At 59.5% G+C, this 54,679-nt stretch carries 58 protein-coding genes (1 of these 58 cut by a window edge); 29 read left to right on the top strand and 29 right to left on the bottom strand.

Annotated features, from left to right (window positions below):
• On the top strand, positions 1–1,549 hold the 3' portion of the coding sequence (pqqU, locus tag ABLX76_RS16020; protein WP_044523495.1) for a TonB-dependent receptor PqqU. It extends 557 nt beyond the left edge of the window; the window shows 1,549 of its 2,106 coding nt (coding positions 558–2,106); its start codon lies beyond the left edge, outside the window; the stop codon is at positions 1,547–1,549.
• Between the two features lie 68 nt (positions 1,550–1,617).
• Here the strand turns inward: pqqU and ABLX76_RS16015 are convergent, their stop codons facing one another.
• On the bottom strand, positions 1,618–1,917 hold the full coding sequence (locus ABLX76_RS16015; protein WP_020481014.1) for a DUF406 domain-containing protein: 300 nt from the start codon (positions 1,915–1,917) through the stop codon (positions 1,618–1,620).
• Positions 1,918–2,194: 277 nt separating this feature from the next.
• Here ABLX76_RS16015 and rihA point away from each other — a divergent pair, with 277 nt between their 5' ends.
• Positions 2,195–3,130 carry a pyrimidine-specific ribonucleoside hydrolase RihA gene (gene rihA, locus ABLX76_RS16010; protein ID WP_348874851.1) on the top strand — a complete coding sequence of 312 codons (936 nt, stop codon included), beginning with the start codon at positions 2,195–2,197 and terminating at the stop codon, positions 3,128–3,130.
• Between the two features lie 62 nt (positions 3,131–3,192).
• Here the strand turns inward: rihA and ABLX76_RS16005 are convergent, their stop codons facing one another.
• Together ABLX76_RS16005 and ABLX76_RS16000 are read right to left on the bottom strand one after the other, a co-directional pair.
• Positions 3,193–4,230, bottom strand: coding sequence for an NADP-dependent oxidoreductase (locus ABLX76_RS16005; RefSeq protein ID WP_044523497.1), 1,038 nt, complete (start codon positions 4,228–4,230; stop codon positions 3,193–3,195).
• 65 nt (positions 4,231–4,295) lie between these two features.
• Complete coding sequence (locus ABLX76_RS16000) at positions 4,296–4,877, bottom strand: XRE family transcriptional regulator (protein ID WP_023289886.1); 582 nt, start codon at positions 4,875–4,877, stop codon at positions 4,296–4,298.
• A gap of 162 nt (positions 4,878–5,039) precedes the next feature.
• Here ABLX76_RS16000 and ABLX76_RS15995 point away from each other — a divergent pair, with 162 nt between their 5' ends.
• Together ABLX76_RS15995 and ABLX76_RS15990 are read left to right on the top strand one after the other, a co-directional pair.
• Positions 5,040–5,558, top strand: coding sequence for a GNAT family N-acetyltransferase (locus ABLX76_RS15995; protein WP_023289887.1), 519 nt, complete (start codon positions 5,040–5,042; stop codon positions 5,556–5,558).
• Entirely contained in the window at positions 5,555–6,004 is a 450-nt protein-coding gene (locus ABLX76_RS15990) for a DMT family transporter (protein ID WP_023289888.1), read from the top strand. The genes ABLX76_RS15995 and ABLX76_RS15990 overlap by 4 nt, the downstream gene beginning before the upstream one ends.
• Positions 6,005–6,012: 8 nt before the next feature.
• Here the strand turns inward: ABLX76_RS15990 and ABLX76_RS15985 are convergent, their stop codons facing one another.
• Together ABLX76_RS15985 and ABLX76_RS15980 are read right to left on the bottom strand one after the other, a co-directional pair.
• Complete coding sequence (locus ABLX76_RS15985; RefSeq protein WP_348874849.1) at positions 6,013–6,246, bottom strand: YdcY family protein; 234 nt, start codon at positions 6,244–6,246, stop codon at positions 6,013–6,015.
• A 16-nt stretch (positions 6,247–6,262) separates the two neighbouring features.
• Positions 6,263–7,861 carry an ABC transporter substrate-binding protein gene (locus tag ABLX76_RS15980; protein WP_348874847.1) on the bottom strand — a complete coding sequence of 533 codons (1,599 nt, stop codon included), beginning with the start codon at positions 7,859–7,861 and terminating at the stop codon, positions 6,263–6,265.
• Positions 7,862–8,130: 269 nt separating this feature from the next.
• Between ABLX76_RS15980 and ABLX76_RS15975 the strand changes: the two genes are divergently transcribed.
• The gene (locus tag ABLX76_RS15975; protein WP_348874844.1) at positions 8,131–9,564 is read left to right on the top strand and encodes an aldehyde dehydrogenase; all 1,434 of its coding nucleotides are present in this window, start codon (positions 8,131–8,133) and stop codon (positions 9,562–9,564) included.
• A 13-nt stretch (positions 9,565–9,577) separates the two neighbouring features.
• On the opposite strand, the gene ABLX76_RS15970 is transcribed toward ABLX76_RS15975, so the two are convergent.
• Positions 9,578–10,327, bottom strand: a complete 750-nt coding sequence (locus ABLX76_RS15970; protein WP_049013243.1) for an alpha/beta hydrolase — start codon at positions 10,325–10,327, stop codon at positions 9,578–9,580.
• An 88-nt stretch (positions 10,328–10,415) separates the two neighbouring features.
• On the bottom strand, positions 10,416–10,589 hold the full coding sequence (locus ABLX76_RS15965) for a GhoT/OrtT family toxin (RefSeq protein WP_008804686.1): 174 nt from the start codon (positions 10,587–10,589) through the stop codon (positions 10,416–10,418).
• 195 nt (positions 10,590–10,784) lie between these two features.
• Between ABLX76_RS15965 and yncL the strand changes: the two genes are divergently transcribed.
• A complete protein-coding gene (gene yncL, locus ABLX76_RS15960) occupies positions 10,785–10,877 on the top strand; it encodes a stress response membrane protein YncL (RefSeq protein ID WP_002906891.1) in 93 nt (30 codons plus the stop codon).
• A gap of 51 nt (positions 10,878–10,928) precedes the next feature.
• Here the strand turns inward: yncL and ABLX76_RS15955 are convergent, their stop codons facing one another.
• On the bottom strand, positions 10,929–11,180 hold the full coding sequence (locus ABLX76_RS15955; RefSeq protein ID WP_117136113.1) for a hypothetical protein: 252 nt from the start codon (positions 11,178–11,180) through the stop codon (positions 10,929–10,931).
• 487 nt (positions 11,181–11,667) lie between these two features.
• Here ABLX76_RS15955 and ABLX76_RS15950 point away from each other — a divergent pair, with 487 nt between their 5' ends.
• Positions 11,668–11,790 carry a small membrane protein gene (locus ABLX76_RS15950; protein WP_004175940.1) on the top strand — a complete coding sequence of 41 codons (123 nt, stop codon included), beginning with the start codon at positions 11,668–11,670 and terminating at the stop codon, positions 11,788–11,790.
• Positions 11,791–12,131: 341 nt separating this feature from the next.
• On the opposite strand, the gene patD is transcribed toward ABLX76_RS15950, so the two are convergent.
• The 6 genes from patD to ABLX76_RS15920 all read right to left on the bottom strand — a co-directional run bounded on the left by patD (position 12,132) and on the right by ABLX76_RS15920 (position 19,202).
• Positions 12,132–13,559, bottom strand: coding sequence for an aminobutyraldehyde dehydrogenase (gene patD, locus ABLX76_RS15945; RefSeq protein ID WP_049013245.1), 1,428 nt, complete (start codon positions 13,557–13,559; stop codon positions 12,132–12,134).
• 22 nt (positions 13,560–13,581) lie between these two features.
• Positions 13,582–14,388 carry an ABC transporter permease gene (locus ABLX76_RS15940; protein WP_065881573.1) on the bottom strand — a complete coding sequence of 269 codons (807 nt, stop codon included), beginning with the start codon at positions 14,386–14,388 and terminating at the stop codon, positions 13,582–13,584.
• On the bottom strand, positions 14,378–15,307 hold the full coding sequence (locus tag ABLX76_RS15935; RefSeq protein ID WP_348874840.1) for an ABC transporter permease: 930 nt from the start codon (positions 15,305–15,307) through the stop codon (positions 14,378–14,380). Before ABLX76_RS15935 ends, ABLX76_RS15940 begins: the two co-directional genes overlap by 11 nt.
• A gap of 1 nt (position 15,308) precedes the next feature.
• Positions 15,309–16,322 carry an ABC transporter ATP-binding protein gene (locus ABLX76_RS15930; protein ID WP_004202778.1) on the bottom strand — a complete coding sequence of 338 codons (1,014 nt, stop codon included), beginning with the start codon at positions 16,320–16,322 and terminating at the stop codon, positions 15,309–15,311.
• Between the two features lie 16 nt (positions 16,323–16,338).
• The gene (gene ydcS, locus ABLX76_RS15925) at positions 16,339–17,484 is read right to left on the bottom strand and encodes a putative ABC transporter substrate-binding protein YdcS (protein ID WP_023289895.1); all 1,146 of its coding nucleotides are present in this window, start codon (positions 17,482–17,484) and stop codon (positions 16,339–16,341) included.
• Positions 17,485–17,789: 305 nt separating this feature from the next.
• Positions 17,790–19,202 (bottom strand): PLP-dependent aminotransferase family protein, encoded by a 1,413-nt coding sequence (locus tag ABLX76_RS15920; RefSeq protein ID WP_332081549.1) that lies wholly within the window; start codon positions 19,200–19,202, stop codon positions 17,790–17,792.
• Between the two features lie 720 nt (positions 19,203–19,922).
• Here ABLX76_RS15920 and ABLX76_RS15915 point away from each other — a divergent pair.
• The 5 genes from ABLX76_RS15915 (at position 19,923) to ABLX76_RS15895 (ending at position 23,219) form a co-directional block, all read left to right on the top strand.
• Positions 19,923–21,320 carry a cytochrome ubiquinol oxidase subunit I gene (locus tag ABLX76_RS15915; RefSeq protein ID WP_004202782.1) on the top strand — a complete coding sequence of 466 codons (1,398 nt, stop codon included), beginning with the start codon at positions 19,923–19,925 and terminating at the stop codon, positions 21,318–21,320.
• Entirely contained in the window at positions 21,320–22,330 is a 1,011-nt protein-coding gene (gene cydB, locus ABLX76_RS15910) for a cytochrome d ubiquinol oxidase subunit II (RefSeq protein WP_023289897.1), read from the top strand. Before ABLX76_RS15915 ends, cydB begins: the two co-directional genes overlap by 1 nt.
• Complete coding sequence (locus ABLX76_RS15905) at positions 22,330–22,455, top strand: DUF2474 domain-containing protein (RefSeq protein WP_004202785.1); 126 nt, start codon at positions 22,330–22,332, stop codon at positions 22,453–22,455. Before cydB ends, ABLX76_RS15905 begins: the two co-directional genes overlap by 1 nt.
• Before the next feature lie 96 nt (positions 22,456–22,551).
• The gene (locus tag ABLX76_RS15900) at positions 22,552–22,836 is read left to right on the top strand and encodes a hypothetical protein (RefSeq protein ID WP_087849256.1); all 285 of its coding nucleotides are present in this window, start codon (positions 22,552–22,554) and stop codon (positions 22,834–22,836) included.
• Positions 22,837–22,985: 149 nt separating this feature from the next.
• The gene (locus tag ABLX76_RS15895) at positions 22,986–23,219 is read left to right on the top strand and encodes a DUF2554 family protein (RefSeq protein ID WP_065881564.1); all 234 of its coding nucleotides are present in this window, start codon (positions 22,986–22,988) and stop codon (positions 23,217–23,219) included.
• 12 nt (positions 23,220–23,231) lie between these two features.
• Here the strand turns inward: ABLX76_RS15895 and ABLX76_RS15890 are convergent, their stop codons facing one another.
• Positions 23,232–25,193, bottom strand: a complete 1,962-nt coding sequence (locus ABLX76_RS15890; RefSeq protein ID WP_218810930.1) for a U32 family peptidase — start codon at positions 25,191–25,193, stop codon at positions 23,232–23,234.
• Positions 25,194–25,226: 33 nt separating this feature from the next.
• On the opposite strand from ABLX76_RS15890, the gene ABLX76_RS15885 reads away from it, so the two are divergent.
• Positions 25,227–25,394 (top strand): hypothetical protein, encoded by a 168-nt coding sequence (locus tag ABLX76_RS15885; protein WP_176377337.1) that lies wholly within the window; start codon positions 25,227–25,229, stop codon positions 25,392–25,394.
• A gap of 10 nt (positions 25,395–25,404) precedes the next feature.
• Here the strand turns inward: ABLX76_RS15885 and ABLX76_RS15880 are convergent, their stop codons facing one another.
• Positions 25,405–25,974 carry an XRE family transcriptional regulator gene (locus tag ABLX76_RS15880; RefSeq protein WP_023289901.1) on the bottom strand — a complete coding sequence of 190 codons (570 nt, stop codon included), beginning with the start codon at positions 25,972–25,974 and terminating at the stop codon, positions 25,405–25,407.
• 183 nt (positions 25,975–26,157) lie between these two features.
• Between ABLX76_RS15880 and ABLX76_RS15875 the strand changes: the two genes are divergently transcribed.
• Positions 26,158–27,324, top strand: a complete 1,167-nt coding sequence (locus tag ABLX76_RS15875) for a benzoate/H(+) symporter BenE family transporter (protein WP_241515874.1) — start codon at positions 26,158–26,160, stop codon at positions 27,322–27,324.
• Here the strand turns inward: ABLX76_RS15875 and ABLX76_RS15870 are convergent.
• The gene (locus ABLX76_RS15870; RefSeq protein WP_064154536.1) at positions 27,301–28,170 is read right to left on the bottom strand and encodes an AraC family transcriptional regulator; all 870 of its coding nucleotides are present in this window, start codon (positions 28,168–28,170) and stop codon (positions 27,301–27,303) included. The two genes, ABLX76_RS15875 and ABLX76_RS15870, sit on opposite strands and share 24 nt — an antisense overlap.
• A 186-nt stretch (positions 28,171–28,356) precedes the next feature.
• Here ABLX76_RS15870 and ABLX76_RS15865 point away from each other — a divergent pair, with 186 nt between their 5' ends.
• Entirely contained in the window at positions 28,357–29,253 is an 897-nt protein-coding gene (locus tag ABLX76_RS15865; protein WP_348874833.1) for a DMT family transporter, read from the top strand.
• A gap of 47 nt (positions 29,254–29,300) precedes the next feature.
• Here ABLX76_RS15865 and ABLX76_RS15860 read toward each other — a convergent pair whose 3' ends face one another.
• The 3 genes from ABLX76_RS15860 to tehA form a co-directional block, all read right to left on the bottom strand.
• Positions 29,301–29,969 carry a DUF3313 domain-containing protein gene (locus ABLX76_RS15860; RefSeq protein ID WP_004202796.1) on the bottom strand — a complete coding sequence of 223 codons (669 nt, stop codon included), beginning with the start codon at positions 29,967–29,969 and terminating at the stop codon, positions 29,301–29,303.
• Between the two features lie 261 nt (positions 29,970–30,230).
• Positions 30,231–30,827, bottom strand: coding sequence for a tellurite resistance methyltransferase TehB (gene tehB / locus ABLX76_RS15855; RefSeq protein ID WP_241515876.1), 597 nt, complete (start codon positions 30,825–30,827; stop codon positions 30,231–30,233).
• Positions 30,824–31,828: a dicarboxylate transporter/tellurite-resistance protein TehA gene (gene tehA, locus ABLX76_RS15850; RefSeq protein ID WP_048297635.1), complete on the bottom strand. Its 1,005-nt coding sequence runs from the start codon at positions 31,826–31,828 to the stop codon at positions 30,824–30,826. Before tehA ends, tehB begins: the two co-directional genes overlap by 4 nt.
• A 111-nt stretch (positions 31,829–31,939) precedes the next feature.
• On the opposite strand from tehA, the gene ydcK reads away from it, so the two are divergent.
• Positions 31,940–32,920, top strand: coding sequence for a YdcK family protein (gene ydcK / locus ABLX76_RS15845; RefSeq protein ID WP_241515877.1), 981 nt, complete (start codon positions 31,940–31,942; stop codon positions 32,918–32,920).
• On the opposite strand, the gene rimL is transcribed toward ydcK, so the two are convergent.
• The 4 genes from rimL to ABLX76_RS15825 form a co-directional block, all read right to left on the bottom strand.
• Positions 32,906–33,484, bottom strand: coding sequence for a 50S ribosomal protein L7/L12-serine acetyltransferase (gene rimL / locus ABLX76_RS15840; protein WP_032453097.1), 579 nt, complete (start codon positions 33,482–33,484; stop codon positions 32,906–32,908). The two genes, ydcK and rimL, sit on opposite strands and share 15 nt — an antisense overlap.
• Before the next feature lie 53 nt (positions 33,485–33,537).
• The gene (locus ABLX76_RS15835) at positions 33,538–35,193 is read right to left on the bottom strand and encodes a glucan biosynthesis protein (protein WP_048297636.1); all 1,656 of its coding nucleotides are present in this window, start codon (positions 35,191–35,193) and stop codon (positions 33,538–33,540) included.
• 311 nt (positions 35,194–35,504) lie between these two features.
• Positions 35,505–37,010: a carboxylesterase/lipase family protein gene (locus ABLX76_RS15830; protein WP_023289910.1), complete on the bottom strand. Its 1,506-nt coding sequence runs from the start codon at positions 37,008–37,010 to the stop codon at positions 35,505–35,507.
• 41 nt (positions 37,011–37,051) lie between these two features.
• A complete protein-coding gene (locus ABLX76_RS15825; protein ID WP_023289911.1) occupies positions 37,052–38,395 on the bottom strand; it encodes a VOC family protein in 1,344 nt (447 codons plus the stop codon).
• A gap of 239 nt (positions 38,396–38,634) precedes the next feature.
• Between ABLX76_RS15825 and pcaH the strand changes: the two genes are divergently transcribed.
• The 4 genes from pcaH (at position 38,635) to ABLX76_RS15805 (ending at position 43,743) form a co-directional block, all read left to right on the top strand.
• Entirely contained in the window at positions 38,635–39,375 is a 741-nt protein-coding gene (pcaH, locus tag ABLX76_RS15820; protein ID WP_004202816.1) for a protocatechuate 3,4-dioxygenase subunit beta, read from the top strand.
• Positions 39,372–39,992 (top strand): protocatechuate 3,4-dioxygenase subunit alpha, encoded by a 621-nt coding sequence (pcaG, locus tag ABLX76_RS15815; RefSeq protein WP_023289913.1) that lies wholly within the window; start codon positions 39,372–39,374, stop codon positions 39,990–39,992. Before pcaH ends, pcaG begins: the two co-directional genes overlap by 4 nt.
• 177 nt (positions 39,993–40,169) lie before the next feature.
• Complete coding sequence (locus tag ABLX76_RS15810) at positions 40,170–41,093, top strand: LysR substrate-binding domain-containing protein (protein ID WP_023289914.1); 924 nt, start codon at positions 40,170–40,172, stop codon at positions 41,091–41,093.
• Positions 41,094–41,370: 277 nt separating this feature from the next.
• The gene (locus ABLX76_RS15805) at positions 41,371–43,743 is read left to right on the top strand and encodes a membrane-bound PQQ-dependent dehydrogenase, glucose/quinate/shikimate family (RefSeq protein ID WP_348874831.1); all 2,373 of its coding nucleotides are present in this window, start codon (positions 41,371–41,373) and stop codon (positions 43,741–43,743) included.
• Between the two features lie 68 nt (positions 43,744–43,811).
• Here ABLX76_RS15805 and ABLX76_RS15800 read toward each other — a convergent pair whose 3' ends face one another.
• The 3 genes from ABLX76_RS15800 to cybB all read right to left on the bottom strand — a co-directional run bounded on the left by ABLX76_RS15800 (position 43,812) and on the right by cybB (position 45,862).
• A complete protein-coding gene (locus ABLX76_RS15800) occupies positions 43,812–44,930 on the bottom strand; it encodes an S-(hydroxymethyl)glutathione dehydrogenase/class III alcohol dehydrogenase (protein WP_348874828.1) in 1,119 nt (372 codons plus the stop codon).
• A gap of 24 nt (positions 44,931–44,954) precedes the next feature.
• Entirely contained in the window at positions 44,955–45,230 is a 276-nt protein-coding gene (locus ABLX76_RS15795; RefSeq protein ID WP_004202822.1) for a metal/formaldehyde-sensitive transcriptional repressor, read from the bottom strand.
• 104 nt (positions 45,231–45,334) lie between these two features.
• The gene (cybB, locus tag ABLX76_RS15790) at positions 45,335–45,862 is read right to left on the bottom strand and encodes a cytochrome b561 (protein WP_023289917.1); all 528 of its coding nucleotides are present in this window, start codon (positions 45,860–45,862) and stop codon (positions 45,335–45,337) included.
• 244 nt (positions 45,863–46,106) lie between these two features.
• Between cybB and ABLX76_RS15785 the strand changes: the two genes are divergently transcribed.
• Complete coding sequence (locus tag ABLX76_RS15785; RefSeq protein ID WP_004202826.1) at positions 46,107–46,475, top strand: hypothetical protein; 369 nt, start codon at positions 46,107–46,109, stop codon at positions 46,473–46,475.
• 9 nt (positions 46,476–46,484) lie between these two features.
• Here ABLX76_RS15785 and ABLX76_RS15780 read toward each other — a convergent pair whose 3' ends face one another.
• A complete protein-coding gene (locus tag ABLX76_RS15780; RefSeq protein ID WP_004202827.1) occupies positions 46,485–46,670 on the bottom strand; it encodes a hypothetical protein in 186 nt (61 codons plus the stop codon).
• A gap of 221 nt (positions 46,671–46,891) precedes the next feature.
• Between ABLX76_RS15780 and add the strand changes: the two genes are divergently transcribed.
• Positions 46,892–47,893 (top strand): adenosine deaminase, encoded by a 1,002-nt coding sequence (gene add, locus ABLX76_RS15775; RefSeq protein WP_004202835.1) that lies wholly within the window; start codon positions 46,892–46,894, stop codon positions 47,891–47,893.
• Positions 47,894–47,928: 35 nt separating this feature from the next.
• Here add and ABLX76_RS15770 read toward each other — a convergent pair whose 3' ends face one another.
• A complete protein-coding gene (locus ABLX76_RS15770) occupies positions 47,929–48,969 on the bottom strand; it encodes an oxidoreductase (RefSeq protein ID WP_101978552.1) in 1,041 nt (346 codons plus the stop codon).
• A 190-nt stretch (positions 48,970–49,159) separates the two neighbouring features.
• Between ABLX76_RS15770 and blr the strand changes: the two genes are divergently transcribed.
• The 7 genes from blr to rsxC form a co-directional block, all read left to right on the top strand.
• Positions 49,160–49,297, top strand: coding sequence for a division septum protein Blr (gene blr / locus ABLX76_RS15765; RefSeq protein WP_012541534.1), 138 nt, complete (start codon positions 49,160–49,162; stop codon positions 49,295–49,297).
• A 115-nt stretch (positions 49,298–49,412) separates the two neighbouring features.
• Complete coding sequence (locus tag ABLX76_RS15760) at positions 49,413–50,783, top strand: GH1 family beta-glucosidase (RefSeq protein WP_048335888.1); 1,371 nt, start codon at positions 49,413–49,415, stop codon at positions 50,781–50,783.
• A 215-nt stretch (positions 50,784–50,998) separates the two neighbouring features.
• Entirely contained in the window at positions 50,999–51,214 is a 216-nt protein-coding gene (gene ydgT / locus ABLX76_RS15755; protein ID WP_004202843.1) for a transcription modulator YdgT, read from the top strand.
• Positions 51,215–51,289: 75 nt separating this feature from the next.
• Complete coding sequence (locus tag ABLX76_RS15750; protein ID WP_348874824.1) at positions 51,290–51,730, top strand: DUF2569 domain-containing protein; 441 nt, start codon at positions 51,290–51,292, stop codon at positions 51,728–51,730.
• Positions 51,731–51,808: 78 nt separating this feature from the next.
• The gene (rsxA, locus tag ABLX76_RS15745; protein ID WP_002907658.1) at positions 51,809–52,390 is read left to right on the top strand and encodes an electron transport complex subunit RsxA; all 582 of its coding nucleotides are present in this window, start codon (positions 51,809–51,811) and stop codon (positions 52,388–52,390) included.
• Positions 52,390–52,968, top strand: a complete 579-nt coding sequence (rsxB, locus tag ABLX76_RS15740) for an electron transport complex subunit RsxB (RefSeq protein WP_004202846.1) — start codon at positions 52,390–52,392, stop codon at positions 52,966–52,968. Before rsxA ends, rsxB begins: the two co-directional genes overlap by 1 nt.
• On the top strand, positions 52,961–54,679 hold a 1,719-nt coding region (gene rsxC / locus ABLX76_RS15735), incomplete at its 3' end, for an electron transport complex subunit RsxC (protein ID WP_348874821.1). The genes rsxB and rsxC, both read left to right, overlap by 8 nt.

Below are 54,679 nucleotides of genomic sequence, written 5' to 3'. Positions count from 1 at the left end.
CGCCGTTGGCGACGGCAGCCACGCAGGGGATGTGGATTACACGGTGTCGACTAACCGCTTCACCACCCATGGCTATCGCGATCACAGCGGCGCGCGCAAAAATCTGGCCAACGCCCGGCTGGGGGTGCGCATCAACGACGTCAGTAAGCTGACGCTGCTGCTGAACAGCGTTGATATCAAAGCCAATGACGCCGGCGGCTTAACCGCCGATGAATGGCGCGATAACCCGCGCCAGTCGCCTCGCGGCGACCAGTATAATACCCGCAAGGATACCCGGCAGACCCAGGCTGGCCTGCGCTACGAGCGCCAGCTGAGCGCCCAGGACGATCTCAGCGTCATGATGTACGCCGGGGAACGCGAAACCACCCAGTACCAGTCGATCCCGCGCGCGCCGCAGCTGAAGCCGAGCCATGCCGGCGGGGTGATCGACCTCACCCGCCACTACCAGGGGATCGATACCCGGCTGACCCATCGCGGCGAGCTGCTGGTGCCGGTCACCCTGACCGCCGGTCTTGACTACGAGAACATGAGCGAGCGCCGCAAGGGCTATGAAAACTTTGTGATGGTCAACGGCGCGCCGCAGTATGGCGAACAGGGCGCGCTACGCCGTAACGAACGTAACCTGATGTGGAACGTCGACCCTTACCTGCAAACCCAGTGGCAGCTCACCGACAAACTTTCGCTCGATGCCGGGGTGCGCTACAGCTCGGTATGGTTCGACTCGAATGATTACTACATCACCCCAGGCAATGGCGACGACAGCGGCGATGCCAGCTATCACAAATGGCTGCCCGCAGGCTCGCTGAAGTATGCCCTGACCGACGCCTGGAACGTTTACCTCTCCGCTGGCCGCGGCTTCGAGACGCCGACCATTAACGAGCTGTCATACCGCGCCGATAACCAGAGCGGTCTCAACTTCGGCCTGAAGCCCTCCACCAACGACACGGTGGAGATCGGCAGCAAGACGCGGATCGGCAATGGGTTGCTCACCGCCGCCCTGTTCCAGACCGATACCGATAATGAGATCGTGGTCGACAGCAGCAGCGGCGGACGCACCAGCTATAAAAACGCCGGCAAGACCCGTCGTCAGGGGATGGAGCTGGGACTGGATCAGCAGTTTGGCGAGAGCTGGCGCCTGAAGGCGGCCTGGACCTGGCTTGACGCGACCTATCGCACCAACGTCTGCGGCGACGCCAGCTGCAACGGCAACCGTATTCCGGGGATCGCGCGCAATATGGGTTATGCCTCCTTCGGCTATCAGCCGGAGCAGGGCTGGTACGCCGGGAGCGATATTCGCTACATGAGCGACATCATGGCGAATGACGAAAACACCGCCAAAGCCCCTTCCTGGACGGTGGTCGGCCTGACGACCGGCTATAAGTGGAGCTATGGCAGGATGGATATGGATCTGTTCGGCCGGGTCGACAACCTGTTCGACCGCGAATACGTCGGGTCCGTCATCGTTAACGAGTCCAACGGACGCTACTACGAGCCCGCGCCGGGACGCAACTACGGTATCGGGCTGAACCTCGCCTGGCGCTTCGAGTAACGCCCGGCTTCGCCCGCGGACCGGCGGGCGAAGGCGTTACCCTCAGGCGCTGGCGCCCGGGGCGCTGATTACAGCAGGTTTCTCAGGGACAATTCGAAAATGATCTTTTCCGCCTGGCAGGAGAAGGCGATGGACAGATCGAGTTTCACCTCGTCGCCGGCGGCGGCGAGCGTGTAGTCAACCTGCGGTGGTTCACTGGCCGGCGCCGCCGCGGCGGCACGCTCGCGAACGGCGGCTACGGTTGACTCCGCTTCCTCGCGGCTCGGGAATAATTTCTCAGCCCGGTAGACGCAGTCCTCGTTATCAATAATTGTCCCGACATCAATGGCGCAGCCTTTGGTGCTGCATTTATCTACTACATCTTTCATCGTCATAACCTCTTGAGTTTTCTTAAGGATAAGAATCCGCTCGCCGAAAAGCAAACCATTAATATCCGTAAGGATTAGCGATTTTTATTCTATCGCGCCGCGCCGGACGCTAGCTTGCGCCACCGCAAGGCGAGGCATGATGATGCAGGACCGCCGCGACTCACCGCGCGATTACCCCTGCAACCGTGCTAGCCATCACACTATTCTGCACACTTTCTCGTCTGCCTCGCGCCTCAGCGTTAGTCTGGTCACAGAACAACGCCAACAAGGAGCTGCTATGGCACTGCCGATAATGATTGATTGCGATCCGGGACATGATGACGCGATCGCCCTGGTCCTCGCCCTCGCCTCGCCGGAGCTGGAAGTGAAAGCCGTCACTGCCTCCGCAGGCAACCAGACCCCGGAGAAGACCCTGCGCAACGTGCTGCGTATGCTGACCCTGCTGAACCGCGCGGATATTCCGGTCGCCGGCGGTGCGTGGAAGCCGTTAATGCGCGATCTGATCATTGCCGATAACGTGCACGGGGAAAGCGGACTGGATGGCCCGAACCTGCCGGAGCCGGCCTTTACGCCGCAAAACTGCACCGCCGTCGAGCTGATGGCCAGGGTGCTGCGCGAAAGTCAGGAGCCGGTGACGCTGGTGGCCACCGGGCCGCAGACGAACGTAGCGTTGCTGCTCGCCAGCCATCCGGAGCTGCACGCGAAGATCGCCCGCATCGTGATCATGGGGGGCGCCATGGGGCTGGGCAACTGGCAGCCGGCGGCGGAGTTTAATATCTACGTCGATCCGCAGGCGGCGGAGATGGTCTTTCAGTCGGGGATCCAGGTGGTGATGGCGGGCCTGGATGTCACCCACCGGGCGCAGATCCTTCCTGCGGATATTGAGCGATTCCGCCAGATTGGCAATCCGGTATCGACCATCGTCGCCGAACTGCTCGACTTCTTTATGGCCTACCATAAGGACGAAAAGTGGGGCTTCGACGGCGCGCCGCTGCACGACCCCTGCACCATCGCCTGGCTCCTCAAGCCGGAGCTCTTTACCACTATCGAGCGCTGGGTCGGCGTGGAAACGGAAGGCAAATATACCCAGGGGATGACGGTGGTCGATTACTACCATCTGACCGGCAATCCGCCCAATACCACCCTGATGCTGGATGTGGACCGCGAAGCCTTTGTCGATCTGCTCGCCCAGCGGTTAGCCTTTTACGCCTGATATTCATGCAGCGCCTCTCTTCCCGGCCGGGAGAGAGGCGCGTTCAGGCTATACCCGGCGTATTAGTCGTCCGCCGACACGCGGATCACCACCTTACCAAAGTTTTCACCTTTCAACAGGCCGATCAGCGCCTGCGGCGCCTGCTCCAGACCGTCGATCAGCTGTTCGCGATATTTAATTTTACCCTCCTGCACCCAGCGCCCCATCTGCTGCTGGAATTCCGCGATCCGATGCCCATAATCCTGGCCGATAATAAAGCCCTGCATCCGAATGCGTTTCTTGAGGATGGTCGCCATCAGCAGCGGCAGACGGTCAGGCCCGTCCGGCAGACCGGTGGCGTTATAGCCGCTCACCAGCCCGCAGACCGGAACCCGCGCCGCGGTGTTGAGCAGCGGCAGTACCGCGTCAAAAACCTTGCCGCCGACGTTTTCGTAGTAAACGTCAATGCCCTGCGGGCAGGCCTGGGCCAGCTGTTCGGCAAAGTCCGCCGCGCGATGGTCAAGGCAGACATCAAAGCCTAAGGTGTCAACCGCATAGCGACATTTCTCCGCGCCGCCGGCGACGCCGACGGTACGGCAGCCCTTAATTTTGCCGATCTGTCCGACCGTAGCGCCCACCGGCCCGGTGGCCGCAGCGACCACCAGCGTGTCACCCGGCTTCGGCTGGCCAATGTCCAGTAATCCCATGTAGGCGGTGAAGCCCGGCATCCCCAGCACCCCCAGCGACCAGGACGGGTGCTGCGGGTTGTCCCCCAGCTTCACCAGCCCGCTGCCGTCGGAAAGCTCATAATCCTGCCAGCCGCTGTAGCCCAGCACCCAGTCGCCGGGTTGAAAATCATCATGCTGCGAGGTCACGACGCGACTCACGGTCCCGCCCACCATCACCGCGCCGATGGCCACCGGCGGTGAATAGGACGGCGCGTCGCTCATCCGCCCGCGCATATAGGGATCCAGCGATAAATAAACGGTACGCAGCAGAACCTGACCCGGCCCCGGGGTGGGCACCTCGCGCTCTTCCAGGCGGAAATGCTCTGCCGTCGGTTCACCATGGGGACGGGAAGCCAGTACCCAGCGGCGATGGCGTTGCGGTTGTTCTGACATAGCAAACTCCTCTTGTTAGCAGACAGTACTGAGGCTAGCTGCTTTATGCGCAATGCGCTTTATCATTACGAGCCGGATGGCGATTGATTAAGGCGCACCACCAGATAGACGCAGGTCTCTGCGGATTCATTGATAAAGCGGCAGTCGTTCGGTGGGCCGAGCTCCAGACAGTCCCCGGTCTGCATCTCGTGGCGGGTATTCCCTTCCAGGAACACCAGCTCGCCCCGCTGCAGCCAGATCAGCTGGCGGGCCAGCGCATAGGACGAAGCCGGCATCGGCACATCGCTGCCGGGCGGCAGCTCGATCTGTACCAGGTCAATGGGCAGATCGCTGCGCGGCGAAACGTGGCGGCGGAGATAGTGGCTTTGCGGGTCGTGCCATACCGGCTGGCTGGCAAAACGCAGCAGCTTACCTTCCTGCATTTCCGCCCTGGCGATCAGGGTCGACATACTGATGCCGAAGGCGCCGGAAAGGCGGCCCAGCATCGACGCCGTCGGGCTGCTTTCGCCGCGCTCGATTTTATGGATCATCGCCCGCGAGGCACCCGCCCGTTCGGCCAGGTCGTTCAGCGACCAGCCACGGGATTCGCGCTCGATGCGGATGCGCGCGCTGATACGCTGATTGAGGTTGTCTTCTATAGTATTCATAACGTAACACTATAGTGTGCGCGCAGGCATTACACAACCGCCCGTCGGGCCGCGTAACCCCTGGCCCATCAGGAAAAAATTTGCTGAAAACGGATGACAGCGTGGCGTTCATTATTGTAATAATATCGTACTACTATAGTGTACGAAAAACTGAGGTTTGCTATGTCCATCCGCCCTGCCATTAAAGACGATTGCGCGGCGATCGCCGAGATCTATAACCACGCCGTCGTGCATACCGCCGCTATCTGGAATGACAAAACCGTGGATACCGACAACCGCATCGCATGGTTTGAAGCCCGCCAGCTGGCAGGCTTTCCGGTGCTGGTGAGCGAGGAAAACGGCGTCATCACCGGTTATTCCTCCTTTGGCGACTGGCGCGCGTTTGACGGCTTTCGCCACACCGTGGAGCATTCGGTGTACGTTCACCCCGAGCACCAGGGGAAAGGCCTGGGCCGCAAACTTCTGGTCGCCTTGATCGCCGAAGCGCGTCGGCTGAATAAACATGTGATGGTCGCCGGGATCGAGTCGCAGAACCACGCCTCGCTGCACCTGCATGAAACGCTGGGCTTTATCACCACCGGGCAGATGCCGCAGGTGGGAACCAAATTTGGTCGCTGGCTGGATCTGACCTTTATGCAGCTACAGCTTGATGCGCGCCAGGACCCGGACGGCCAGGCATGAATGGGTCGCTTACCCTCGCCTTTCTGGTGGCCGCCGGCGTAGGCCTGGTGGTGCAGAACACCCTGATGGTGCGCATCACCCAGTCGGTGTCGACGATCCTCATCGCCATGCTGCTCAATTCGCTGGTCGGTATCGTTATTTTCGTGACCTTGTTGCTGCTGCGCCAGGGTGTCGCCGGCTTTCATGAGCTGGCCCTGAACGTGAAGTGGTGGACGCTGATCCCCGGCATGCTGGGATCCTTTTTCGTCTTCGCCAGCATCAGCGGCTATCAGACCGTGGGCGCAGCCACCACCATCGCGGTACTGGTGGCCAGCCAGCTGGTCGGCGGGTTGATCATGGATTTAATTCGCGCCCACGGCGTACCGCTGCGGGCGCTGATCGGGCCATTATGCGGCGCGGTGATGCTGGTGGTGGGCGCCTGGCTGGTGGCCAGACGCCAGTTCTGAGCGCCTGTTCAGAGGATCGCGCCGCCTTTGGTCAACTGCTCGCGGCGCGCGTCCTGCTCTTCCTGATGCTGTCGCCCATGGTGAGCGATGGCGGTGCGCAGGCGCTGCTGCTGAGTATAGCGTTCCTCACGACCGAGCTGCGCGTCATCGCTCAGGGCGATCAGCAGCTCATTCATATGCGCGATAACGCCCTCGGCAAGGATGTCATCGACTTTAACGATGACCTCATCCAGATGTGCCATTCTGTTCTCCTTTCACTTAATTCAGCTTCGCTTTGGAAAAATCGCTCCCCATCATGCTCACAGTGTAGCCGCTGACGTTGCTGCGGGTGGCATAGAAGGTCTTGCCGGTCGCCAGGGTGATCCACGGCGCCTGCTGGTAGAAGATCTCTTGCGCCTGTTCGTAGAGTTTGGCGCGCGCCTGCGGATCGCTCACCTGCAGGGCTTTCTTCACCAGCGCGTCATACGACTTATCGCACCAGCGGGCGGCGTTAGAGCCGGTCTGGATATTATCACAGCTGAGCAGCGTGCCGGCAAAGTTGTCCGGGTCGCCATTGTCTGACATCCAGCCGTACAGGGCGCTGTCGTGTTCGCCTTTACGCATGCCGGCCAGGTATTCGCCCCACTCATAGCTGACGATCTTCGCTTTCACCCCGACTTTCGCCCAGTCGTTTTGGATCATTTCAGCAATGCGTTTTGAGTTCGGGTTGTAGGGCCGCTGAACCGGCATCGACCACAGGGTCACTTCCGCCCCTTGCTCCAGACCCGCCTGTTTGAGCAGCGCCTTCGCTTTCTGCGGATCGTAGTCGTAGTCCGGGAGGTCTTTTTTATACCCGAGCATGGTGGATGGGATTGGCGACTTCGCCACCGTACCGGAATCGAGGAACACCGCCCTGACGATGGCCTGTTTGTCGGTAGCGTAGTTTAACGCCTGGCGCACCAGCACATTATCAAACGGTTTTTTCTCGGTGTTGAACGCCAGATAGCCGACGTTCAGCGCCTCGACGGCGTGCAGCGTCAGATCGTTATTGCCCTTGATCACCGGGAACTGTACCGGCGAAGGCGCCGGAATAATCTGGCACTCGTTAGTCTGCAGTTTAGCCAGTCGGGTCTCGACGTTCGGCGTGATGGAGAAGATCAGGTGCTTCGTCGGCACCTCGCCTTCCCAGTAGTGGGGATTGGCGATATAGCGGATTTGCGAATCCACTTTATACTGCTGCAGAGCATAGGGTCCGGTGCCGACAGGCCAGTTATCGACGTTTTCTGGCGTTCCTTTCTTCAGCATCGCCTCGCCATATTCCGCCGACAGAATAGAGGCGAAGTCCATTCCCCAGTCGGCAAGAAACGCCGCGTTCGGCTGATTGAGCACAAACTGGACGTGATAGTCATCGACCTTTTTCACCGACTTAATCAGCTTATCGAGGCCCACATCGTGGAAGTACTCATAGTTCCCCTGCGACACCTTGTGATAAGGATGCTGAGGATCCATCTGGCGCAGTACCGAAAACAGGACGTCGTCGGCGTTAAAATCGCGGGTCGGTTTGAAGAATTTATTGCTGTTGAACTTCACTCCCTGACGCAGCGTGAAGGTCCAGGTTTTGCCATCTTCAGAGACGTGCCACTCGGTGGCCAGCGACGGGATCGGCGTGTTCTTCACCGGGTCAAAGGTGACCAGGCGGTTATACAGCACCTGCGAGCTGGCGACGAACGACGGGCCGGAGCTGGCGATCTGCGGGTTAAAGGACTCCGGGGAGGCCTCTGAGCAATAGACCAGCGTGTCATTGCCCGCGGCCCATGCGGCGCTGGCCGGCAGCAGCGCGCTCAGCAGCAGCGCCAGCGTGGTTTTCCCTGTAGACATGGTTATAAGTCCTGATTATTGATTATAAGAACCGTAATAACAGCACAGCCCCTGGCCCCCAGCAAATAATCAATGGCTATCACCTTATGCCAATCGCGCTGAATTTGCTGATTTAATCGGCGTCGCGCTGCTTTTTGCGCCAGGTACGGTTGGGATGTTGTGAGCTACGCACAATTCCGGCAAAAAAATGTGCGATAACCGCCCCGCTCACGCTCGCCGCCAGCCGCGACCGGTACACTGGAGGAACCGCAGAATAAGAGGTTACCTCCATGACAATCACCTGCAATCTGTACCTTGACGGCCAGTGGCACGATGCCGAAGACCGTCGGACCTTTACCCGGCGCCACCCTGCCCACGATGACGTCGCCTCGGTTGCCGCTGCCGCCAGCCTCGCCGACGGTAAACGCTGCGTCGAGGCCGCGGCCAGCGCCTTCCCGCAGTGGCGCGATACATCCCCGGCGGAACGGCGACGCTTACTGCTCGACGCGGCGGAGCATATGCTGCTGCGGGAAGCTAAATTTATCGCCGCCATGGCGGCGGAGACCGGCGCCACCGCCCACTGGGCGGGATTTAACGTCCATTTGGCGGCCGATATCCTGCGCGAAGCGGCGGCGCTGACCACCCAGATCGAAGGGCAGATCATTCCATCCAACGTGCCGGGCAATCTGGCGATGGGGGTCCGCCAGGGTGCCGGCGTGGTGCTGGGCATGGCGCCGTGGAACGCGCCGCTGATCCTTGCCACCCGGGCGCTGGCGACGCCGCTGGCCTGCGGCAACACGGTGATCCTCAAGGGCGCTGAGCTCTCCCCGGCTACACAAGGATTGATTATCGACGCCCTCGACGCGGCGGGCTTCCCGCCGGGCGTGGTGAACTATCTCACCTGCGCGCCTCAAGACGCGCCGGCGCTGGTGGAGTCGCTGATCGCCCATCCGGCGGTGCGGCGCGTCAACTTTACCGGCTCCACGCCGGTGGGGCGGATTATCGCCCGCACCTGCGGGCAGTATCTGAAACCGGCGGTGCTGGAGCTCGGTGGCAAAGCGCCGCTGCTGGTCCTCGACGATGCCGACATTGAGCAGGCGGCGGCGGGCGCCATTTTTGGCGCCTTCGCCAACGCCGGACAGATCTGCATGTCCACCGAGCGCATTATTGTCGACAACGCCGTGGCGGAGCGCTTTATCCCTCTGCTGACCAGGCGCGCCGCTTCTCTCCCCGCCAGCCTGACCGGCCCGGTGGTCGACATGAACACCGTCACCCGCTGCAACGCGTTAATCGACGATGCCTTAGCCAAAGGCGGCCGCCTGCTGACCGGCGGCAAAGCCAGCGATACCCACATGGCGCCTACCTTGCTGGACGGCGTCACCCGCGAGATGCGGCTGTGGAACGAAGAGTCCTTCGGCCCGGTAAAAGCGATTATTCGCGTTAATAACGACGAAGAGGCGCTGGCGGTAGCCAACGACAGCGACTATGGCCTTTCCGCTGCGGTCTACAGCCGCGACAGCGCCAGAGCGTGGAACCTGGCGCAACGTCTGCAAACCGGCATCTGCCATATCAATGGTCCAACTGTTCATGATGAAGCGCAAATGCCGTTTGGCGGCTGCAAAGCCTCCGGCTATGGCCGGTTCGGCGGTCGGGCCGGGATTGCGGAATTTACCGAGCTGCGCTGGATAACGCTCCAGACCCAGCCTCGCGAACTGCCATTCTGACGCCGTCCCCCCCTTAGCCGTGGCTGGCGATAAGCTGCGCCAGCCCTTCCGGGTTTTCCCACGCCATCGAGTGCCCCGCGTGGGGCACAATCCCGACCGGGATCCCTTGCGCCTCTACCCGTTCGATATCCGCATAAGGGAGCGACTGCTCGCCGACGATCAGCATCTTCTGACAGCGCAACTGGCAGAGCTGGGTAAACCAGGGGGTGTCGCTGCCGTGTATCAGGCTGCTGGCGGCTCGCCAGACGGCCCAGGGGGCGCTGTTTTGCAAACAGCCGGCCCAGGGCGAGCGCTCTTCCGCCAGCATCCTGGCGTAACCTTCGGCGATAAAGGCCGCCTCTGACTGCGCCGCTATGCGCCGGCTGTACTCGCCGCCTCCGGCGACCAGGTTGGGTTCAGAAACCAGCAGCGTGGTCACCCGCTCCGCCAGCAACCCTGCCGCTTCGATGGCGATGCTTCCCCCCATGCTATGCCCGTACAGCGCGAAGCGCTGCAGGCGCAGGTGGTCGAGGACTTGCTCCACTCCTTGCGCCTGGCTATGTATGTTGTAACTAAAGTCGTGCGGTTTATCGCTGTAGCCGAAGCCCGGTAGATCGATAAGTATTTTGCGCCGCCCGTTGAGCGCGGGGGCGCTGGCGACGCGGGGGTAGTCGTAAGATGACGCGCAGCCGAGGCCGTGGATAAACACCAGCGGAAGCCCCTCTCCCGGAAGATCGAGCCAACGCAATGTGGCGCCTGCGACGGACGAAAAGAAACCGTTCACCTGTTTGCCTCCATGATAAGGTTACTGTGTTTTTATACAGTAACCTTATCCTTGCCGCCACCCTTTTCTGTCGTCCGCCGCCGGAGCGTTAAAACAGCGAGACGAGGAGCGCCATCGGGAAGCTGAACGGCCAGGTGGCGCCGATCAACAGGGCCGCCAGCAGGCGGATCACCCGGCTCTCTTTGGTTAAAAACCAGCTAATTACGGCGCAGATCACGCCCATAATGGCGTAAAACACCAACATTTTTTGATATAACGTCATTCTTCGTTTTCCTTCCCTGAGGAGCGTTCCATGGTGGGATAATTATCTGCCATGACGTCGTGATTCAGAGATACCTGTATAACAAATTCAGAATCGGGCTGAATATTCAGAACAAAGCCCGATTCGTCTTAATCCGATAGCGCAACCGCGCCCGCCGTACTATACCTTTAGGGACTTACTCATTAAGGTGGCGTTATGGATGTCTCCAGCAAGACCGTCGTTATGATTAATGTCTGCGCCGCGTTCGCGCTTATCAGCCTGCTGTCGGTGAGATTTGGCTGGTTTTAATCATTTTACTCAGCAACGAAACCTAAAAAAGCAGCCCTCTGGGCTGCTTTTTTACGTGCGGAGGCTCGCGCCTATATTAGGGTCATAAACAACACGGGCTGAGTGACCTGCGAAAATAACCTTGTTTAGCGCAGGGTTATAATGAGGCAAAACATTCACTTTCTCACTATCCCATTCGGCGGCGGCGCAAACGGCCTGCCCCACTCCCGCGCTCTCACAGCCCTGAATACGTTTTGCCGGCGCGTTACCATAGCTCAGCGCCACGGTGCCGACAGCCAGCAGAATAAAAGCAAAAATTTTCACAGCGACATCAACGTTAAAACCGAATATGCGTGAAATGATCGCATGAGCGGCGGCGGAAAGTCAAACCCGGGAGCGTGCGCCACCGCGCTGGCGCGTATGGCGGATTGACGCGCCGGTTATTAAATATTGCGAATAAATATTACCCGTTAACCGTAAATATAAAAGCCTTATTTATCGTCGTGAAATAGTTTCTGTTCAGCGCAATCTGATTCGTCTGATAAAGATAATATTTCGCCAATCGCAAACCAAAAGATTATCGCGCGTTGGCCGAAAATGCGATATACCGCGCAGGCGCTGGATCTTAATAAGATAAAAGGCGGCTACAAGCCGTTGTAACTTAACCTTTTCATGTCAGGCCTCGCTGGCGAGGGCCCCCAATAGCGCTAAATGACAACAAATATCATTTGCCTTCTCTTCAGAGAATACTTACATTCATAACTATTGGTAATGTTTTTAGCGCTGTGCGCTTTTCTATTTCGAGGTGGATATGTCCGGAATCATCACCCTGGTCATCGCGCTGATCCTGCTGGTCGCGGCGGTGTATAATCTTATTTCCTATATACGGGACCGTCGCAGCGCCAGCTTGCCGAGCAAAAAAACCAAGCGCTGAACACGGTTAACGCGATTTCCTTCCTGCGCCAGCATCGCTGGCATACTCCTCTTCCTGGCTTAGTGCGGACATAAAAAAAGCCCCTGCCATCAGGCAGGGGCCGGTATTGGGTCGCAAACCGCGACGTTGCCGCCTCACCCGCCGGGCGCGACGCGCCCAGGGTGACTGGCGAACCCCATCCGGCGCTTATCTCCGGCACTCACGATGGCTTAGCTCTTGAAGGGGTATCAGAATAATCTCACATTCCCCGCCGCGAGTTTTAACCATTTTTGCCATCGTGACTATTAGCGAACTAACACACCCATTGCGTAATCATTCGTTGCCGCTTATGGGTCAATCCGTTAGCCATGTTTAACCATCACATGGCGGACCACGGTGTAATCCTCAAGGCCATACATCGACATGTCTTTCCCATAGCCCGACAGCTTCTGGCCGCCATGCGGCATTTCACTCACCAGCATAAAGTGGGTATTGACCCAGGTGCAGCCGTACTGCAGCCTGGCGCTGAGCCGGTGGGCGCGGCCAACATCTTTCGTCCACACCGAAGAGGCCAGACCATACTGGGAGTCATTTGCCCAGCTCAGGGCCTGCGCTTCATCGCTGAAAGGCGTCACGCTGACCACCGGGCCAAACACTTCGCGCTGCACGATGGCGTCTTCCTGCCGGGCGCCGGCGAGCAGCGTCGGCTGGAAATAATAGCCCGCGCCGTCCGCCCGATTGCCGCCGGTCACCACTTTAATATGTGGTAGCGCCTTTGCGGCTTCCACCGCGGCGCTAACGCGCTCAAGATGGGCCAGCGAGCTCAGCGGTCCCAGCTCGGTGGCGGCATCCTCCGGCGCTCCCATTTTCAGGCTGGCCACCGCCGCCCCGAGCTTCTCCACCAGCTGCTCATAAATACCCTGTTGGGCGTAGATCCGGCAGGCGGCCGTACAGTCCTGGCCGGCGTTGTAAAACCCGAAGGTCCGAACGCCATCCACCACCGCATCGATATCCGCGTCGTCAAAGACGATGACCGGCGCCTTACCGCCCAGCTCCATATGGGTACGTTTAATCGACGAGGCGGTATGGCCGATGATATGCGCGCCGGTGGCAATCGACCCGGTCAGGGAAACCATTCGCACCTTCGCGTGGGCGGTCAGCGGATCGCCCACCGTTTTGCCGCGGCCGAACAGTACGTTGACCACCCCTTCCGGGAAAATATCTTTTGCCAGCTCTGCCAGCTTCAGCGCCGTCAGCGGGGTGATCTCGGAGGGTTTTATCACCACGCAGTTGCCTGCCGCCAGCGCCGGGCCCAGCTTCCAGGCCGCCATCATCAGGGGATAGTTCCACGGCGCGATGGAGGCCACCACGCCCACCGGGTCGCGACGGATCATCGAGGTATGCCCTTCCAGATACTCTCCGGCCGCCATTCCCGGCAGGCAGCGGGCGGCGCCGGCGAAAAAGCGGAAAACGTCCGCAATGGCCGGCATCTCATCGTTAAGCACGCAGTGCAGCGGCTTGCCGCAGTTCAGCGACTCCAGCTGCGCCAGGGTCTCCGCCTGCGCCGCGATGGCATCCGCCAGCTTCAGCAGACATTCCGCGCGCGTTTTCGGCGTCGTCTGGCTCCAGGCGTCGAACGCCCGATCCGCCGCCTCAACGGCGGCATCCACCTGGGCCGCTGTCGCTTCGGCAATCTCCAGGATCACATCGCCGGTCGCAGGGTTGTATACCGGCACCTTCTCGCCTTCACCTGCCACTAACTTACCGTTTATCAAGAGGTTGTGTTGCATAGCATTATCCTGTTTCATGGTTTTATTTCCCGTTTCCGGCGACGTTATCGCCGTCGCGGGTGAGCCACCAGGCCCCTAAGATTGGTATCGTTGTTACCAGCATCACCAACAGCGCGACAACGTTGGTGACGGGCACATCTCGCGGCCGCCCCAGCTGATTCAGTAACCACAGCGGCAAAGTTCGCTCATGCCCCGCGGTAAAAGTCGTGACGATGATTTCATCAAATGACAGGGCGAATGCCAGCATCCCGCCCGCCAGCAGCGCCGATCCCAGATTGGGCAGCACCACGTAGCGAAAGGTCTGCCAGCCGGTCGCCCCCAAATCCATCGAGGCCTCCACCAGGCTCCAGGAGGTCCGGCGGAAGCGGGCGATGACGTTGTTAAACACCACCACCACGCAGAAGGTCGCGTGCCCCACCACGATGGTCAGCAGCCCAGGCTCAAGGCCGACCGCTTTAAAGGCGGTCAGGAGCGCCAGGCCGGTAATAATCCCCGGCAGGGCGATGGGCAGCAGCAGCAGTAGCGACACCGCGTTCTTACCAAAAAAGGTGCTCCGCCACAGGGCTCCTGCAGCAAGCGTGCCAAGCACTAAGGCAATGGACGTCGACAGGGCGGCAATTTTAAGTGACAACGTCACTGCCTCCAGAATATCGCTGCGCCCTGCCGCCTCGCTGAACCAGCGCAGCGTCAGCCCCTGCGGCGGAAAACTGAAGGCGGCATCTTCCGTATTAAAAGCATAGATGGCGATGATCAGCAGCGGAAAGTGGAGAAAGACCACCCCGCCCCATGTCGCCAGTTTCAGATACCAGGGTGCGCGTTCAGAGTGCATCGAAGGCTCCCAGACGTTTCACGAACGCCAGATAAAGGGCAATCAGCACGATCGGCACGAGGGTAAACGCCGCCGCCATCGGCATATTGCCGATCGCCCCCTGCTGCGAGTAAACCATATTGCCGATAAAGTACCCCGGCGGGCCGACCAGCTGCGGCACGATAAAATCGCCCAGCGTCAGCGAAAAGGTGAAGATCGACCCGGCGGCAATCCCGGGAATAGCCAGCGGCAGGACCACGTAGCGGAAGGTCTGCCGCGGGGCGGCGCCAAGATCGGCCGAGGCCTGCAGCAAAGAGCCCAGGATACGCTCCAGCGCCGCCTGCACCGGCAGGATCATAAAAGGCAGCCAGATGTAGACGAAGACCAGGAAGCGTCCGAGTCCGGAGGTGGATAAGGTGTTGCCGCCCACCGCCGGGATGGTCAGCAGAGCGTTCAGCGCCCCTTCCAGCCCGAGATGGCCGAGGAACCACTGCGCCACGCCATCTTTGGCCAACAGCAGCACCCACGCGTAGGCTTTGACGATATAGCTGGCCCACATCGGCAGCATGACCGCGATATAAAAGAAGGCCTTCATTTTGCCGCTGGTGTAGCGCGCCATATACCAGGCCATCGGCAGCGCCAGCAGGGCACTGGCCAGCGTCACGCACAGCGCCATGACCAGGGTGCGAACGATAATATCGTAGTTGGCAGGGTTGAACAGCGCCTGCAGATTGGCCAGCGTGAAGTCGCTGGTCACCGACATGGTGAAGTCGTCAAAAGTATAGATACTCTGCCACAGCAGGGTCAGCAGCGATCCCAGGTAGACGATGCCAAACCACATCAACGGCCCAAGCAGCAGCAAAAACAGGCCCAGCGCCGGCCGGCGCCAGAAGATCCCCGATACGCGTCCGGCCTGCGCAGGAACAATCGCCATGGTCATCTCAGCCTCCGCTTTCCAGCGGGGTCATCGCCGCGCGCGACCATGACGCCTGCACCGTTTGCCCGGTTCGCGGAACGCTCGCCGCCGCCGCGCCGTCGATATTGGCCTGACTGACCAGCAGCTTGTCGCCATCCGCCAGCCGGAGCTCGATCCGCGTTGCCGCCCCCTGATACTGTACCGCCTGCACCACGCCCTGCACCTGCACTTCGCCGCCGCCCTGCAGGCGAACATGTTCCGGGCGCAGCGACCAGCAGCCCGCCAGGCCGCATAGCCGCCGGGCCGCCTCGGCCTCAAAGACGTTGGCGGTGCCGACAAAACCGGCGACAAAGGCGGTCTTCGGATGCAGATAAAGATCCTGCGGGGCATCCACCTGCTCAATGCGCCCGTTGTTAAACACCGCCACGCGATCGGACATCGACAGCGCTTCGCTCTGGTCGTGGGTGACGAAGATGAAGGTGATCCCCAGCGACTGCTGCAGCTTTTTCAGCTCCACCTGCATCTGCTCGCGCAGCTTTAAATCCAGGGCGCCCAGCGGCTCGTCGAGCAGCAGCACCCGCGGCTGGTTCACCAGCGCCCGGGCGATGGCGACCCGCTGCCGCTGACCGCCAGAGAGCTGGGAAGGCTTGCGATGGTGCGCAAAACCGAGGGCCACCTTCTCCAGCGCCTCCTGGGCGCGGGCATGGCGCGCTTTCTTCGCCACGCCTTTGACCATCAGGCCGTAAGCGACATTGTCGAGGATCGACATATGGGGAAACAGCGCATAGTCCTGGAACACGGTATTGACGTCCCGCTGCCAGGGCGGCAGCTCGCTGGCCGGCTGACCGAAGATCCGGATGGTGCCGCCGGAGAGCTGCTCAAAACCGGCAATCAGCCGCAGGCAGGTGGTTTTCCCCGAGCCCGAAGGTCCCAGCATGGAGAAAAACTCGCCGTCGCGGATGCCAATGCTGACCCCGTCCACCGCCCGCACATCGCCATACAGGCGCGATACATTCTGAAACTCGACCGCGTACGTCATTGTTTGCCTCCGATCCTTAGCGGCCACCCATTATCGCAATGTAGTCCTGCGTCCAGCGGCTGTAGGGAACGTATTTCCCCCCCTCGGCAACCGGTGTTTTCCAGAAGTGGATGCGGGCAAACTGGTCATAGCCGTTGGTCTCACAGCCCTTCTCTCCGAGCAGCGCGCTGGCTTTACAGCCCTCAGGCACCACCGGCAGCGAGCCGAACCAGGCCGCTACATCGCCCTGCACCTTCGGCGTGAGCGACCAGTTCATCCATTTATAAGCGCAGACCGGGTGCTTCGCTTCGCTGTGCAGCATGGTGGTATCCGCCCAGCCGGTCACCCCCTCCTTCGGAAATACGGTAGCGACAGGCTGGCCTTCCGCCTTCAGGCCGTTGGCCTGATAGGGCCACGAGCTGGAGGCGGCCACCCCTTCGTTTTTGAAGTCGTTCATCTGCACGGTGGCGTCATGCCAGTAGCGGTGGATCAGCGGTTGCTGGTCACGCAGCACCTTCAGCACCGCGTTGTACTGGGTTTCGGTCAGTTGATAGGGATCTTCGATCCCCAGTTGCGGTTGGGTGGCTTTGACAAACAGCGCGGCGTCGGCGATATAGATCGGGCCATCATAGGCCTGCACCCGCCCCTGATTGGTTTTGCCATCCGGAAGATCCTGCTTCACGAAGACCACGCTCCAGCTGTCCGGCGGCGTCGGGAATACGCGGGTGTTGTACATCAGCAGATTCGGTCCCCACTGATACGGCGTGCCGTAAACTTTGCCCCCGACGTTAAACCATGCCCCTTGCGCAATGCGCGGGTCGAGAGTGTGCCACCCGGCAATCAGCGCTGTGTTAATCGGTTGAACGCGTTTGCCCATGATCAGACGCAGCGAAGCATCGCCCGAGGCAGTCACCAGATCGTAGCCGCCCTTGGCCATCAGGCTAACCATTTCGTCAGAGGTGGCGGCAGTTTTCACATTAACCTGACAGCCGGTCTCTTTTTCAAACTGGCTGACCCAGTCGTACTGCTTGTCGGTCTGACCGCGTTCGATATACCCCGGCCAGGCAATAATATCCAGCCGCCCTTCCGGTTTATCCAGCGAGGTGAGTGGCTCAGCCGCCTGGACGGTCAGGCAGGCCATCCCCAGCACATAAAGGCTGCAACGGGCCAATTTTTTGCTCATCAGGTGTTACTCCTGTCACAAGGGAATTAGCGGCAGCCGTGCCGTAAAAATATCTCCTGAAATAAGGGTAGTCAGCGGATTAACGCCCTCGGGGGAATTTATTCAGGTTGTGACCCGGGACGCATTACGCAAAAATCGCCAACACAAGACTGACTTTATGGATTATAGACAACGAGTTAGAGAAAAAGGAGGGGTATGCGTATTTCCTATGGTGAGTGCCGGTAAAATAATGACCGGCCTCGATAAAAATCCATCTTCGTTTATTTTTAGCGATTGTTTATCGCGGCGAATAATAGCCAAAGCGCTCAGGAAAGCTGCTCACGAATTAGCTCGCCCAGGCGCTTCACCCCCTGCTCTTCGCGTTCTCCCCAGCCCCAGGCGGTATTAAAGCGGAAAAACGAGGTCCAGCTGGCGGAGGTGGAGAACATTTTTCCCGGGGCGATGCTGATGTGCGACGCCAGCGCCCTGGCGCTCAGCACGCTGGCGTCGGCCCCTTCCGGTAGTTCGATCCACAGAAAATAGCCGCTGTCGCTGTGATGGATAGTGACCTCCGGCGGCAGATGGCGCAGCAGCGCCTGCCAGGCCTGCTGTTTACGTTCCGCCAGCTGGCGACGGAGACGGCGCAGATGGGCGTCATAGCGTTTGGTCGACAGGTAATCCACCAGGGCTAACTGCATCGGCGAGCTGGTGGAGAGCGTACTCATCAGCTGCAGCTGCTGGATCCGCCGCGCCTGTTTCCCGGCCGCCACCCAGCCGATGCGAAAGCCGGGCACCAGACATTTTGAAAACGAACTGCAGTGCAGCGTCATATCCTGTTGATCCCAAAACTTCGCCGGCAACGGCTTCTCGCGGCCAAAGTAGAGCTCGCTGTAAACATCATCTTCAATCAGCATCACGTCATAGCGCGCCAGCAGCGCCACCAGCGCTGCTTTTTTTTCGACGCTGAGGGTGAAGCCGAGCGGGTTCTGGCCGTTGGTCATCAGCCAGCAGGCCTTGACCGGATAGTTTTGCAGGGCCGCCTCCAGCGCCGTCAGGTCAATGCCCTCTTTGACGTCGGTGGCCACCGACAGCGCCTTCAGACGCAGCCTCTCCAGTGCCTGCAGGGCTCCGTAGAAACAGGGATTTTCCACCACCACCCAGTCGCCGGGCTCGGTCACCGCCTGCAGGCTGAGGTTTAGCGCCTCCAGCGCTCCAGCGGTAATGACGATCTCGTCGGGCGAGACGTTCATCCCCTGCAGGGCATAGCGCCGGGCAATGGCGTGCCGTAGCTCCGCGTTGCCCGGCGGCAGGTTCTCAATCACGCTCATGGCGGTGGCGGTTTTACTCACCTGCGCCAGCGAACGGTTAAGCTGCTGGAGTGGAAAGAGACGCGGGTCCGGGAAGGCCGAGGCAAAGGGCAGCATTGACGCCTGGCGGCTGGCCTGGAGCACCTCAAAGATGTAAGTATTGATATCTACCGCTTCATCGCGGGTCACCTGAGCAGGCGGCGCCGGCTGACGAAGCTTCACCGGCTGGGGGGCGACGTAATATCCCGACTGCGGTCGGGCGACGATGCGCCCCTGGCTTTCCAGTAGCTGATAGGCATGGCTGACGGTCATAAAGCTCATGCCGCTGCTGACCACCTGCTCGCGCAGCGAGGGGAGCCGATCGCCCGGCAACCAGACGCCAAGCGCGATCTGGTCGGTCAGCTGCTGCGCCAGCTGTTGATACTTTTTCATTGTCACCCTTTCCTTGCTGCAACCTCCCTTTATCATATATCAGTTGTTATAAATTAACACTTTTAAGTAACTGTTATGTAAAACAGCGCAACCAGGTCACACAGAACGCCCGCTGGAAAGGTTCACGAGAAAATTGTCCAAAAAAACGATATGATGCATAACCAAAAAATGAACATGATACCGATGGTAATACATAAGCTATGTAATCCTTTTTCTGACATGACCATTCCCTTTTATTGATATCCTGAGAATAAAATACAAAGCGCGGCTAAACACGACAATTTAAAATTATTTAATTCATAATTAACTGCCTCATACTTTTTACTGATTCTCATACTAACAAACGTGTGCAGACGTTAAATTCATTAATAAAGAACAGATAATAAAATGCTATATCTGTCGTAATCAGAGGATATTACTCACAAAAATTCAACGACCGCGCTTTCCCGGGCAGCTTCAGGTCTAAGCTGATCCGTAAGACTACGATAATACAGTGAAAATAGATTATTAATATTTTCCTGGCCAACAATCTGGCTTTGCTTTCAGCGTTAAAAATGACGCTTTTCACCCGGGAATTTCCATGTTGGCGGTCCCCGGAGACAGGCAAAAAGATCATAACAGCCGCCAACTGTTATGATAAAAAATGAACCGACTGCCTCTGCCCCCTTGCCGCTACCCTGCCTAAAATTGCGCTGAATCAATTTTGTTGTGGAGTCCTGCATGTTCGGTCTTGATGCATTCCATCTGGCGCGAATTCAATTCGCCTTTACGGTCTCGTTTCATATTATCTTTCCCGCCATCACCATTGGCCTGGCAAGCTACCTGGCGGTTCTCGAAGGCCTGTGGCTGAAAAGCAAAAATCCCACCTGGCGCTCGCTGTACCATTTTTGGTCGAAGATCTTCGCCGTCAACTTCGGTATGGGAGTGGTGTCCGGGCTGGTGATGGCCTATCAGTTCGGCACTAACTGGAGCGGTTTTTCGCAGTTCGCGGGCAGCATCACCGGCCCCCTGCTGACCTATGAAGTCCTGACGGCGTTCTTTCTGGAAGCCGGTTTTCTCGGGGTCATGCTCTTCGGCTGGAACCGCGTGGGGCCAGGGCTGCACTTTTTCGCCACCTGCATGGTGGCGCTGGGGACTATCATCTCGACCTTCTGGATCCTCGCTTCCAACAGCTGGATGCAGACCCCGCAGGGGTTTGAGATCGTCGATGGCCAGGTGGTGCCCGTCGACTGGCTGGCGGTGATCTTTAACCCGTCTTTCCCCTACCGCTTGCTGCACATGACGGTGGCGGCATTTCTCAGCAGCGCGCTGTTTGTCGGCGCCTCGGCGGCCTGGCATCTGCTGCGCGGCAATCAGTCGCCAGCGATCCGCAAGATGTTCTCCATGGCGCTATGGATGACGCTGCTGGTCGCGCCGGTCCAGGCGCTGATCGGCGATATGCATGGCCTGAACACCCTGAAACACCAGCCGGCAAAAATCGCCGCCATTGAGGGCCACTGGGAAAACCCGCCCGGCGAGCCGACGCCGTTATTATTGTTTGGCTGGCCAGATATGGAACAGGAGCGCACCCGCTACGGGCTTGAGATCCCGGCGCTGGGCAGTCTGATCCTCACCCACAGCCTGGATAAACAGGTGCCGGCGCTGAAGGAGTTCGCCCCTGAGGATCGGCCAAACTCCACCGTGGTGTTCTGGTCATTTCGCCTGATGGCTGGTCTCGGCATGCTGATGTTGCTGCTCGGGGCGCTTGCCCTGTGGCTGCGCCGCGGCGACCGGCTGTACCACTCGCGGCCGTTTCTGCGCTTTGCCCTGTGGATGGGCCCCTCAGGACTGATTGCCATTCTCGCCGGCTGGGTGACTACCGAAGTGGGCCGCCAGCCATGGGTGGTGTATGGCGTTCAGCGCACCGCCGAGGCGGTTTCCGCCCACGGCGATCTGCATATGTCGGTCAGTTTGTTGACCTTTATTGTGGTTTACAGCGCCGTCTTCGGGGTCGGCTACAGCTACATGCTGCGCCTGATCCGCAAGGGACCGCAGGAGGTGCAACCCGCGACAACCGGTACGCCAGCCCGCCCGCTGTCCGCCGCTACTGAAGGTTATCTGCAGAAGGAGTCCCGCTAATGGGTATCGAATTATCGGTGATCTGGTTCGTAATTATCGTCTTTGCCACGCTGATGTACATCGTCATGGACGGCTTTGATCTGGGCATTGGCATGCTGTTCGGCACGGTCCGGGGGAGCACTGAGCGCGACGTGATGGTGAACAGCGTCGCCCCGGTATGGGATGGCAATGAGACCTGGCTGGTGCTGGGCGGCGCCGGTCTGTTTGGCGCCTTTCCCCTCGCCTACGCGGTGATAATCGACGCCCTGTCGATCCCCCTGACCCTGATGCTGATCGGCCTGATCTTTCGCGGCGTGGCCTTTGAATTTCGTTTCCAGGCCACGCCGTCGCACCGGCCATTCTGGGACCGCGCCTTCTTTGGCGGTTCCCTGCTGGCGACCTTCAGCCAGGGCGTGGTGGTCGGAGCGGTGATCGACGGATTTACCGTCAGCGGTCGCGCCTTCAGCGGCGGCATGTTTGACTGGCTGACCCCGTTCAGCCTGTTTTGCGGACTCGGGCTGTGCGTGGCCTATGCGCTGCTCGGCGCTACCTGGCTGGTGATGAAGAGCGAAGGCGCGCTGCAGCAGCGGATGCGCAGCGCGTCGCGACAGTTGCTGGTTGCCCTGCTGGCGGTGTTTGCCGTCATCAGCCTGTGGACGCCGCTGGCGCACCCGGCGATCGCCGCCCGCTGGTTCAGCCTGCCGAATCTCTATTTCCTGCTGCCGGTGCCGCTGCTGGTGCTCCTGATTAGCGCCTGGCTGTGGCGCACACTGCCTCTGCACGACCGCCATGTCTCGCCTTTCACCCTAACGCTGGGCCTGGTGTTTCTCGGCTTTAGCGGCCTGGGGATCAGCATCTGGCCGCATATTATTCCGCCATCGATTACCTTGTGGCAGGCCGCCGCCCCGCCGCAAAGCCAGGGCTTTATGCTGGTGGGCGCGCTGCTGATTATTCCGGTTATTCTTGGCTATACCTGCTGGAGCTATTACGTGTTCCGCGGCAAAGTCCAGCCAGGGGAGGGTTATCATTGATGAAAACCGTCTGGTCCAAACGTCTGCTGTGGCTGATCGCGCTGTGGGGAGGCAGCGTGCTGACGCTGGCCGCCATCAGCCTGCTGTTTCGCCTGCTGATGACCGCCGCAGGTCTTAAAGTTTGAGCCAGGATGCAGAGTCATCCGGATCCGGAGCTCTCCATCTTGTCTTCACTTTTACCTGCTGAAATACGCGGACACATCAGAAGAAAGGATATTGCTATGAAGAAGTTAGCTTTACTGTCTGCCGCGATGACCCTGGGAATATCGTCATGGGCTTTCGCTGCCGACAACCCGCCGCCGCCGCCAGAAAAAAGCGCACAGCATCAGGGTAAATCGGCGGCGAAAAACGGCCAGCACGACGGTAAGCAAGCGCAACACAACGGCAAGCAGCCGCGGCATGATGGCAAGCAGCCGCAACGAGACGGCAAACAACCGCAGCCTGATGGTAAGCAGCCGCCAAAAGGCGGTGAGCACAGCGGGAAACCACGGCCGCCAAAAGCGTAATCCGTCACGCCTGGCCTTCTGCGCCAGGCTTTTTTCACCCTCTTTCAGCAGACATTGACAAACCCTTGCCCTTCTTTGATAAACCGGGAAAAAAACCTGCACAGCGCCTGGCATAGTAAGCCCACGCCATTGATTCACAGAGAAAAGGTATGTTGAGGAAAAGCATGAGCGCCCTGCTGTTGCTGTGCGCGCTTTTTTCCGGGCATCTGCTGGCCCACCGTCAGGGGCACGATTACTTTCCGGTACAGAGCCTCGAGCAGCAGCTGCTGCACGAGGCGGATAGCGATGAGCTTCGCAGCCGGTGCGAAGAGAACGCCGCCGACCTGCGCGAGCATCACCGCTGGCAGGACGCCCGCAAACCGCGGGCATCACACAGCCAGTAGCGTCGCCGCGGATCAGGCCCCTTTGCGCTTCGGCAGGGTCTTCATCAGCTCGTCCGGGCTAACGGAGGCCACGATGCTACCCGGGTGCGGCATTTTGAGGATATGGTTTTTGATCTTGCCGACCACATGCATTTCGCACGGACGGCAGTCAAACTTCAGGGTCAGCACTTCGTCGCCATGAATCAGCTGCATCGGCGTGGCTTTCCAGCTCTTGATGGAGCCTTTCGCCTGTTTCGGACAGAGATTGAAGGCAAAGCGCAGGCAATGTTTAGTGATCATCACCGGCACATCGCCCTTCTCTTCGTGGGCTTCATAGGCGGCGTCAATCAGCTGCACGCCATAGCGCTGGTAGAACGCCCGCGCCTTGTGGTTATAGACGTTGGCGAGGAAGGAGAGATGTGTCTCAGGGTAGACCGGCGGCGGCACAGAGACCGGCTTACGGGTGCCGCGCTGCCAGGCGTTGAGCCGCGCGTCATCCAGCATTTCGGCCGTTTCACGCCGCAGCTGGTTGAGCAGGCTATTGGGCACAAACAGCGGCGGCAGATTGACCTGCACCTCGCGCGCATAGTAAATGGTTTGTCCCAGTTTTGTGACACCGTCACGCAGGTTAGCCAGCGCTTTCTCCGCCTGGTTAGCTTCGGCGAACACCCCGTCAAGGGTGTGGGTCACGCTGACGCCATCTTCACAGGTCATGGTGAGAACCAGCTGCTCCTGCCAGCCGCTTAGGGTGACGTCTACGGCAATGCGGCGTTCGCTGGAGGTCTTCAGCAGCGCCTGCTGCCAGTTGTGATCGAGGTTGCGGTTGAGCGCCTGATGCGGGCGCACTTTGTGCAGATCCGCAGGCATCTCGTTCGGCCACACCCGATAGCGATTTTCGCCGGTTTTTTCCACGGTATTGGCGCGGAAGCCCACCACTTCACGCTTAATCATCACGTTAAGGCCATCGCCGTTGGTTAACGGTTCGCTGACCTCAACGTCGAGATGGTCTTTACCCACCTTCAGCACTTCGCCCACCGGCAGTCCGATAAATTTTGGCGAATCAAAGGCGCCGATATCGCCTTTACGGGCATTAACGAAGTAATCGGTGCTGCCGCGGTGGAAGGTTTTATCGGTGGACGGGATAAAGAAATGCTCGGTGCGCCCTGCCGAGGCGCGCGCGAGATCGCCGCGGTCTTCAATGATGGCGTCCAGCATCTGGCGGTAGTGAGCGGTGATGTTTTTCACGTAGCTCATGTCTTTGTAACGGCCTTCGATTTTGAAGGAGCGCACCCCGGCATCGATCAGCGCCGCCAGGTTGGCGGTCTGGTCGTTGTCTTTCATCGACAGGAGATGTTTTTCATAGGCCACCACTCGCCCCTGATCGTCCTTCAGGGTATACGGCAGGCGGCAGGCCTGCGAGCAGTCGCCGCGGTTGGCGCTGCGTCCGGTCTGGGCGTGGGAAATGTAGCACTGGCCGGAATAGGCCACGCACAGCGCGCCATGGATAAAGAATTCGATGGTGGCGTCAGTATTATCGTAGATGGCTTTGATTTGACTGAGGTTCAGCTCGCGCGCCAGCACGATCTGGCTGAAACCGGCGTCTGAGAGAAACTTTGCTTTCTCCACGCTGCGGATGTCGCACTGGGTGCTGGCGTGCAGCTCGATCGGCGGCAGGTCCAGCTCCATGATCCCCATATCCTGGACAATCAGCGCATCGACGCCCGCGTCGTAAAGGTCGGTAATCAGCCGCTGCGCCGGCTCCAGCTCATCGTCATGCAGAATGGTGTTCAGCGTCACAAAGACCTTGGCGCCAAAGCGATGGGCGAAAGGCACCAGACCGGCGATGTCGCTCAGGCTGTTGCTGGCGTTGTGGCGGGCGCCAAAGCCAGGTCCACCGATATAAACGGCGTCGGCGCCGTGAAGGATCGCTTCGCGAGCGATACCGGCGTCGCGGGCAGGACTAAGAAGTTCAAGACGATGATTGTGCAGGCGCATACGCGTGTTGTTATCCAGTATAAGGGGGTCGAAATGGCGGCTATTGTAGTCAGAACCGGGCGCAGACGAAAACCTTTTCCGCCGTCGCGGGACGACGAATTTTCAGTTTTCAGCAAAGTATTGAAGGAAAAGATATTTCCCTCAAATCAGCGTACAGAGTACTGTCATCACGTATTCCGGATTTTCCTCGTCACGTTGTGAGTGGTTATCATCAGTCATCTTGTCTGGCCGCGGGTTCGCCTGCGGTTTTTTCTTTTGGATAGTGGATAAGCGAATGGAAATGAGCCGCCTGGGCGCCGCTGTTCCGGTAGGCATGCGCCGCATCGCCGGCGAAGCGCCGACCCTCACCCGCCTGCAGCGAGTGCCACTCCCCCTGTAAGCAGAGATCCAGGGTACCGCTAATCACGACAACATGCTCAATCACCCCTTGCTCATGCGGCGTCGATTCGCTCAGCGCCCCGGGAGCAAGGGTTATCGAGAAATGATCAAAGCGCAACTCCGGGTCCCACGGGAAGACCGGGGTCACCACCATCGCCTGCTGCTGCGGGTCAAACGCGGAGGGCGCCGCGCCGTCATCCGGAACGATAAATGCCGAAAACGGCACGTTCAGCCCGGTGGCAATCTTCCACAGGGTCGCGACCGTCGGACTCGATTCATTCCGCTCAATCTGCCCGAGCATGGCTTTCGACACCCCGGTCTCTTCCGCCAGACGCGACAGGCTCCAGCCGCGCTGCTGACGCAGATTTTTGAGGGTGGCCGCCAGATGTTGCGCAATATTCATCCTACCTCCTGATTTTTCAGCCCAGAGTATACCTCCATTTGCCTGATTCAACAGGGCGATTAGCGGCATCGCGGGCCGTTTGCGACAAGAGCCTCGGTGCGCAGCCCTCACCACGCAGGAACCTTGTGCGCTAAAACGCACAATGATAGAGTGATCGGATGTTATAACGCACAAGAGAAAACTATGCGCTCGTTTACCGTTCCGCTTCCCAGCCTGTTCGCCGGCTTCGTCGCCGTGCTGGTGGGCTACGCCAGCTCTGCCGCCATCATCTGGCAGGCTGCCGCTGCCGCCGGCGCCACGCCCGCGCAGATCGCCGGCTGGATGACGGCCCTGGGCCTCGCCATGGGCGTCAGCACCCTCGCGCTGAGCGGCTGGCGAAAAGTGCCGGTGCTCACCGCCTGGTCAACGCCGGGCGCCGCCCTGCTGGTCAGCGGCCTGCAGGGGGTGACCCTCCCTGAGGCGGTGGGTGTATTTATCTTCGCCAATGCGCTGATCGTCCTTTGCGGCGTTACCGGCCTGTTTGCCCGGCTGATGAAAATCATTCCCCATTCGCTGGCCGCCGCGATGCTGGCCGGCATTCTGCTGCGTTTCGGTTTGCAGGCCTTCGCCGGCTTCCAGGATCATCTGCTGCTGTGCGGCGGCATGCTCGCCGCCTGGCTTCTGTGTAAGGCGCTATGGCCCCGCTTCGCCGTGGTCGCCGCGCTGGTTGCCGGGGCGCTGATTGCCGCGGCCTCCGGGGAGGTGGCCAGCGCCGCTGTGCCGCTGGCGTTTGTGGCGCCGGAATGGGTCGCCCCGCAGTTTACCCCGGCGCTGCTGCTCAGCGTCGGCCTGCCGTTCTTCCTCGTGACCATGGCCTCACAGAACGCGCCCGGGTTCGCTACTCTGCAGGCATCAGGCTATGCCGTACCGGTCTCCGCGCTGATCGTTGTCTGCGGGGGGCTGGCGCTGCTGCTGGCGCCGTTTGGGGTTTACTCGATCTGTATTGCGGCGATCACCGCCGCCATTTGCCAGAGCCCGGAAGCGCACCCGGATCCGCAGAAGCGTTGGCTGGCGGCCATGGCCGCAGGCGGTTTTTATCTGCTGGCCGGTCTGTTCGGGGGATCGATCACCGCGCTGATGTCGGCCCTGCCGCCAGCGTGGATCCAGATGCTGGCCGGCCTGGCGTTGCTCGGCACCATCGGCGGTAGTCTGTTTCAGGCGGTACATCAGGCCAGTGAGCGCGACGCGGCGGTGCTGACCTTTCTGATCACCGCCAGCGGCGTGACGCTGGCGGGAATTGGCTCCGCATTCTGGGGCGTGGTGCTCGGCGGAGTGAGCTACGGCGTGCTATCCGCGCTGCGCCGCCCGTAGCTGGGTCGGCGTCAGGCCGGTGGCGGCTTTGACCCGATGGCTGAAATGGCTGGCGGAGCTGAAACCGCAGGCCAGAGCGATCTCGGTGAGCGGCAGCGCGCTGTGGCAGATCAGGTTTTGCGCCTTCGCCATTCGCTGCTGCATCACATATTGATGCGGAGCCATATTCAGCGACTGGCGGAACATACGGGCAAAATGAAATTCACTCAGTCCCGCCTGCTGCGCCAGGTCGGCCAGGGTCAGTGGCTGATCGAGGTGAGCGTCGATCCAGGCCAGCACGTGACGCTTCACCCCCGGCGCCAGTCCCCCGGTGACCGAAGGCAAACGCCACTGCACGGTGGAATAGTGCTGGATCAGATGGGTAAGCAATAAACTGCTGGCGGCGCTAAGGGTCAGCTGGTTCGCCGGCTGTCGCCAGTCATTAGCCAGCAAAAACTGACGATACACGGTGGTGATTTTGTCATCGCTGGCGAAGGTTTTCTCCTGCAGGGTGAAGTTCGCCGGGCTGCGATCCCACACCTCCTCCCCGACGCGGCGCAGATGCGCATCGGTACAATAGAGATGGACAAACGACAGATCGCCGCGGATATCCCAGACGCTTTCATCGCCTTTCGGCATCAGGCAAAAGCGATCCGGGCCGCCGCCATTCTTCCAGCCGTGCGGCGTCTTTTGATAGCTTTCATAACCATCGGCGACGTACAGGCTTAAGGTATGATGATCGCTGCGTACCGTTACGGTATCGCAGTTGTTATACCAGGCGGCCAGTTGAATACCGGAATTCAGCTCCACGGTGCCCTTCAGCACCGCGTTCTGTCGCCGTAATGTTTCAAACGTCCCGTAACCCATCGCCTTCACGCATCTGTCCTGTCTGGAAAAACTCTAGTCTAGGGAGACTGCGGCGCGGTTTCCAGTCCTCACCGCCGGCGAAAGACAAATAAGCGCAAGAATTTGCAAGCCGACAACAAGCGGGTGAAAGCCGCAGGTTGCGGCAGGCGGCATACTCCTCCCTTCAACAGGCAGAGGAGAACCAAGGTGAACGCATTACTTTATGCACTCGTTGTCGTTATCTGGGGAACAACGTGGATTGCGATTTTTTTACAGCAGGGGCCGGTGGCGGCGCCGGTATCGATTTTCTGGCGTTTCGCCGTGGCCAGCGTCACGATGCTGGCGATTCTGCTCGTCACGCGACGTCTGCGGCCGCTGGGCGCGAAGGACCATCTCTGCTGCCTGCTGCAGGGCTGCTGCGTCTTCTGCTTCAATTTCTGGTGCTTTTATACCGCCGCCGCCTGGATCAACACCGGTCTGGAATCGGTGATCTTTTCCATGGCGGTGCTGTTTAACGCCATCAACAGCTTTCTTTTCTTCCGTCAGCAGCCGCCGGGACGCTTCTGGGCTGCTGCCGCGCTCGGTCTGGCCGGTATCGTCACCCTGTTCTGGGATGACCTGCTGGCCAACGGGCTGAACGCTTCGCTACTGTGGGGGATCGGTCTGAGCGCGCTGGGCACTTACGGCTTTTCGCTGGGCAATATGTTCAGTATTCGTCACCAGCGGCGGGGGCTGGAGACGCTGACCACCAACAGCTGGGCGATGCTGTACGGCACGCTGGTGATGGGCGCCATCGCACTCCTCCGCGGGGATAATTTTATGCCGGAGTGGACCGTCAGCTATCTTGGCGCCCTGCTTTACCTGGCGCTGTTCGGCTCAGTTGTCGCCTTCGGCGCCTATTTCACCCTTGTGGGACGCATCGGCGCCAGCAAAGCCGCCTACAGTACGCTGCTGTTTCCGCTGGTCGCCCTGTCCATCTCCACCGTCTATGAAGGCTATGTATGGCACAGCAACGCCGTTATCGGACTGGCGATGATCCTGTTGGGTAATCTGGTGATGTTTGCCAAACCGGAACAGCTGCTGCTGCGCCGAAAGCTGGCCTGAAACGGCGGAAGATAAAACAGCGCCGTCGGCAGACGGCGCTGGCGAGATTACCGCTGGGAAGGGTCGAATTTGACGGCGTCGACCGCCATATCATCGATCACCTGCTTCATGGTTTCGATGGTCAGCGGCGTGTTTTCATTGGCCAGGGTTTTTCCTTCCCCTTTACGAACCACTTTGATCACCGGCTTGTTAGTGCTGGCGTCAATCAGTTCAGCTTCAAAATAGAGGTCGGTGTCCATCGTACGATGGCCGGTGGCGGCCTGAGTACCGGCAACAATCATCGCGACCGGAACCACTTCATAGAACTGCAGCCCTTCTTTGCTGGAGTCCACCCCGGTGATCGCTCCGCGGAAAATAAGGCTACGCTTGCCGGCGGTGGTAGCCAGCGGTTTACGCTCGGAAATGGCCTGTTTGAGCTGTTTGTTGGTGTAATTAAGAATATCCTGCAGCGCCTTTTCACCGACCTGGGTCGTCGGCTTCGGTACCGGATAGTACGTTACCGGATGGTAGACGACATTATCGTAGTTAGCCGGATTGTAGTTTGGGTCGATCCAGCGCAGCTCCGACTTGCCGGAGGCCGTGGTGGCTTCTTTCAGGTTGGAATAATCTTTTAAAAAGCCCGAATACTGATTCGGCTGCGCCAGTTTGGACGCACAGCCCGTCAACGCTAACATCCCCGCCAGAGCGGCGACTTTAAATAACACGCGAGTACGCATAAAGAGATCCCTGTAAATGCAGTTTTTTCGGCAGACGTTATAGCAGATAAGACCCAGTAGTTTTGTGACAAAATGAGGGCTTCGTCAAGGAAGATATACAAATATTGATGGGATCAACATTACGTTATTAAATAATTACTTAATAGGTGAACAGGTCGCCTTTAACCCTCTTTTCAGCGAGGCTTTTCGCGCTGCTTTATCCGATGGGTATTAGCGCAAGGCGGCGCGGTCAATCTCAGCCATTTCACGCGCCGCTGAGGATTATGCGGGCTTGCGCGCCAGCAGCGTGGCGAAGCGCAGTTTGATCCGGTTGCCGCTGGCGTCGGTCCGATGCAGCTCACCGACGTCCTCATTGTATTTCAGTAATTCCCAGCTCCGGTAGTACTCCCGAAGTTCATCGGGTTTAAAAGCAAACGGGAAGCCGACGGTGCAGGGATAGTCCTCGGTGTCCATCGCCGCGACAATCAGGTTATAGCCCCCGGCGGCGGTGCAACGCTGCATATTGGCGATGAGACCCGGGATAGCGCCGGCCTCAAGAAACATCATCACCACGGTGGAGAGGATCAGATCATACTCGCCGTCAAAGGTCAGGCTGTTGAGGTCTTTCACCGCGGTCTGCAGATTATCCAGCCCTTCGGCGGCGCGAATAGTCTCCAGATTATTGATGCTCATCGCATTTTTATCCCACGCCGTCACCGTGAAGCCGTTTGCCGCCAGATAAAGGCTGTTACGTCCGTTGCCGCAGCCCAGATCCAGCGCCCGCCCCGGCGGCACCATCGTCGCGGCATGCAGCACCTCGGAGTGGGTGCGGGTCAGGCCATATTTTTGACTAAAATAGTCCGCGTCACGCGTTGTCATGATCCTTCCTTCTTATTCAGGAGTGTTTCCCGGTCGACCTGTAGCAACAGTTTCCCGCTGACCAACAGCAGCCCTGTGCGCAGCAGCAGCAGGCCAATGACCAGATTGCTAAAAATAAAGAGCGGCAGCGCCAGATGATGAAAAAAGCCGTCCGCCTTCGCCTGGCCCAGATGCAGGCCGGTAGTGGCCAGTGCGGAAATACCGAACGAGAAGCTCCAGAAAGAAGCATTGAACGGCTGGCGAAGATACCAGGGCATCAGACGCAGCATAAACAGCAGCTGCAGCAGACCGTAGCCAAACAGCAGCTTAGCAAAGGTATCAGCCTCCCCGCCGTTGACGCTGAGCCAGGCGCTGCAGGCCACCAGCGCAGGCGCCAGCTGGATCCCCAACGACGTGCGCAGCGCGGTCGGCAGTTCGCCTGCGCTGCGCAGACGATGGAGGATAGCCGGCTCAAGGCTCAGCCAGGAGAAGACTCCGGCGCCAAGGAACACCAGTCCGGCGTCGGTAAACCCCAGCGCGCCGCAGGCCATCGCGCTGATAAAATTATTCGCCACCGTAGGCAGATACAGCCCCGGCGTGGTGGCCTCGCGAGGATGGTTTCCCCGCCACAGGCCGCCGCTTTGCCAGGCGGCATAGGCGAGCTGCAGCGCCACGCCCGGCACAAACAGCCCGATGGCCAGCGGCCGGCACCAGGGTACCAGACCAATCGATACCAGCAAGGTAGTGGCGGGAAACAGGCTGACGAAGCTGCTGCTGACGGGATGTCGCATCTCCTGCAGCACACTCGCCGGAAAGCGGATCGCCCGGCTGATAAACGCCATGCTGAGCAGGACCCACATCGCCATCGCCAGCGTCACCAGCCCATCACCAATGCTGCGGCTGACCGGCCAGAGGGTGCTGGCGTAACGCCAGGCAAAGCCCATCCCAATGGTGCCGAGCACCATGCCAAAGTAACCCGCCGGCAGATTCAGCACCTGCCGCGATGTATGCGTTTTGTTCATTTTATTGATGATATCAATTTAATTTGAAGTTGCATTCTAAAGGAACCTTATCCCACGCGCTACGGCGATCTTTGCTATGTTTATGTTAACCATAAGTAATGAGGATCGGGAATGCGTAAATACCGTCTCAGCGAACAGACCCGGCAGTATTGTTACCAGGCAGAGGATGGCAAACAGTGCGTCATCCTGCGCCAGATCGTGGCGCTTATCGATTTCGCTGACGTCAAAGCGGGCAGCGAAGGCGGCTGGGTGGAGGAGGAAAGCGCTCTCAGCCAGCAGGGAGAGTGCTGGATCTACGATGCCAACAGCGTGGTCTTCGCCGGGGCGCGCATCCTCGACGATGCCCGACTCCATGGCCCCTGCGAGGTCAGCCATGGGGCTATCATCAGCGGACGGGCATCCATTCACGCCTCGCAGATCAGCCATCACGCGCAGATTGGTGACAACGTCACGATTAGCCTGAGTACGGTGCGCGGTGACTGTCGCCTCGCCGACGAGGCGCGTCTTCTGCCCCACTGTCAGGTGATTGCCGCCCGCGGGCTGACCGCCGACCGCGACAAAGTGCTGCAGATTTATCAGCGAGCCACCGTCAGCGCGTCGCGCATTCTCCATCAGGCGCAGATCTATGGCGAGGCCTACGTCGAGCACGCTTTTGTCGAACATCGGGCGGAAGTCTTTGACCACGCCAGGCTTGAGGGAAACGAGGAGAATGACGTTTGGGTGTGCGATAACGCGCGGATTTACGGGCATGCCCGTCTGATCGCGGGTCGCGGCGAGGATGCCATTCCCACTGTGCGCTACAGTTCCCAGGTTGCGGAGAATGCGGTGATTGAAGGTAACTGTCTGCTAAAGCACCGGGCGATGGTGGGCGGCGAGGCGCAGCTGCGCGGTGGACCGATTCTGCTTGACGACGACGTGCTGATCCAGGGTCGGGCTGTCATCGTCGGCGATGTGATCGTTGAGCACCAGGTCACGCTTGGGGACGAGGTGCAGATCGCCGCGCGGGAAGGAGAAGCCATTCGCCTGCGCGGCCCGAAGACCCTCGACGGCCAGCAGCAGATCACCCGAACGCCGCTGTTAGGCGCCCTGTAGCGCCTCGTCGCGGTCAATAATGCGGGCGTAGATATTCTGATCGTCATAGCTGCCGTTCAGATACTCGGCCTGCCGGAGACAGCCTTCCAGAACAAACCCGTTACGCAACGCCACCTGGTTGCTACGGGTATTCGCCACCCGACATTTGATTACAAACCGGCGCACCAGCCCGCTGCGTGCATAATAGTGGATAAAGGCCTGCAGGGAACGGGACAGATACCCCTGCCCCTGGCAATCTTCATCGATCCAATAGCCAATATAGGCCGTCTTATTCTGCGGCTCGATCTGGTTGAACGACAGAACGCCAATCGGCCGCTTATCGAGAAACAGCAAAAACATTTTGGCGTAATCCCGCTGGTGCAGCATCACGTTACCCTGTACATGGCGGCGGGTCTCCTCTTCGCTGCGCACCTCTCCGGCCCAGCTGAGCGACTGCTGTAGCCAGCGCTGGTTTTTCACCACCAGCTGGTGCAGGTCGCTGACGTAACGCTCATCAATGGCGGTAAGCGTCAGTCCCTCGGTCACCGGGATCGACTCAGGTACTGCTGGAATGTCTGTGGTCATGGGGCTCTCTACGGGCCCGCAGGTGGTGCCTGGGGGCCACGGCTGTCACGGGGTTATTTCATGATCCGGTCGTCGACGTAGTTACGTTTATCCGGCGCCGGCGGGAAGTACTGATAGAGCCAGGTTTCGCTGATGGCTTCTCCCTGACAGCGCAGGAACAGACGCATCTCCACCGGGTCGGTCGAGTCGGAGGTCGGATACCAGTCGAAGAGGATCCGGTAGCCATCGAACGGCTCGACGTAGAGGATCTCAATCTGCTTCGCTTCGCCGCTGGAGAGGGTGATCACCGGTTCAATACCGCGCGGCGCGGCCGCTTTCAGATCGCCGCCGACAAAGTCGATGGCAAAACGACGCGCCCACTTGTCCGGGTAGTGTTCCCCCGGCGCCCATCCCTCCGGGAAGCCCCCCATCCCGGTGCGGGTGGCGAGCACACGCGCCAGCGGGGTGCTCACCGGCGGCTGCGCGCTCCAGTAGAGACGGTAGCGGAAGTCCAGTTCGTCGCCCGCCTTCACCGTCTTTTCCGGCTGCCAGAAGCAGACGATGTTATCCAGCGTTTCACCGGTGGTCGGGATCTCCATCAGGCTGACCGCCCCTTTGCCCCACTGGTTACGCGGCTCCACCCACAGGCTGGGACGCTTGTTATACCAGCCCATCACGTCCTGGTAGTGGGAGAAATCGCGGTCCAGCTGCAGCAGACCAAAACCGCGCGGGTTCTTGTCCTGGAAGGCGTTGAACTGCAGCTTCTGCGGGTTGTTCAGCGGCCGGCAGACCCATTCGCCGTTGCCCAGCCACATCGACAGCCGATCGGAGTCGTGGATCTGCGGGTGGATGGTATCGCACATCCGACGCTCGTTGTTGCCGCAGCTGAACATGCTGGTCATCGGCGCGATACCCAGCTGTTTGATATCCTTGCGGGCGTAGAGATGGTTCTCCACGTCCATAATGACCTGGGTATCCTGGCAGTGGATGGTGAACTTGTAGGCGCCAGTGATGCTCGGGCTGTCCAGCAGAGCGTAAACGGTGAATACCGTGGCGTCTCCTTTGACCGTTTCGAACCAGAAAGAGGTGAAATCGGGGAACTCTTCCGGGGTATCGGTAAAGGTATCCACCGCCAGCCCACGGGCCGAGAGGCCATACTGGTAGGTGCTGTCTACCGCGCGGAAATAGCTGGCGCCGAGAAACGCCACGATATCCCGGCGCGCCAGCTCAGGCGCTTTAAATACCCGGAACCCGGCGAAGCCGAGGTCGGACTGGCCTTCCAGCTGGCGGGTATCCACCCCGGCGTCATTGTACTTGAACAGCTCCGGACGGAAGTGTATCTCGCGCGCCTGCTGGGTGGCGGCGTCTAAAGAGAACATGCGCACGCGGCGACGGAACCCCATCCCGACGTGGAAAAACTGGATATCCAGTTTGCGTTCTTCAATATTGTTCCACAGCGAGTGGTTGGCGTCATACTGGATGCTGTTATAAGCCTGCGGGGTGAGATTGGCCAGCGTCGGCGGCAGATCGCGCGGGGCGCCGCCCCACGGCTGGCGCGCCAGATCGTGAGCCATCGCCTGCAGCACGGCATAATCAAAACGGCGTGTCTGCCCGTCGGCAATGCCCGCGTCTTCAGCAAACGCGGCCTGACTGAATAAGGAAGCGACTCCTGACGTTCCGCATACGGCGGCAACAGCCATGGAAGATTTAAGAAAACGTCTGCGGTTCATGCCTGAGAAAGCGTCCTTCTGCACGGGTGAATTGATTCGCAACGCGTCATCACGCTGCGTGATAATTTCCGCCCACTCTAGACAAAAACGATTAATAATCCAATTGTTGCCCGCAGAAAAACGGTAAAAAAGCCCTGTCTACCAGAACAGGCTGTTTTTTCATCACCGGCGGAGGGAGAGCGCTATATCCAGCCCAGGGCCCGCCTGCAAACAAAGCGGACAGCACTCATCCCGTCTCATCGCCGGGGCGTTTCTTAGCCGCCCGCGGCCTGCAGCAGGGCCGCGCCCTGCTGAGCCGCGACCCATCCCCTTTATTCGAGGGTCACGTGATGCTTCATCACCCGGCGAAACAGCGCCAGCCGGGCGCGCATAAAGCGATTCTCCACTTTAAAGCCGGCACGCTTATGCAGGCCAATGCGCAGCAGACGATCCCGTCCGCGCACGCACGCCGGCCAGCGCACCGCGCCGGCAAGCACCTGCTCGCCGCTGGCGACGCGGGCAAACTGGGCCCAGTAGTCAGCGACCTGAGCGGCGAAGGCCAGATCCGCTTCACTGGCATACTGCCGCACCGGGTCGGTGAGCCGCAGGTTATCAAACACGTAGGGCACCTCGTTGCCGTGCCAGGCGCCGTGCGGATAGACATCATGCTCCGCTTCCGCCACATAATCGAACCAGTACCGCCAGCATGGCTGGCCCACGCGCTGCTGGGCCTGCATCACCACATAGCCGAGGGTGGTAAACGCCATATCCCGACAGACTTCCCGCCCCAGCGCTTCATCCCCCTTCACGCCGGGATAGAGGAGTTTGATCAGTCCCAGTCCCAGACGGCGCTCGCGGCGCAGCTTCTGGATCTGCCCGGCGATATCGACGCCAAACACCGCCATCACGCTGGCTTCATCGCTGTTGGATCCGATCATCACCGGCATCGGATGCTGGCGCCCGGCAAAAAAGGTCTCCAGCATCGGCTGCGGAAGCACCACATCGCCGGCGATGGGCGCTGGCCCGATATTCAGCGGGGCGGTTAGCGACCAGAAGGCCTCCGCCGGGATCGCCCGCAGTTGTTCAGCGCTGGCCTGCGGCAAGGCGAAGCGTTCCGCCAGCAGGCGGCCTTTCTCCAGCGCCTTTTCTCGCGGCAGGTCGGGTAAGGTATACCCGCTCTGAATAATCGCTTTATGGAACAATCCTTTCGCTTTCGGCGAGGCCATCAGCGACAGCACGCTGCGCGCCCCGGCGGATTCGCCAAACAGCGTAACGTTGGCGGCGTCGCCGCCGAAGGCGTGAATATTCTCCTGGACCCACTGCAGGGCGGCGATCTGGTCGAGCAGCGCGAAGTTATACAGACGCTCGCCCGCCTCTTCCTCCAGTGCCGGATGGGCGAAAAAGCCAAGATGGCCCAGTCGGTAGTTGACCGTCACCACCACCACGTCGCGGCTGGCCAGCGCCAGGCCATCGTAAGGCGGCAGGCTGCCGGCGCCGATGGTAAACCCGCCGCCGTGCAACCAGACCATCACCGGCAGCGGCTGCGCTGCGCTGGCGGGGGCCCAGACGTTGAGATAGAGACAGTCTTCGCTGAAGCGGCCGGGATCCCCGCCGCCAAGTTCGCGGCAGTAGTCAATGTCCTGCCAGCTGGCGGCGGAAAAGGCGTCGGCCTGACGCACGCCATGCCAGCGGGCGGGAGGCTGCGGCGCGCGCCAGCGCAGCGGCCCCACGGGCGGCGCGGCGTACGGAATGCCGCGCCAGATATGGATCCCCTGCTCTGCGCTCCCGGCCAGCGTGCCCTGCCGGGTTTTCGCCAACGGTTTCGACGGATGTTGCATAACCTGCTCCCTGTAAGGCTGATGCCAGCAGGGTACTGATTTTACAGAAGACCGCAACGTCGTTTGCTGCGCTCCTCCGCCTGCCGGTACAGTTCAAACTCATCCTGCACCGGGCAGCCCAGCGCCGCCTCAAAGGCTTCGCGGCTGGCATTCCCGTGGCTGCGCGCCTGGGTTTCGTTACCCAGATTGGACTGAAAAATGCCCGCCGCGCTGACCGGTAAAAAATCCTCATAGACGATGGGCTGGGCCACCACCCATCCGCGCTCGATCAGCGGCTGGGGATCGTCGCCCGGGCGAAACGCCTGGCGATGGGCCTCGCCAGCCGGCGTCAGGCGGTAGCGAAACCAGGCCAGCCCCTGCTGACGCAGCAGAAATTCGCTGTCGGGAAATTCGCGGAACACCTCCTGCAGATGCAGCTGGTGGCTGAGATTGTCTTTGCCGGTCCCTGCCGCCTGCAGCAGCCGGTCGTACAGCGCGCGCCCTTTCGGCGTCAGCGCCACGCCGCGCTGCTCAATTTCGCCAAAGCGGGCGCTGTGGGTGCCGCGGTGTTCGCCGGCGAACATCACCGGCTCCTCGAGCGCTTTGAAGCTGGTCTGCCGCAGGAGGATCGGTACCTCCCGGCGCGGCGGACCTTCGATCAGGGCCTTTGGCTCAATACCGCACTCCGGCATCAGGGCCTGCGCGCGGTCAATATCCAGCGTCCGCGGCGTGAGGTGGTTGATATGGCATCCCGGGAAGCAGACCACATCGGCAATCAGGCGATGCTCGCGATGCAGCGCATGGTAGGTCTCCTCATCGACGGTGGCATGCCGGTGCCAACGGAAGGTCTCCAGCGCCTCCTGCACAAACTCGCGAGCTTCCGCAGGGGTGAACGCCCCTTCGGCCTCGTGCCGGGCGATCAGCGCCAGGCAGCGGGGAGTGAATATGTTGCGCCGGGCGAGGATCGCCTCGGCCCGCTCGCGCAGAGCGCGGTTTTCGATCAGCTCCAGACGCAGCAGCGAGGTAAAAACCCGAAACGGATTGCGCGCCAGCGCGGCATCGTCGACAGGACGAAACGCCGTGGAGTGAACCGGCACGCCGGCCTGCGAGAGATCGTAATAGCTGACGGGATACATCCCCATAATGGCAAACATGCGACGCAGCGTCGCCAGTTCCTCCGCTGTGCCCACGCGGATCGCCCCGTGGCGCTCAACGTTCAGGCGCGCCAGCTCGTCGGCGTTGGCCAGTTGTTCATGCAGCTTCGGATTATTTTCCAGTACCGCCAGGTTGACGTCAGCCACCAGCTCCAGCAGCGTCCCGTACTGCGGAACTTCCTGCTGGTACATGGCCGACATGGCCTGCGAAAAGTGCTCCCGAATCTCATCAGCCGTGATGGTGTTCGCCATGATGTGTTACCTCCAGTGAATACTTCCTGGAGTGTAGGAAAGCTGCCTCCCGGCGGGGGGAAGAATTTACAAACTGTGATGGCGATAACCTGCTTCCGGTCACGGGCATAGCGCAGAACATAACCGATGGTTATGAAAAACACCCGGTAATTTCACTTTAAATTAACAATACATTTACACACACTGTTTCTGGCGACATTACAACAACATGCCCCTCTACCCTCTATACGGAGTACCCGATGAACGATAAATGGTCCCCGCGCGAGGTTATCCATCGCGATTACAGTAGTCACCCGCCCGCTTACGCCCCGGGCTATAAAACCAGCGTCCTGCGCTCCCCGAAAAACGCCCTGATCTCCCTGCAGAACTCGCTGTCGGAGATCACCGGCCCGGTGTTTAGCCGCGACGACCTGGGTCCGCTGGATAATGACCTTATCCTTAACTATGCCAAAGAAGGCCTGCCGATTGGCGAGCGGATCATTGTGCACGGCTACGTGCGGGATGGCTTCGGCCGACCGATGAAAAACACCCTGGTGGAAGTCTGGCAGGCCAATGCCGGCGGCCGCTATCGACATAAAAAAGATCAGTATCTGGCGCCGATTGACCCGAACTTCGGCGGCTGCGGCCGGGTGCTGACCGACGAGAACGGCTATTACTGTTTTCGCACCATCAAGCCCGGCCCCTACCCCTGGCGCAACCAGGCCAGCGACTGGCGTCCGGCGCATATTCATTTCTCGCTCTCGGGCGACGCCTGGGCCCAGCGCCTGATCACCCAGATGTATTTCGAAGGCGACCCGCTGATCAAGCAGTGCCCGATCGTCAGAACCATTAATAATGACGACGCCGTGCGCACCCTGATCGCCGAGCTGGACATGCACGCCGCCGTGCCGCTGGATTGTCTGGCCTACCGCTTCGACCTTGTTCTGCGCGGCCATCGCGCCACGCTGTTTGAAAATCGCACTCAGGGGGCCGCCCGATGAAAGAGTATCTGCCTGAAACCGCCTCGCAGACCGCGGGACCCTATGTTCATATTGGTCTGGCGCCGGACGCCGCGGGTTTCCATATTTTTGAGAAAAATTTTGGTCCGGTTCTCACCACCGCCGATACCGTCGGAGAACGGATCACCATTGAAGGCCGGGTTATCGACGGCTCCGGAACCCCAGTCCGCGATGTGCTGCTGGAGATCTGGCAGGCCAACGCCGCGGGACGCTATAACCATCCTGACGATCGTCAGCAGCAGAAAGCGGTCGACCCGGGATTTCGCGGCTGGGGACGCACCTGCTCTGACTTCACCTCCGGCGTCTGGCGCTTTGAAACCATCAAGCCCGGCGCGGTGGTTGGCCGCGATGGCCGTCTGATGGCGCCGCACGTCAATCTGTGGGTGGTGGCCCGGGGGATCAATATTGGCCTCAATACGCGGATGTATTTTGCCGATGAGCACGAGGCCAACGCCAGCGACCCGGTGCTGAATCTCATCGAGTGGGAGGTGAGACGCAAAACCTTAATCGCTGAGCGCGAAGTTCGCGGTGCGGAAGTGGTCTATCGTTTCGACATTTATCTGCAGGGCGAGAACGAAACCGTCTTTTTCGATATCTAGCGGCCATGCTGACCACCGCCGTCGCCCCGCACTGCCGGGGCGACGGCGTGTTAAACCATAGGGAAAGATCTTGTAATGTAATCAGCTCAAATGTTAAAAATATTTTGCTATCTGGTTATCAAATTTAAACAAGGCCGCTTGTCTCTTTCACCGCTGTGTTTTTAACATCATCTTACTATGGAAAAAAATGGTCTCTTCAGTCAGCGCATTCGCTTGCGCCATCTACACACCTTCGTGGCCGTCGCTCAACAGGGAACGCTGGGGCGCGCGGCTGAAACTTTAAATCTGAGCCAGCCAGCACTTTCAAAAACGCTTAACGAGCTTGAACAGCTGACCGGTACCCGTCTGTTTGAGCGGGGACGTCTGGGGGCGCAGCTGACCCTGGTCGGGGAACAGTTTCTGACTCATGCCGTGAAGGTGCTTGATGCCCTTAACTCGGCGGGCCAGGCGCTGAACCGTAAAGAGGGCCTGAATAACGATATTGTACGCATCGGCGCGCTGCCTACCGCCGCGCTGGGGATCCTGCCGACGGTGATCGGCCAGTTCCATAAGCAGCAAAAAGATATCACGCTGCAGGTCGCCACCATGAACAACACCATGCTGCTCGCCGGGTTAAAGTCCGGGGAGATCGACATCGGCATCGGACGGATGTCCGATCCGGAGCTGATGAGCGGCCTGCATTACGAACTGCTGTTCCTGGAATCCCTTAAGCTGGTGGTTCGTCCGGGACATCCCCTGCTGCAGGAGACGGTGACCCTCAGTCGGGTGATGGAGTGGCCGGTGGTGGTCTCGCCAAAGGGCACCGTGCCGCGGCAAAACGCCGAAGCGCTGCTCCAGAGCCAGGGGTGTAAAATGCCCGCCGGTTGCATCGAGACTCTGTCCGCTTCCCTGTCGCGCCAGCTAACGGTTGATTTTGACTATGTCTGGTTCGTCCCTTCCGGGGCGGTGAAAGACGATCTTCGCCGTGGCGTACTAACCGCCCTGCCGATTGCCACCCAGGGCGCCGGGGAGCCCATCGGCATTTTAACCCGCGTCGATGCGACGCTGACCCCCGGGACGCACACCCTGCTCAGCGCTATTCGTAAATCAATGCCTGCCTGATCCGCCGCTCCCCCGGCCCGTCGCGGCCGGGGAGCCGACGCCGACTGAGACACATTCAGCAAAATAATCATTTAGTGCGAAATTATTTATTAACATTTGCGCAAATTTCTTTAACAGATCTATCATATCGCGATTTCACCAAATGGTTCATATGAAATCAAAGCAGGCAATAAATTTGGCTTTATGAAGATAAAAACCACTTCATTCAAAAATAAAACAAAATAACTTTGTTTCATTTGGTTCGTAATGAGGTGGCTGGTGTGGTTAAGGAGATTTCATGACAACTGGCAACGCGCCGCGCGGATTCCCCCGGATCCTGCAGTGGCTTCTCGCCGGACTGATGCTGATCATCGGTCTGGCTATCGGTATTCTGGGGGCAAAACTGGCTCTCGTCGGCGGCACGCTGTACTTTGCGCTGATGGGCGTGGTGATGGTTATCGCGGCAGTGCTAATTTTCCGTCACCGCCGCGGCGGGATTTTGCTGTACGCCGTGGCGTTTATCGCCTCAGTGATCTGGGCGATCGGCGACGCTGGCTGGAACTTCTGGCCGCTCTTCTCGCGCCTGTTCGCCCTTGGCGTGCTGGCCTTTCTCGCCGCCCTGGTCTGGCCTTTCCTCGCCAGCCCGCCGGCGAAAAAAGGCCCGGCTTTTGCCATCGCCGCCGTGCTCGCCGTGGCGCTGGCGGGAAGCTTTGGCTGGATGTTTAAATCCGAACCGCTGGTCAGCGCCACGGAAGCGGTACCGGTGAAACCCGTCGCACCGGGCGAAGAGCAGAAAAACTGGGCGCACTGGGGCAACACCACCCACGGCGACCGCTTCGCCGCTCTCGATCAAATCAACAAGCACAACGTCAACCAGCTGCAGGTAGCCTGGGTGGCGCATACTGGGGATATTCCGCAGAGCAATGGCTCCGGCGCGGAAGATCAGAATACCCCGCTACAGATTGGCGATACCCTTTACGTCTGTACCCCATACAGCAAAGTGCTGGCGCTGGATGTCGACAGCGGCAAAGAGAAATGGCGCTATGACTCCAAATCCTCTTCGCCTAACTGGCAGCGCTGCCGCGGCTTAGGCTATTACGAAGATAGCCAGGCGCAGACGACGCCAGCGTCAGGCGCCCAGCCTGCCGCCTGCTCCCGTCGTCTGTTCCTGCCGACAATCGATGCCCGCCTGATCGCCATTGATGCCGACACCGGCAAACTGTGCGAGAGCTTCGGCGATCGCGGTATTGTCGACCTCAGCGTCGGAATGGGCGAAGTCAAAGCGGGCTACTATCAACAGACCTCTACCCCGCTGGTCGCGGGCAATGTGGTGGTGGTGGGCGGCCGCGTCGCGGATAACTACTCTACCGGCGAACCGCCGGGGGTGGTCCGCGCGTTTGACGTCCATACCGGTAAACTGGCCTGGGCGTGGGATCCGGGTAATTCGGCGCTGACCGGCGTACCGCCGGAGGGCCAGACCTATACGCGCGGCACGCCGAACGTCTGGTCGGCGATGTCTTACGACGCGAAGCTGAACCTGATCTATCTGCCGACCGGCAACGCTACGCCAGACTTCTTCGGCGGCGAACGAACCGCGCTGGACGACAAATACAGCTCCTCTATCGTCGCTGTGGATGCCGCGACCGGCCAGGTACGCTGGCACTTCCAGACCACCCACCACGACCTGTGGGACTTTGACCTGCCGTCTCAGCCGCTGCTGTACGATCTGCCTGACGGCAAGGGCGGCACCACCCCGGTGCTGGTGCAGACCAGCAAGCAGGGCATGATCTTTATGCTCAATCGCGAAACCGGCGAGCCGGTGGCGAAAGTGGAAGAGCGACCGGTGCCGGTGGGCAACGTCAAAGGCGAGCGCTACTCGCCGACGCAGCCTTACTCGGTGGGAATGCCGATGATCGGCAACCAGACGCTGACCGAGTCCGATATGTGGGGCGCGACGCCGATCGACCTGCTGCTGTGCCGTATCCAGTTCAAAGAGATGCGCCACCAGGGAGTCTTTACCCCGCCGGGGGAAGACCGCTCCCTGCAATTCCCGGGCTCGCTAGGCGGCATGAACTGGGGCAGCGTCTCGGTGGATCCCAACAACAGCCTGATGTTCGTTAACGATATGCGTCTCGGTCTCGCCAACTATATGGTGCCGCGCGAAAAGGTAGCGAAAGACGCCAGCGGCATTGAGATGGGCATCGTGCCGATGGAAGGCACGCCGTTTGGCGCCATGCGCGAACGTTTCCTGTCGCCGCTGGGCATTCCGTGCCAGAAACCGCCTTTCGGCACCATGTCCGCTGTGGATCTGAAAACCGGGAAACTGGTGTGGCAGGTGCCGGTAGGCACCGTAGAGGATACCGGGCCGCTGGGGATCCGCATGCATATGCCGATTCCGATCGGTATGCCGACCCTTGGCGCGTCGCTGGCGACGCAGTCCGGGCTGCTGTTCTTCGCCGGCACCCAGGATTTCTACCTGCGCGCCTTTGATACCGCTAACGGCAAGGAGATCTGGAAATCCCGTCTGCCGGTTGGCAGTCAGTCCGGCCCGATGACCTACGTGTCGCCGAAAACCGGTAAGCAGTACATCATTATCAATGCGGGCGGCGCCCGTCAGTCTCCGGATCGCGGCGATTACATTATCGCCTACGCGCTTCCTGACCATCACTGATTGACCTAAGCAAAAGGGCCCATTCGGGCCCTTTTTTGCTGCTGACGAAACGCCTTGCGCGTTAGCGATTACTGGTCGCCAAAGTGGATCACGGTGCGAATCGATTTGCCTTCATGCATCAGGCCAAAGGCCTCGTTAATTTGCGCCAGCGGCAGGCGATGAGTAATAAACGGGTCGAGGCGAATTTTACCCGCCATCGCGTCTTCTACCATTCCCGGCAGCTGGCTACGGCCTTTCACGCCGCCAAAGGCGGAGCCGCGCCACACCCGGCCAGTCACCAGCTGGAACGGACGGGTCTTGATCTCCTGCCCGGCGCCGGCCACGCCGATAATGACGCTCTCGCCCCAGCCTTTATGGCAGCATTCCAGCGCCGCGCGCATCACATTGACATTACCGATGCACTCGAAGCTGAAATCCACCCCGCCGTCGGTCAGCTCAACGATCACATCCTGAATGGGCCTATCGTAGTCGTTGGGGTTGATAAAGTCGGTAGCCCCCATCTCTTTCGCGAGAGTGAACTTATCCGGGTTAGTATCGACCGCCAGAATGCGCCCGGCTTGCGCCTGCACGGCGCCCTGGATCACCGCCAGGCCGATGCCGCCCAGGCCAAAGACCGCGACGGTATCCCCAGGCTTAACCTTCGCCGTGTTGTGCACCGCGCCGATGCCGGTGGTCACGCCGCAGCCCAGCAGACACACTTTATCCAGCGGCGCCTGCGGATTGACTTTCGCCAGCGAGATCTCAGCGCAGACCGTGTATTCGCTGAAGGTGCTGGTGCCCATGTAGTGATAAATCGGTTCGCCGTTATACGAGAAACGGGTGGTGCCGTCCGGCATCAGCCCTTTGCCCTGGGTGGCGCGCACCGCCTGACAGAGATTGGTTTTACCCGACTTACAGAACTTGCACTCGCCGCATTCGGCGGTATACAGCGGGATGACATGATCGCCCGGCTTAAGACTGGTGACGCCCTCGCCCACTTCCACGACCACGCCGCCGCCTTCATGGCCCAGCACCGCCGGGAAGACGCCTTCGGGATCGTCGCCGGAAAGGGTGAAGGCATCGGTATGGCACACGCCGGTATGGGTGATTTTCACCAGAACTTCGCCTTTTTTCGGCGGCGCGACGTCAATCTCTACGATTTTTAACGGCTGACCGGGGCCAAAGGCCACTGCTGCGCGTGATTTCATAACTGTCTCTTCCTCGTCGTGATGTTATTTTAAATAAGATCGTAGCAGATGACCGACCTCTGCCATTCTCGCGGCCCGCTGGTCCGGGGTGGTGTCGCCGCTGACCAGCTCGTCCTGCAGGTGGATCTCCACCATTTCGCCCATCAGACCGTTTGCCGCCCCGCGAATCGAGGCGATCTGCTGCAGGATAGTCATACAGGGTTCACCGGACTCCAGCGCGCGTTCAAGGGCTTCAACCTGGCCGCGGATGCGGCGTACGCGGCTGAGGGCCCGTTTTTTATCTTCAGGTGAATGTGGCACGATAACGCCTCCGTATCATATAGGGGGGTATACTATATTTTATTAGCCGCAAAGGCAAAAAAAACCCCGTCGCGGGACGGGGTCTGAATGTTGAAGCGAGTGATTCAGCGCTTACGGGGCATCATTCGCAGCAGGGTATTATCTTTCCACCAGTAATGATGGAGCAGCGCGGCAAAGGCATGCAGGCCAATCACGAAGTAACCGGCATTCGCTAACCATTCATGGATCGCTTTCAGGGTGTCCACCCGCTCAAAATCGCTCTGCGGGGCATACGGCATCGTCAGGCCAAAGGCGTACCAGGGATTCCCGCGCCAGTACATCATCACCATACCGATCAGCGGCAGGGCAATAAACAGCAGATAGATAACCAGATGGCCGAGATGGGCGAAACCGGTCATCATTGGCGACGGCTTCGGCACGATCGGCGGCGTCGGCGTTTTCAGCCGCACCAGCAGACGCGCCGCCATCAGCACGCAAATGGCGATCCCGCAGGAAACATGAATCATATTAATCAGCGGCCGATCGCTGCGGGGAAAAAAACCGCGCAGCTCCATCGCCGCATAGGCCACCACCACCAGCAAGAAGACCAGCCAGTGGATGCCAATCTGCAGGCCGGAATATTTATCGCGCATGGAATATCCTTAATGGAAAGTGTGATGCTGCCAACATAGCGGCCTTCCCTTAAATTTTCATTAACCTTTACGTTGAATTAACAAATGATTACCGCATTGTGCCGAGCCGCTGCGCCCGGGCCACGCGAACGGGCGCCGGATACCATGAGCTATTACAAAATTAAACAGTTTTGTTACCTGCCGCCGCGCTCTCCCCTCTATAGTTGAGAACATCTGTCGGCCACGCTGCGTATGGAGATAAAAAATGAAGAAAATTAGCTTACCGCTATTGCTGCTGACCGCGTTGGCCAGCCCGACTTTCGCCGCGGACTGTCAGCCTAACGGCATCGGCGGCTCATTTTGCATTAACGATGACGGGACCACCACCGACACGGTGCCGAATGAAGTCAACGGTATGGATACGTATTCGAACAATGGCGGGTATAGCAGTTCTCTGCCCGACCAGTCGGGGGCAGAGGAAGCGCTTGAAGGGTCAACGCTGTCGACGCAGCAGGACAGCGTCGCCAGCAGCGGTCAGGGAGACAGCGCCCTGGCGGGGCGCGACTGGCATTCGCCGTCCAATCTGAATGATGGCGCCGCCACCTCCAGTATGAGCCTGCTGGATAAACCCTGAGGCCTGGCCTCAGGCAAAGCTCCAGCCTGCGGCGCCGATGGCGACGGCGAACAGCAGGCAGGCCAGCGCCGTTTTGCGTAACAGCATGGTATAGAAGGAGATGGCGACGCCAACGAATACCACCAACAGAATGGGCCACATGCTTAATAACAACAGCAGAAAACCCTCAATATTATTATGGATTACGCTTTCCACATCCGCATCCCTGCCTCATCGTCGATAAAGTAAGCAGAATTTAATATGTAACATGAATACATTCAAATAAAATATAAATGTAAATGATTATGCGCCGCATTCTGCTGCGCCGGCCGGGCCTGGCGCAGGCGTTTGTTTCTTTTGCCTTTTTTCAATCGTTTTAAAGCGTTAGGTATCTGTTGTATAATGACGTGCACTTTAACTAAAAAAAGAGTGCGACCATGATTGATTCCTCATTGCCATTAACCGACATTCACCGCCACCTTGACGGTAACATCCGGGCCCAAACCATCCTCGATCTTGGCCGCGAGTTTAACATCACCCTTCCCGCTACCACCCTTGACACGCTGCGTCCCCACGTCCAGGTCACCAGCCTGGAGCCCGATCTGGTCAGTTTTCTCGCCAAGCTCGACTGGGGGGTGAAAGTCCTGGCCTCGCTGGAAGCCTGCCGTCGCGTGGCGTATGAGAACGTCGAAGACGCGGCGCGCAATGGCCTGCACTACGTGGAGCTGCGCTTCTCCCCCCGCTATATGGCGATGACCCACCAGCTGCCGGTCGACGGCGTGGTAGAGGCAGTGATCGCCGGGGTACGTGAGGGGTGCCGCGATTTCCAGGTCGATGCCCGCCTGATCGGCATTTTAAGCCGCACCTTTGGCGAAGCGGCCTGCCAGGAAGAGCTGGCGGCCCTGCTCGCCCACCGCGATGGCATCACCGCCCTCGACCTCGCTGGCGATGAGCTGGGATTCCCGGGGGCGCTGTTCCTCAGTCATTTTAACCAGGCCCGCGATGCCGGGTGGCATATCACTGTCCACGCTGGCGAAGCGGCCGGCCCGGAAAGTATCTGGCAGGCCATCCGTGAACTGGGCGCCGAGCGCATCGGCCATGGGGTAAAAGCGGTACAGGATCCCGCCCTGATGGACTATCTGGCCGAGCACCGCATCGGGATTGAGTCCTGCCTCACCTCGAACGTGCAAACCAGCACCGTGCCCTCTCTGGCCCAGCATCCGCTGAAGCAGTTCCTTGAGCACGGCGTGCTGGCGAGCCTCAACACTGACGATCCGGCGGTCCAGGGGGTCGACATTATCCACGAATACACCGTGGCGGCGCCGGCGGCGGGGCTGAGCCGGGAGCAGATCCGCCAGGCGCAGATCAACGGACTGACTCAGGCGTTTCTCAGCGAACAGGAAAAAGCCGCGCTCATTCAGCGGGTGGCCAAAGGCTGATTACCGGCCCGGCAGCCGCGCTGCCGGGCTATTTTTCACACCAGGCTGAGCGTGGCGCGGTGCCGGGCCGACTCAATACCGAGCTCAATCAGGGTCATGATCTGAATCGCCTCGCTGGCCGGGACCGGATTTTCTCCCACTCCGTTGAGCGCATCGCGGATAGCGGCATAGTAAGCGGGATAATTGCCCGGCAGCGTCAGCCACGTCTCCTCGCTGCGTTCGTCGCCTTCGACGCGAGTGAGAGTACCGTCACGCATATCATACCCCCAGTCCTCCTGCGGCAAACGTTCGCCATTTTTCAACCGCTCTTCCTGCGGGTCGAGACCGTACTTGATATAGCTGGCCCGCGAGCCGTGGACGATAAAGCGCGCGCTCTCCGCGGCGGCGAGCAATGTGCCGTGCAGCACCACCCGCCGCTGGGGATAGGCCAGCACCGCGTGAAAATAGTCGGTGGATTGCGCGCCGGGCCGAAGCTGAGCGAGATCGACCGTGATGCTCACCGGCAGACCAAACAGCGCCACCGCCTGGTCGAGCAGATGCGGTCCAAGATCATACCAAATACCGCTCCCGGGGCCCGCCTGCTCCCGCCAGCGCTGGCGCACCTGCGGCCGGAAACGGTCGAAATGTGATTCGAAGTAACACACCTCTCCCAGCTGGCCTTCGTTGATCAACGTTCTGACCGTTAAGAAATCACTGTCCCAGCGCCGGTTGTGAAATACCGACAGCACCCGACCACAGTGCTTCGCCAGGCTCTCCAGCTCGCGAGCCTGTGACAGTGTCACGGTAAAGGGTTTATCCACCACCACGTGCTTCCCGGCCTCCAGCGCCGCTTTCGCCAGTGGGAAGTGCGTGTCGTTCGGCGTGGCGATGACCACCAGATCGATCTCCGGGTCGTCCAGCAATTCACTCGCCGCACTGACCACCTTCACGCCAGGCCAGTCGGCATGAACTTTGGCCGCGTCGCTGCTGGAGACCGTCGTCAGCGCCAGGCCAGACGTGCCGCTGATTAACGGCGCATGAAACGTTTTGCTGGCGTAGCCATAGCCCACCAGCCCCACCCGGATCGCATCACTCATGTTACCGCCTCGTTTATTCAGCTGATGTCAATATCTGGTTAATGAGAATATTCTTACAAACCGCGACTCAAACTTATCATTTTTCCACGTAAGGTTTTACCGCATGCGTGCAAAATCAGACAGATACCCCTTGTGATCTGCTGACCATGGAGTAACATTTCCCACTGTGTTCAAAGGATATTGAAGTGTTATGACGACTGTTTTTACCCGTATTGTAGAACTTATTGGCTGGATTGTTTTTGGGATTTCCGCACTGCTTTTGGTTATCGCGCACCATATTGATAATTACCAGTCGCCACCGCCAGCGGATGTGGTGCAGACAAAGTAGCGCCGCCGTGAAACAGTGACCTGCTTCGCAACTGTGCAACCGGTTTCAGAAACCGGTTGCACAACTCTCCTTGCTTTGATTACACTCCCTCTATCATCAGACTGGGAGCTTTATCATGGCCGCTTTTCCGCAACATTTTTTATGGGGTGCCGCTACCGCAGCGTATCAGGTCGAAGGTGGGCACGACGCTGACGGTAAAGGACCGTCAATCTGGGATATTTACTCTCACCTGCCGGGAACCACCTTTGAAGGGACCACCGGCGATATCGCTGTCGATCACTATCACCGTTTTCGCGAAGACGTGGCGTTGATGGCCGAGATGGGTCTGCAGAGCTATCGCTTTTCCATCTCCTGGCCCCGCCTGCTGCCCACCGGGCGCGGCGAGGTTAATGAAGCAGGCGTACAGTTTTATAGCGATCTGATCGATGAACTGCTGGCGCATAATATTGAGCCGATGATCACCCTCTATCACTGGGACCTGCCGCAGGCCCTGCAGGATGAGGGCGGCTGGGAAGCACGCAGCACCGCCGAGGCCTTCGCCGAGTACGCCCGCCTGTGCTACGCGCGCTTTGGTTCGCGGGTGAAGCTGTGGGCGACCTTTAACGAGACCATTGTCTTCATCGGCCACGGCTACATTAACGGCCTGCATCCCCCGGCCGTTCGCGATCCGGCGCGCGCCATCCAGGCCTGTCATCACGTATTTATCGCCCATGCGCTGGCGGTGAAGGCTTTTCGCGAGATGGCCGTGGCGGGCGAGATTGGTTTCGTCAATGTGCTGCAGCCGCATACCCCACTCACCGACAGCGAGGCAGACCGGCAGGCTACCGACCTGGCTGACGCCATCCATACCCACTGGCTGTACGATCCTGTGCTAAAAGGCGCCTATCCTGCTGCCCTGCTGGCGCAGACTCAAGCGCTGTGGGGCGTACCGCGCTTTGCTCCAGGGGACGACGCGCTGCTGCGAGACAACCGCTGTGACTTTATCGGTCTGAATTACTATCGTCGGGAAACGGTATCCGCCCAGCCGCCCGAAATCCCCACCGGCGGCGAGCCTGGCGTGGAGGGGTTATTCTATTTCGTGCGTAATCCGCAAAGCACCTATACCGAATGGGGCTGGGAGATCTGGCCGCAGGGGCTGACCGACGGCATTATGATGATCAAGGCGCGCTATGGCGATATCCCGATCTATATCACCGAGAATGGCCTTGGGGCGAAAGACCCGATTATTGCCGGTGAGGTGGTCGACGATCCGCGAATCGACTATCTGAGCAGCCATATTGGCGCCCTGGAAAAGGCGCTGGCGCAGGGAGCGGACGTCCGCGGCTATTATCCCTGGTCGTTTATCGATTTGCTGAGCTGGCTCAACGGTTATCAAAAGCAATATGGCTTTGTCTATGTGGACCACCAGCAAAATCTGGCACGCAAACGAAAGAAGAGTTTTTATTGGTACAAATCTGTTATTGCCAGCCGCGGCGAACAGCGTTAATCTTCTCCTGCGGGCGCCATTCGGCGCCCGGTCTGATTTAGAATATTCTTAAACATCTCCCTGCTCTTCAAGGTTGGCTTTGCTCCTTGTCATGGGTTTTTATAACCTGAATCATGCCACGCGGACCCGGCAGAAGGCGCCGTTGGTTGAGAGTAGGTTTAGTGAATGCTGATAATATTCAACGTAATTATTCCGATTATAAAATGGATACGAAAATGACCGTTCTGGACTATTTATTAAAATTCCGCAAAATCAGTTCGCTGGAAAGTCTTGAAAAACTATTTGATCACCTTAACTACTCCCTGACTGACACCGAAGAGATCGTTAATATGTATCGCGCCGCCGACCATCGCCGGGCAGAGCTGGTTTCCGGTGGTAAATTGTTCGATGTGGGCCAGGTGCCTAAATCCGTTTGGCGATTCGTGCAGTAAGACTGTCATCCTTCACGCCAGTTGCTTATACTTCCCGGCCTGCTTTTATATACTGGCGTTGAATAGGGGAGAAACATGACGTCTCAATCTGCGGAGCGCATCGGCGGCTGGCTGTTGGCACCGCTGGCCTGGTTGCTGTTGGCGCTGTTGAGCGCCTCGTTATCGCTGCTATTTTTTGCCAATGCCCTCATGTCGTCGCAGACCTGGGCCTTGCTGCGCGCCATGAGCACCGGACACATGGCGCTGTGGGTCGCCTCGCTGTTGTTTGCCATCGCCATGTGGTTTTATACGCTCTGGCTGACCATCGCCTTTTTCAAGCGGCGCTCGCTGGTGCCGAAACACTATATTGTCTGGCTGCTCATTACGCTGCTGCTGGCGATAAAGGCGTTTGCCTTCTCCCCCGTTTCGGATGCCCTTGCTCTGCGTCAGCTACTGTTTCCGCTGCTGGCCGCCGCGCTGCTGGCGCCCTATTTTCGCCGTTCACAGCGGGTCAAACGGACCTTTGTTAATCCGTAAAAACCCCACACTTACCCTGTTGTCGCCGGTATCGTTTTATTCGATAATAAGCGGCTTTTTTTCGTTTCAGGTCGCATGATGGCTGATTATTTACTGCTCTTTATCGGTACTGTCCTTGTCAATAACTTCGTTTTAGTGAAGTTCCTTGGCCTGTGCCCGTTTATGGGTGTTTCCAAAAAGCTGGAAACCGCAATGGGAATGGGGCTCGCGACCACCTTCGTGATGACCCTGGCCTCTATTTGCGCCTGGCTGATTGATACCTGGATCCTTATCCCGCTAAATCTGGTTTATTTACGTACCCTGGCCTTTATTCTGGTTATCGCCGTGGTGGTTCAGTTCACTGAGATGGTGGTGCGTAAAACCAGCCCGGCGCTTTATCGCCTGCTGGGGATCTTTTTGCCACTGATCACCACCAACTGCGCGGTGCTTGGGGTGGCGCTGCTGAACATCAATCTGGGCCACAATTTCCTGCAGTCGGCGCTGTACGGTTTTGCCGCCGCCGTCGGCTTCTCGCTGGTGATGGTGCTGTTCGCGGCGATCCGCGAGCGTCTGGTGGTGGCCGATGTCCCCGCGCCGTTCCGCGGTAATGCCATCGCGCTGATTACCGCCGGTTTAATGTCTCTGGCCTTTATGGGCTTTAGTGGTTTGGTGAAGTTGTAATGAGCGCAGTCTGGATAGCCGTGATCGCCATCAGCCTGTTAGGGCTGATTTTCGGCTTAATACTGGGGTATGCGTCGCGCCGTTTCGCGGTGCAGGACGACCCGGTGGTGGAAAAAATTGATGAACTGTTGCCGCAGAGCCAGTGTGGGCAGTGCGGCTACCCTGGCTGCCGCCCCTATGCGGAAGCGGTGGGCGTGCAGGGTGAGAAAATTAACCGCTGCGCGCCGGGTGGCGAAGCGGTGATGTTAAAAATCGCCGCCCTGCTCAACGTCGACCCGCAGCCCGTCGATGGCGACGAGCAGGCAGCCGAGCCGGCCCGCATGCTCGCCGTGATTGACGAGCCGAACTGCATCGGCTGCACCAAATGTATTCAGGCGTGTCCGGTGGATGCCATTGTCGGGGCGACCCGCGCCATGCATACCGTGATGAGCGACCTGTGCACCGGCTGCAACCTGTGTGTTGCCCCCTGCCCGACCCAGTGCATTTCACTCGTTCCGGTGGCGACGACCCCGGAAACCTGGAAATGGGATCTGCATACGATCCCGGTGCGAAATATTCCTGTGGAACAACATGTTTAAGCTATTTTCCGCTTTCCGAAAAGACAAAGTCTGGGATTTTAACGGCGGTATTCACCCGCCGGAGATGAAAACCCAGTCAAACGGCACCCCGCTGCGCCAGGTTTCCCTGCCGCAGCGCTTTGTGATTCCGCTGAAGCAGCATATCGGCGCCGAAGGCGAACTGTGCGTCAAGGTCGGCGACCGGGTGCTGCGCGGCCAGCCGCTGACCCGCGGTTGGGGAAGAATGCTGCCGGTTCACGCTCCCACCTCCGGCACCGTTGCCGCTATCGCCCCGCACACCACTGCCCATCCGTCCGCGCTGGCGGAGATGAGCGTGATCATTGACGCCGACGGCGAAGACCGCTGGATCGAACGCGACGGCTGGAGCGACTATCAGACCCGCACCCGTGAAGCGCTGATTGAGCGCATCCACCAGTTTGGCGTTGCCGGCCTCGGCGGCGCGGGCTTCCCCACCGGCAGTAAACTGCGCGGCGGCGGCGATAAAATTAAAACGCTGATCATTAACGCCGCCGAGTGCGAACCCTATATCACGGCGGACGACCGTCTGATGCAGGACTGCGCGGCGCAGATTGTCGAAGGGATCCGCATCCTTGCCCATATTCTGCAGCCTGACGAGGTGCTGATCGGCATTGAAGACAATAAGCCGCAGGCCATCTCGATGCTGCGGGCGGTGCTTTGCGACGCCCATGGCATTTCGCTGCGCGTGATCCCCACCAAATACCCCTCCGGCGGCGCCAAGCAGCTCACCCAAATTCTCACCGGCAAACAGGTACCCCACGGTGGTCGTTCTTCGGACATTGGCGTGCTGATGCAGAACGTCGGTACAGCCTATGCGGTGAAACGCGCAGTGATTGACGGAGAGCCGTTAACCGAGCGCGTGGTCACCCTCACCGGCGAGGCGGTAACCCGGCCGGGCAACGTCTGGGCGCGCCTTGGCACGCCGGTGCGCCATCTGCTTAACGACGCCGGATTCTGCGCCAGCGCCGAGCCGATGGTGATCATGGGCGGGCCGCTGATGGGCTTTACCCTGCCGGGGCTCGACGTCCCGGTGGTGAAGATCACCAACTGTCTGTTAGCGCCCTCCGCCAGCGAGATGGGCGAGCCGCCGGAAGAGAAAGGCTGCATTCGCTGCAGCGCCTGCGCCGACGCCTGCCCGGCCGATCTGCTGCCGCAGCAGCTTTACTGGTTCAGCAAAGGCCAGCAGCACGATAAAGCCACCGCCCACAATCTGGCGGACTGCATCGAATGCGGCGCGTGCGCGTGGGTATGCCCAAGCAATATTCCGCTGGTGCAGTACTTCCGTCAGGAGAAAGCCGAGATCGCGGCGATTCGTCAGGAAGAGCAGCGCGCTGCTGAAGCCAAAGCGCGATTCGAGGCCCGACAGGCGCGCCTGGAGCGTGAGAAAGCGGCCCGCGCCGAGCGGCATAAAAAAGCCGCCGTCCAGCCTGCCGCCAAAGATCAGGATGCGATTAACGCCGCCCTGGCCCGGGTACGTGATAAACAGCGCGACGCCGCGCAGCCTATCGTGATTCAGGCCGGCGCCAGACCAGACAACAGCGAGGCGATCGCCGCCCGCGAAGCGCGGAAGGCCGAAGCCCGGGCGCGTAAAGCGCAGCAGCAGGCCGCGCCGGCGGAAACTCCGGCGGCCGAGCCGGCCGACCCGCGTAAAGCCGCGGTGGAAGCCGCCATCGCCCGCGCCAAAGCGCGCAAA

The organism is Klebsiella sp. JB_Kp004, from assembly GCF_040065795.1.
Classification (GTDB): domain Bacteria; phylum Pseudomonadota; class Gammaproteobacteria; order Enterobacterales; family Enterobacteriaceae; genus Klebsiella; species Klebsiella quasipneumoniae.
The sequence above is the reverse complement of the archived record's forward strand: the minus strand, read 5'-3'. Positions and strand labels throughout refer to the sequence as shown.

What these genes read in the sequence shown, in the direction of transcription:
- ABLX76_RS15830 (WP_023289910.1), bottom strand. Translation starts at nt 37,010, where the DNA reads ATGCAACATCCGTCGAAACCGTTGGCGAAAACCCGGCAGGGCACGCTG.
- ABLX76_RS15880 (WP_023289901.1), bottom strand. Translation starts at nt 25,974, where the DNA reads ATGAATATTGCGCAACATCTGGCGGCCACCCTCAAAAATCTGCGTCAG.
- tehB (WP_241515876.1), bottom strand. Translation starts at nt 30,827, where the DNA reads ATGACAACGCGTGACGCGGACTATTTTAGTCAAAAATATGGCCTGACC.
- ABLX76_RS15920 (WP_332081549.1), bottom strand. Translation starts at nt 19,202, where the DNA reads ATGAAAAAGTATCAACAGCTGGCGCAGCAGCTGACCGACCAGATCGCG.
- ABLX76_RS15980 (WP_348874847.1), bottom strand. Translation starts at nt 7,861, where the DNA reads ATGTCTACAGGGAAAACCACGCTGGCGCTGCTGCTGAGCGCGCTGCTG.
- ydcS (WP_023289895.1), bottom strand. Translation starts at nt 17,484, where the DNA reads ATGAGCAAAAAATTGGCCCGTTGCAGCCTTTATGTGCTGGGGATGGCC.
- ABLX76_RS15750 (WP_348874824.1), top strand. Translation starts at nt 51,290, where the DNA reads ATGACGTCTCAATCTGCGGAGCGCATCGGCGGCTGGCTGTTGGCACCG.
- ABLX76_RS15965 (WP_008804686.1), bottom strand. Translation starts at nt 10,589, where the DNA reads ATGACGTTATATCAAAAAATGTTGGTGTTTTACGCCATTATGGGCGTG.
- cydB (WP_023289897.1), top strand. Translation starts at nt 21,320, where the DNA reads ATGGGTATCGAATTATCGGTGATCTGGTTCGTAATTATCGTCTTTGCC.
- ABLX76_RS15760 (WP_048335888.1), top strand. Translation starts at nt 49,413, where the DNA reads ATGGCCGCTTTTCCGCAACATTTTTTATGGGGTGCCGCTACCGCAGCG.
- ABLX76_RS15990 (WP_023289888.1), top strand. Translation starts at nt 5,555, where the DNA reads ATGAATGGGTCGCTTACCCTCGCCTTTCTGGTGGCCGCCGGCGTAGGC.
- add (WP_004202835.1), top strand. Translation starts at nt 46,892, where the DNA reads ATGATTGATTCCTCATTGCCATTAACCGACATTCACCGCCACCTTGAC.
- rimL (WP_032453097.1), bottom strand. Translation starts at nt 33,484, where the DNA reads ATGACCACAGACATTCCAGCAGTACCTGAGTCGATCCCGGTGACCGAG.
- ABLX76_RS15885 (WP_176377337.1), top strand. Translation starts at nt 25,227, where the DNA reads ATGGCGGCTATTGTAGTCAGAACCGGGCGCAGACGAAAACCTTTTCCG.
- ABLX76_RS15870 (WP_064154536.1), bottom strand. Translation starts at nt 28,170, where the DNA reads ATGGGTTACGGGACGTTTGAAACATTACGGCGACAGAACGCGGTGCTG.
- ABLX76_RS15825 (WP_023289911.1), bottom strand. Translation starts at nt 38,395, where the DNA reads ATGGCGAACACCATCACGGCTGATGAGATTCGGGAGCACTTTTCGCAG.
- ABLX76_RS16005 (WP_044523497.1), bottom strand. Translation starts at nt 4,230, where the DNA reads ATGTCAGAACAACCGCAACGCCATCGCCGCTGGGTACTGGCTTCCCGT.
- ABLX76_RS15905 (WP_004202785.1), top strand. Translation starts at nt 22,330, where the DNA reads ATGAAAACCGTCTGGTCCAAACGTCTGCTGTGGCTGATCGCGCTGTGG.
- rsxB (WP_004202846.1), top strand. Translation starts at nt 52,390, where the DNA reads ATGAGCGCAGTCTGGATAGCCGTGATCGCCATCAGCCTGTTAGGGCTG.
- ABLX76_RS15805 (WP_348874831.1), top strand. Translation starts at nt 41,371, where the DNA reads ATGACAACTGGCAACGCGCCGCGCGGATTCCCCCGGATCCTGCAGTGG.
- ABLX76_RS16015 (WP_020481014.1), bottom strand. Translation starts at nt 1,917, where the DNA reads ATGAAAGATGTAGTAGATAAATGCAGCACCAAAGGCTGCGCCATTGAT.
- ABLX76_RS15835 (WP_048297636.1), bottom strand. Translation starts at nt 35,193, where the DNA reads ATGAACCGCAGACGTTTTCTTAAATCTTCCATGGCTGTTGCCGCCGTA.
- yncL (WP_002906891.1), top strand. Translation starts at nt 10,785, where the DNA reads ATGGATGTCTCCAGCAAGACCGTCGTTATGATTAATGTCTGCGCCGCG.
- ABLX76_RS15895 (WP_065881564.1), top strand. Translation starts at nt 22,986, where the DNA reads ATGTTGAGGAAAAGCATGAGCGCCCTGCTGTTGCTGTGCGCGCTTTTT.
- rsxA (WP_002907658.1), top strand. Translation starts at nt 51,809, where the DNA reads ATGGCTGATTATTTACTGCTCTTTATCGGTACTGTCCTTGTCAATAAC.
- ABLX76_RS15875 (WP_241515874.1), top strand. Translation starts at nt 26,158, where the DNA reads ATGCGCTCGTTTACCGTTCCGCTTCCCAGCCTGTTCGCCGGCTTCGTC.
- patD (WP_049013245.1), bottom strand. Translation starts at nt 13,559, where the DNA reads ATGCAACACAACCTCTTGATAAACGGTAAGTTAGTGGCAGGTGAAGGC.
- ABLX76_RS15930 (WP_004202778.1), bottom strand. Translation starts at nt 16,322, where the DNA reads ATGACGTACGCGGTCGAGTTTCAGAATGTATCGCGCCTGTATGGCGAT.
- tehA (WP_048297635.1), bottom strand. Translation starts at nt 31,828, where the DNA reads ATGAACAAAACGCATACATCGCGGCAGGTGCTGAATCTGCCGGCGGGT.
- ABLX76_RS15900 (WP_087849256.1), top strand. Translation starts at nt 22,552, where the DNA reads ATGAAGAAGTTAGCTTTACTGTCTGCCGCGATGACCCTGGGAATATCG.
- ABLX76_RS15995 (WP_023289887.1), top strand. Translation starts at nt 5,040, where the DNA reads ATGTCCATCCGCCCTGCCATTAAAGACGATTGCGCGGCGATCGCCGAG.
- rihA (WP_348874851.1), top strand. Translation starts at nt 2,195, where the DNA reads ATGGCACTGCCGATAATGATTGATTGCGATCCGGGACATGATGACGCG.
- ABLX76_RS15860 (WP_004202796.1), bottom strand. Translation starts at nt 29,969, where the DNA reads ATGCGTACTCGCGTGTTATTTAAAGTCGCCGCTCTGGCGGGGATGTTA.
- ABLX76_RS15770 (WP_101978552.1), bottom strand. Translation starts at nt 48,969, where the DNA reads ATGAGTGATGCGATCCGGGTGGGGCTGGTGGGCTATGGCTACGCCAGC.
- blr (WP_012541534.1), top strand. Translation starts at nt 49,160, where the DNA reads ATGACGACTGTTTTTACCCGTATTGTAGAACTTATTGGCTGGATTGTT.
- ABLX76_RS15940 (WP_065881573.1), bottom strand. Translation starts at nt 14,388, where the DNA reads ATGCACTCTGAACGCGCACCCTGGTATCTGAAACTGGCGACATGGGGC.
- ydcK (WP_241515877.1), top strand. Translation starts at nt 31,940, where the DNA reads ATGCGTAAATACCGTCTCAGCGAACAGACCCGGCAGTATTGTTACCAG.
- ABLX76_RS15810 (WP_023289914.1), top strand. Translation starts at nt 40,170, where the DNA reads ATGGAAAAAAATGGTCTCTTCAGTCAGCGCATTCGCTTGCGCCATCTA.
- ABLX76_RS15975 (WP_348874844.1), top strand. Translation starts at nt 8,131, where the DNA reads ATGACAATCACCTGCAATCTGTACCTTGACGGCCAGTGGCACGATGCC.
- ABLX76_RS15890 (WP_218810930.1), bottom strand. Translation starts at nt 25,193, where the DNA reads ATGCGCCTGCACAATCATCGTCTTGAACTTCTTAGTCCTGCCCGCGAC.
- ydgT (WP_004202843.1), top strand. Translation starts at nt 50,999, where the DNA reads ATGACCGTTCTGGACTATTTATTAAAATTCCGCAAAATCAGTTCGCTG.
- pcaH (WP_004202816.1), top strand. Translation starts at nt 38,635, where the DNA reads ATGAACGATAAATGGTCCCCGCGCGAGGTTATCCATCGCGATTACAGT.
- ABLX76_RS15785 (WP_004202826.1), top strand. Translation starts at nt 46,107, where the DNA reads ATGAAGAAAATTAGCTTACCGCTATTGCTGCTGACCGCGTTGGCCAGC.
- ABLX76_RS15915 (WP_004202782.1), top strand. Translation starts at nt 19,923, where the DNA reads ATGTTCGGTCTTGATGCATTCCATCTGGCGCGAATTCAATTCGCCTTT.
- pcaG (WP_023289913.1), top strand. Translation starts at nt 39,372, where the DNA reads ATGAAAGAGTATCTGCCTGAAACCGCCTCGCAGACCGCGGGACCCTAT.
- ABLX76_RS15935 (WP_348874840.1), bottom strand. Translation starts at nt 15,307, where the DNA reads ATGACCATGGCGATTGTTCCTGCGCAGGCCGGACGCGTATCGGGGATC.
- ABLX76_RS15800 (WP_348874828.1), bottom strand. Translation starts at nt 44,930, where the DNA reads ATGAAATCACGCGCAGCAGTGGCCTTTGGCCCCGGTCAGCCGTTAAAA.
- ABLX76_RS16000 (WP_023289886.1), bottom strand. Translation starts at nt 4,877, where the DNA reads ATGAATACTATAGAAGACAACCTCAATCAGCGTATCAGCGCGCGCATC.
- cybB (WP_023289917.1), bottom strand. Translation starts at nt 45,862, where the DNA reads ATGCGCGATAAATATTCCGGCCTGCAGATTGGCATCCACTGGCTGGTC.
- ABLX76_RS15985 (WP_348874849.1), bottom strand. Translation starts at nt 6,246, where the DNA reads ATGGCACATCTGGATGAGGTCATCGTTAAAGTCGATGACATCCTTGCC.
- ABLX76_RS15950 (WP_004175940.1), top strand. Translation starts at nt 11,668, where the DNA reads ATGTCCGGAATCATCACCCTGGTCATCGCGCTGATCCTGCTGGTCGCG.